The 57,671-nt window shown below is 33.1% G+C and carries 55 protein-coding genes and 1 other RNA gene (1 of these 56 running past the window's edge); 30 read left to right on the top strand and 26 right to left on the bottom strand.

Annotated elements, in window-relative coordinates; translation table 11 throughout:
• The 5 genes from HM984_RS13820 to HM984_RS13800 form a co-directional block, all read left to right on the top strand.
• On the top strand, positions 1-259 hold the final stretch of the coding sequence (locus tag HM984_RS13820; protein WP_179349565.1) for a thioredoxin family protein. 509 nt of this gene lie to the left of the window's left edge; 259 of the gene's 768 nt are visible here — the last part of the coding sequence; its start codon lies off the left edge, out of view; its stop codon occupies positions 257-259.
• A 146-nt stretch (positions 260-405) separates the two neighbouring features.
• A complete protein-coding gene (locus tag HM984_RS13815) occupies positions 406-1,269 on the top strand; it encodes a helix-turn-helix domain-containing protein (RefSeq protein WP_115811829.1) in 864 nt (287 codons plus the stop codon).
• An 87-nt stretch (positions 1,270-1,356) separates the two neighbouring features.
• A complete protein-coding gene (locus HM984_RS13810) occupies positions 1,357-1,569 on the top strand; it encodes a hypothetical protein (protein ID WP_179349564.1) in 213 nt (70 codons plus the stop codon).
• A 13-nt stretch (positions 1,570-1,582) separates the two neighbouring features.
• On the top strand, positions 1,583-2,443 hold the full coding sequence (locus HM984_RS13805) for an SDR family oxidoreductase (RefSeq protein WP_179349563.1): 861 nt from the start codon (positions 1,583-1,585) through the stop codon (positions 2,441-2,443).
• A gap of 11 nt (positions 2,444-2,454) precedes the next feature.
• Positions 2,455-3,183 carry a siderophore-interacting protein gene (locus HM984_RS13800; RefSeq protein ID WP_179349562.1) on the top strand — a complete coding sequence of 243 codons (729 nt, stop codon included), beginning with the start codon at positions 2,455-2,457 and terminating at the stop codon, positions 3,181-3,183.
• Between the two features lie 118 nt (positions 3,184-3,301).
• Here the strand turns inward: HM984_RS13800 and guaB are convergent, their stop codons facing one another.
• The 5 genes from guaB to HM984_RS13775 all read right to left on the bottom strand — a co-directional run bounded on the left by guaB (position 3,302) and on the right by HM984_RS13775 (position 9,992).
• Complete coding sequence (gene guaB, locus HM984_RS13795) at positions 3,302-4,774, bottom strand: IMP dehydrogenase (RefSeq protein WP_179349561.1); 1,473 nt, start codon at positions 4,772-4,774, stop codon at positions 3,302-3,304.
• Positions 4,775-4,871: 97 nt separating this feature from the next.
• Positions 4,872-7,070 carry a PepSY domain-containing protein gene (locus tag HM984_RS13790; RefSeq protein ID WP_179349560.1) on the bottom strand — a complete coding sequence of 733 codons (2,199 nt, stop codon included), beginning with the start codon at positions 7,068-7,070 and terminating at the stop codon, positions 4,872-4,874.
• A 10-nt stretch (positions 7,071-7,080) separates the two neighbouring features.
• Positions 7,081-7,566 (bottom strand): DUF2271 domain-containing protein, encoded by a 486-nt coding sequence (locus tag HM984_RS13785; RefSeq protein ID WP_115811839.1) that lies wholly within the window; start codon positions 7,564-7,566, stop codon positions 7,081-7,083.
• Between the two features lie 13 nt (positions 7,567-7,579).
• Positions 7,580-9,061 (bottom strand): ankyrin repeat domain-containing protein, encoded by a 1,482-nt coding sequence (locus HM984_RS13780; protein WP_179349559.1) that lies wholly within the window; start codon positions 9,059-9,061, stop codon positions 7,580-7,582.
• Positions 9,062-9,089: 28 nt separating this feature from the next.
• Positions 9,090-9,992 carry a DUF6607 family protein gene (locus tag HM984_RS13775; protein WP_179349558.1) on the bottom strand — a complete coding sequence of 301 codons (903 nt, stop codon included), beginning with the start codon at positions 9,990-9,992 and terminating at the stop codon, positions 9,090-9,092.
• A 102-nt stretch (positions 9,993-10,094) separates the two neighbouring features.
• On the opposite strand from HM984_RS13775, the gene HM984_RS13770 reads away from it, so the two are divergent.
• Entirely contained in the window at positions 10,095-12,233 is a 2,139-nt protein-coding gene (locus HM984_RS13770; RefSeq protein ID WP_179349557.1) for a TonB-dependent receptor plug domain-containing protein, read from the top strand.
• Positions 12,234-12,245: 12 nt separating this feature from the next.
• A complete protein-coding gene (locus HM984_RS13765) occupies positions 12,246-13,343 on the top strand; it encodes an HmuY family protein (protein WP_179349556.1) in 1,098 nt (365 codons plus the stop codon).
• A gap of 96 nt (positions 13,344-13,439) precedes the next feature.
• On the opposite strand, the gene HM984_RS13760 is transcribed toward HM984_RS13765, so the two are convergent.
• The 6 genes from HM984_RS13760 to HM984_RS13735 form a co-directional block, all read right to left on the bottom strand.
• The gene (locus HM984_RS13760; RefSeq protein ID WP_179349555.1) at positions 13,440-13,946 is read right to left on the bottom strand and encodes an Aq_1264-related membrane protein; all 507 of its coding nucleotides are present in this window, start codon (positions 13,944-13,946) and stop codon (positions 13,440-13,442) included.
• Positions 13,946-14,467, bottom strand: coding sequence for an FMN-binding protein (locus HM984_RS13755; RefSeq protein ID WP_179349554.1), 522 nt, complete (start codon positions 14,465-14,467; stop codon positions 13,946-13,948). The genes HM984_RS13760 and HM984_RS13755 overlap by 1 nt, the downstream gene beginning before the upstream one ends.
• 26 nt (positions 14,468-14,493) lie before the next feature.
• Positions 14,494-15,651 carry a porin gene (locus HM984_RS13750; protein WP_179349553.1) on the bottom strand — a complete coding sequence of 386 codons (1,158 nt, stop codon included), beginning with the start codon at positions 15,649-15,651 and terminating at the stop codon, positions 14,494-14,496.
• A 204-nt stretch (positions 15,652-15,855) separates the two neighbouring features.
• Entirely contained in the window at positions 15,856-16,719 is an 864-nt protein-coding gene (locus HM984_RS13745; RefSeq protein WP_179349552.1) for a hydroxymethylglutaryl-CoA lyase, read from the bottom strand.
• A 144-nt stretch (positions 16,720-16,863) separates the two neighbouring features.
• Positions 16,864-17,481: a LysE family translocator gene (locus HM984_RS13740; RefSeq protein ID WP_179349551.1), complete on the bottom strand. Its 618-nt coding sequence runs from the start codon at positions 17,479-17,481 to the stop codon at positions 16,864-16,866.
• 2 nt (positions 17,482-17,483) lie between these two features.
• On the bottom strand, positions 17,484-18,518 hold the full coding sequence (locus tag HM984_RS13735) for a quinone-dependent dihydroorotate dehydrogenase (protein WP_179349550.1): 1,035 nt from the start codon (positions 18,516-18,518) through the stop codon (positions 17,484-17,486).
• 137 nt (positions 18,519-18,655) lie between these two features.
• On the opposite strand from HM984_RS13735, the gene HM984_RS13730 reads away from it, so the two are divergent.
• From HM984_RS13730 to HM984_RS13710, 5 genes are all read left to right on the top strand, one after another.
• Positions 18,656-19,486 (top strand): universal stress protein, encoded by an 831-nt coding sequence (locus HM984_RS13730; RefSeq protein WP_179349549.1) that lies wholly within the window; start codon positions 18,656-18,658, stop codon positions 19,484-19,486.
• Positions 19,487-19,507: 21 nt separating this feature from the next.
• Positions 19,508-20,737 (top strand): peptidase T, encoded by a 1,230-nt coding sequence (gene pepT / locus HM984_RS13725; protein WP_115811859.1) that lies wholly within the window; start codon positions 19,508-19,510, stop codon positions 20,735-20,737.
• A 133-nt stretch (positions 20,738-20,870) separates the two neighbouring features.
• Entirely contained in the window at positions 20,871-21,236 is a 366-nt protein-coding gene (locus HM984_RS13720) for a DUF2200 domain-containing protein (RefSeq protein WP_179349548.1), read from the top strand.
• Positions 21,237-21,295: 59 nt separating this feature from the next.
• A complete protein-coding gene (locus tag HM984_RS13715; RefSeq protein ID WP_179349547.1) occupies positions 21,296-22,021 on the top strand; it encodes an SMI1/KNR4 family protein in 726 nt (241 codons plus the stop codon).
• Positions 22,022-22,031: 10 nt separating this feature from the next.
• A complete protein-coding gene (locus HM984_RS13710; RefSeq protein WP_179349546.1) occupies positions 22,032-22,271 on the top strand; it encodes a DUF1801 domain-containing protein in 240 nt (79 codons plus the stop codon).
• A gap of 32 nt (positions 22,272-22,303) precedes the next feature.
• Here HM984_RS13710 and yajC read toward each other — a convergent pair whose 3' ends face one another.
• The 4 genes from yajC to HM984_RS13690 form a co-directional block, all read right to left on the bottom strand.
• Complete coding sequence (gene yajC / locus HM984_RS13705) at positions 22,304-22,594, bottom strand: preprotein translocase subunit YajC (protein ID WP_115811862.1); 291 nt, start codon at positions 22,592-22,594, stop codon at positions 22,304-22,306.
• A gap of 24 nt (positions 22,595-22,618) precedes the next feature.
• On the bottom strand, positions 22,619-23,191 hold the full coding sequence (locus HM984_RS13700; protein ID WP_115811864.1) for a DUF1573 domain-containing protein: 573 nt from the start codon (positions 23,189-23,191) through the stop codon (positions 22,619-22,621).
• A gap of 173 nt (positions 23,192-23,364) precedes the next feature.
• Positions 23,365-24,309, bottom strand: a complete 945-nt coding sequence (nusB, locus tag HM984_RS13695; RefSeq protein WP_245940371.1) for a transcription antitermination factor NusB — start codon at positions 24,307-24,309, stop codon at positions 23,365-23,367.
• A gap of 107 nt (positions 24,310-24,416) precedes the next feature.
• A complete protein-coding gene (locus tag HM984_RS13690) occupies positions 24,417-25,520 on the bottom strand; it encodes a Glu/Leu/Phe/Val family dehydrogenase (protein WP_115811866.1) in 1,104 nt (367 codons plus the stop codon).
• Positions 25,521-25,652: 132 nt separating this feature from the next.
• Here HM984_RS13690 and HM984_RS13685 point away from each other — a divergent pair, with 132 nt between their 5' ends.
• The 3 genes from HM984_RS13685 (at position 25,653) to HM984_RS13675 (ending at position 30,454) form a co-directional block, all read left to right on the top strand.
• Complete coding sequence (locus tag HM984_RS13685; RefSeq protein ID WP_115811868.1) at positions 25,653-27,407, top strand: ABC transporter ATP-binding protein; 1,755 nt, start codon at positions 25,653-25,655, stop codon at positions 27,405-27,407.
• 64 nt (positions 27,408-27,471) lie between these two features.
• Positions 27,472-27,861, top strand: a complete 390-nt coding sequence (locus tag HM984_RS13680; RefSeq protein WP_115811870.1) for a PUR family DNA/RNA-binding protein — start codon at positions 27,472-27,474, stop codon at positions 27,859-27,861.
• Positions 27,862-27,946: 85 nt separating this feature from the next.
• Positions 27,947-30,454 carry a M14 metallopeptidase family protein gene (locus HM984_RS13675; RefSeq protein ID WP_179349545.1) on the top strand — a complete coding sequence of 836 codons (2,508 nt, stop codon included), beginning with the start codon at positions 27,947-27,949 and terminating at the stop codon, positions 30,452-30,454.
• Here HM984_RS13675 and HM984_RS13670 read toward each other — a convergent pair.
• Positions 30,438-30,587 (bottom strand): hypothetical protein, encoded by a 150-nt coding sequence (locus HM984_RS13670; protein WP_179349544.1) that lies wholly within the window; start codon positions 30,585-30,587, stop codon positions 30,438-30,440. The two genes, HM984_RS13675 and HM984_RS13670, sit on opposite strands and share 17 nt — an antisense overlap.
• Positions 30,588-30,758: 171 nt before the next feature.
• Positions 30,759-31,094 (bottom strand): tRNA-binding protein, encoded by a 336-nt coding sequence (locus HM984_RS13665; protein WP_115811874.1) that lies wholly within the window; start codon positions 31,092-31,094, stop codon positions 30,759-30,761.
• A gap of 35 nt (positions 31,095-31,129) precedes the next feature.
• Between HM984_RS13665 and HM984_RS13660 the strand changes: the two genes are divergently transcribed.
• Entirely contained in the window at positions 31,130-31,684 is a 555-nt protein-coding gene (locus HM984_RS13660; protein WP_179349543.1) for a thioredoxin family protein, read from the top strand.
• A gap of 123 nt (positions 31,685-31,807) precedes the next feature.
• Positions 31,808-32,515: a hypothetical protein gene (locus HM984_RS13655; RefSeq protein ID WP_179349542.1), complete on the top strand. Its 708-nt coding sequence runs from the start codon at positions 31,808-31,810 to the stop codon at positions 32,513-32,515.
• Positions 32,516-32,741: 226 nt separating this feature from the next.
• Here the strand turns inward: HM984_RS13655 and HM984_RS13650 are convergent, their stop codons facing one another.
• Positions 32,742-33,356: an FMN-dependent NADH-azoreductase gene (locus tag HM984_RS13650; protein WP_179349541.1), complete on the bottom strand. Its 615-nt coding sequence runs from the start codon at positions 33,354-33,356 to the stop codon at positions 32,742-32,744.
• Positions 33,357-33,474: 118 nt separating this feature from the next.
• Here HM984_RS13650 and HM984_RS13645 point away from each other — a divergent pair, with 118 nt between their 5' ends.
• On the top strand, positions 33,475-33,840 hold the full coding sequence (locus HM984_RS13645; RefSeq protein ID WP_115811882.1) for a winged helix-turn-helix transcriptional regulator: 366 nt from the start codon (positions 33,475-33,477) through the stop codon (positions 33,838-33,840).
• 382 nt (positions 33,841-34,222) lie between these two features.
• On the top strand, positions 34,223-35,113 hold the full coding sequence (locus HM984_RS13640) for a hypothetical protein (protein WP_179349540.1): 891 nt from the start codon (positions 34,223-34,225) through the stop codon (positions 35,111-35,113).
• 296 nt (positions 35,114-35,409) lie between these two features.
• Here the strand turns inward: HM984_RS13640 and HM984_RS13635 are convergent, their stop codons facing one another.
• Positions 35,410-35,883 carry an ankyrin repeat domain-containing protein gene (locus tag HM984_RS13635; RefSeq protein ID WP_179349539.1) on the bottom strand — a complete coding sequence of 158 codons (474 nt, stop codon included), beginning with the start codon at positions 35,881-35,883 and terminating at the stop codon, positions 35,410-35,412.
• Positions 35,884-35,957: 74 nt separating this feature from the next.
• Positions 35,958-38,189, bottom strand: coding sequence for a catalase/peroxidase HPI (katG, locus tag HM984_RS13630; RefSeq protein WP_179349538.1), 2,232 nt, complete (start codon positions 38,187-38,189; stop codon positions 35,958-35,960).
• Positions 38,190-38,401: 212 nt separating this feature from the next.
• Between katG and HM984_RS13625 the strand changes: the two genes are divergently transcribed.
• Positions 38,402-38,644 (top strand): putative signal transducing protein, encoded by a 243-nt coding sequence (locus HM984_RS13625; protein WP_115811890.1) that lies wholly within the window; start codon positions 38,402-38,404, stop codon positions 38,642-38,644.
• Positions 38,645-38,770: 126 nt separating this feature from the next.
• On the opposite strand, the gene HM984_RS13620 is transcribed toward HM984_RS13625, so the two are convergent.
• Positions 38,771-40,396: an ABC-F family ATP-binding cassette domain-containing protein gene (locus tag HM984_RS13620; RefSeq protein WP_115811892.1), complete on the bottom strand. Its 1,626-nt coding sequence runs from the start codon at positions 40,394-40,396 to the stop codon at positions 38,771-38,773.
• A 352-nt stretch (positions 40,397-40,748) separates the two neighbouring features.
• On the opposite strand from HM984_RS13620, the gene HM984_RS13615 reads away from it, so the two are divergent.
• A complete protein-coding gene (locus HM984_RS13615) occupies positions 40,749-42,209 on the top strand; it encodes a TlpA family protein disulfide reductase (protein ID WP_179349537.1) in 1,461 nt (486 codons plus the stop codon).
• A 19-nt stretch (positions 42,210-42,228) separates the two neighbouring features.
• Here the strand turns inward: HM984_RS13615 and fsa are convergent, their stop codons facing one another.
• From fsa to ffs, 3 genes are all read right to left on the bottom strand, one after another.
• Positions 42,229-42,882, bottom strand: a complete 654-nt coding sequence (fsa, locus tag HM984_RS13610; RefSeq protein WP_115811896.1) for a fructose-6-phosphate aldolase — start codon at positions 42,880-42,882, stop codon at positions 42,229-42,231.
• 74 nt (positions 42,883-42,956) lie between these two features.
• Positions 42,957-43,760: an SDR family oxidoreductase gene (locus tag HM984_RS13605; protein ID WP_179349536.1), complete on the bottom strand. Its 804-nt coding sequence runs from the start codon at positions 43,758-43,760 to the stop codon at positions 42,957-42,959.
• 143 nt (positions 43,761-43,903) lie between these two features.
• An RNA gene (gene ffs, locus HM984_RS13600) (signal recognition particle sRNA small type) lies at positions 43,904-44,002 on the bottom strand.
• 88 nt (positions 44,003-44,090) lie between these two features.
• Between ffs and HM984_RS13595 the strand changes: the two genes are divergently transcribed.
• The 6 genes from HM984_RS13595 to HM984_RS13570 all read left to right on the top strand — a co-directional run bounded on the left by HM984_RS13595 (position 44,091) and on the right by HM984_RS13570 (position 49,742).
• Positions 44,091-45,119, top strand: coding sequence for a glutaminyl-peptide cyclotransferase (locus tag HM984_RS13595; protein ID WP_179349535.1), 1,029 nt, complete (start codon positions 44,091-44,093; stop codon positions 45,117-45,119).
• Between the two features lie 7 nt (positions 45,120-45,126).
• Complete coding sequence (locus tag HM984_RS13590) at positions 45,127-45,516, top strand: acyl-CoA thioesterase (RefSeq protein WP_179349534.1); 390 nt, start codon at positions 45,127-45,129, stop codon at positions 45,514-45,516.
• An 83-nt stretch (positions 45,517-45,599) separates the two neighbouring features.
• On the top strand, positions 45,600-46,373 hold the full coding sequence (locus HM984_RS13585) for a carboxypeptidase-like regulatory domain-containing protein (RefSeq protein WP_179349533.1): 774 nt from the start codon (positions 45,600-45,602) through the stop codon (positions 46,371-46,373).
• A 153-nt stretch (positions 46,374-46,526) separates the two neighbouring features.
• Positions 46,527-48,104, top strand: a complete 1,578-nt coding sequence (locus tag HM984_RS13580; RefSeq protein WP_179349532.1) for a right-handed parallel beta-helix repeat-containing protein — start codon at positions 46,527-46,529, stop codon at positions 48,102-48,104.
• 3 nt (positions 48,105-48,107) lie between these two features.
• Positions 48,108-49,031, top strand: coding sequence for an alpha/beta hydrolase (locus HM984_RS13575; RefSeq protein ID WP_179349531.1), 924 nt, complete (start codon positions 48,108-48,110; stop codon positions 49,029-49,031).
• A gap of 81 nt (positions 49,032-49,112) precedes the next feature.
• Positions 49,113-49,742, top strand: a complete 630-nt coding sequence (locus HM984_RS13570; protein WP_115811908.1) for a hypothetical protein — start codon at positions 49,113-49,115, stop codon at positions 49,740-49,742.
• A 78-nt stretch (positions 49,743-49,820) separates the two neighbouring features.
• On the opposite strand, the gene glyA is transcribed toward HM984_RS13570, so the two are convergent.
• Entirely contained in the window at positions 49,821-51,095 is a 1,275-nt protein-coding gene (glyA, locus tag HM984_RS13565; RefSeq protein ID WP_115811910.1) for a serine hydroxymethyltransferase, read from the bottom strand.
• Between the two features lie 110 nt (positions 51,096-51,205).
• On the opposite strand from glyA, the gene fahA reads away from it, so the two are divergent.
• Positions 51,206-52,498: a fumarylacetoacetase gene (gene fahA / locus HM984_RS13560; protein WP_115812061.1), complete on the top strand. Its 1,293-nt coding sequence runs from the start codon at positions 51,206-51,208 to the stop codon at positions 52,496-52,498.
• Between the two features lie 88 nt (positions 52,499-52,586).
• Here fahA and HM984_RS13555 read toward each other — a convergent pair whose 3' ends face one another.
• A complete protein-coding gene (locus HM984_RS13555; protein ID WP_179349530.1) occupies positions 52,587-54,272 on the bottom strand; it encodes an RluA family pseudouridine synthase in 1,686 nt (561 codons plus the stop codon).
• Positions 54,273-54,498: 226 nt separating this feature from the next.
• Here HM984_RS13555 and HM984_RS13550 point away from each other — a divergent pair, with 226 nt between their 5' ends.
• Both HM984_RS13550 and HM984_RS13545 read left to right on the top strand, forming a co-directional pair.
• The gene (locus HM984_RS13550; RefSeq protein WP_218845054.1) at positions 54,499-55,683 is read left to right on the top strand and encodes a hypothetical protein; all 1,185 of its coding nucleotides are present in this window, start codon (positions 54,499-54,501) and stop codon (positions 55,681-55,683) included.
• 738 nt (positions 55,684-56,421) lie between these two features.
• Positions 56,422-57,671 (top strand): HYR-like domain-containing protein (locus HM984_RS13545; RefSeq protein ID WP_179349529.1); only part of this gene is annotated, 1,250 nt, incomplete at its 3' end.

The following is a 57,671-nucleotide window of genomic DNA, read 5'->3' as shown; positions in this document are numbered from 1 at the left end:
ATTTACATTTCCTTACTTAGTAGACGAAGGTCAAAAAATATATCCTCAGTATGGAGCTGTAAGAACACCTCATGTTTTCTTATTAGATGCAGAACGTAAAGTACAATATATTGGTACTATAGATGATAATGCAAAATCACCTGAAGATGTAAAAGTCAACTTTGTTAAAGGCGCTATTGAAGCTTTGGAAAAGGGAGAGAAACCAAGTCCGAATTTCACTAAAGCTATAGGTTGTCCGGTAAAAGCTAGTAAAGCTTAAGGATACACTTAAATAACAGTTATAAAGCAGCATCTTCTTGATGCTGCTTTTTTTTTAATACTAGTTAACGATTGACTATTTTGTATAACTCAGCACAATCAATATTAATTGTTATTTTTATTCAAAATTTATAAATCAATTCATCATTGAATCATTTCCCAAATGTAGCTTTTAAAAGTAGCGAAGGAGCTACGGATATTGAATGTATTTCATTAGACGAATTATTCTCACGAATTAAAAAAGATCCTAATCACAACCCATATCAGCCTCACCGAATTTCCTTTTTTGCCTTATTGATTGTTACAGAAGGTAAAGGTGAACATCAAATCGATTTAAAGACTTACAACATCCAAAAAGGCTCTGTACTTAAAATTGCAAAAGGGCAGGTACATGCTTTTCAAGATCATTTTCAATACGATGGGTATCTCGTCGTATTTACAGAGGATTTTATTTTAAAATATTTTTCAAAATCATCGGTCAAATTTATTTCGCATTTATACAACTATCATATCTCAGATCCATTAGTTGAAAACAGCACTTTAACTGACTTTTTTTTAGAAAGGATAACTGAAGAGATTCAAAGCAAATACACTTACGCTCAAAAGGAAATAATTGCTAAAATATTAGAGCTATTTTTATTGAAATTAGAGCGCGAAGCTCATAAAGTCACTGATGAAACGTTCAATAAAAAACACCAAAGTCTTTTTATGAATTTTAAAAATTTGGTGGAAGAAAATCATATTAAAACACGGAACGTCAAAGATTACGCACAACTACTAAACATATCTACAAAACATCTCAACACCATAGTTAGAGCAAGTACCTTAAATACTGCCAAACATTTTATTGATAACTACGTGATTCTAGAAATTAAGCGAGACATTTTTAGTAGCACTATAAGTCTAAAAGAAGTGGCTTATCAAAATGGATTTGATGAAGTCACCAATTTCTCTAAGTTTTTCAAAAAACACACAGGCCTTTCTCCTAAGGAATTCAAATCCTCACTTTAGTCTTAAGGTTTCAGATTTACCATTTTTAATAACGGATTTACCTTTTACAATCGTAGTTATATGAAGACCTTTGCTATAAAACATATTATGAGCGACGTCGCAAAATGCCCAACTTGTGGGAGCTATTCTAAAATAAAAGTAAAAGAAGGAGAAGGAGAAGGAGAAACTACATATCAAGCAGTTCAGGATGAAGAGGCTTTTAAAAAAATCCAGCAACTAAAAAAGGCTATGGATAAATTTAAAATGAAAGCCGATCAACTTGAAAAAGAATTAGAAGAATTAAAATCCAAACACTCATAACTAAACACGAATTATGAAAATTGCAGTAACATCAGCAAGCGGACATTTAGGATCTGCCATTGTAAAAGCACTTTTAAAAGCCACTAAAAAAGAAAATATCATAGCCATAGCAAGAACCACAAAAAAAGCAGAACACTTAGGTGTAGAAGTTAGAAAAGGAGATTACAACAGTCGTGAAGATTTCAACGCCGCTTTAAAAGGTATAGACATCGTATTGTTAGTTTCTGGTATGGATGAGCCACAAAAACGAATACAACAACACCGCAATGTTATTGAAGCAGCCAAACAAAACGGCGTTCAAAAAATAATCTATACAAGTATTATAGGTGCTGAAGAAAACAATGCTTTTAGTCCCGTGGTACAAAGCAATCGTCAGACAGAAGAAGACATCCGTAATTCCGGTTTACAATGGGTTATTGGTAGAAATGGTATTTATATTGAACCCGATTTAGAGTATATAGATACCTACATAAAAGACGGTGAGATAAGAAATTCCGCAGACCAAGGAAAATGCACATATACCAGCCGCGAAGAATTAGGTTACGCTTATGCTAAAATGTTATTAGAGGAAAAGCATAATGGTAATACCTATAATTTATTAGGTGAAGCGATTACGCAAAAGCAACTTGCAGACTTTATTAATCAGGTTTACGGCACAAAATTAGTCTATAATGCTGTTTCTGTAGAAGCTTATAAAGCAGATAGAATAGCTGAGCTTGGTGAGTTTCTAGGTACAATCATAGCTGGAATTTACGAAGGCATTAAAAATGGTGCTAATGATGTGCATTCTGATTATGAAAAAGCTACTGGTAGAGCACATAAATCAGCATTAAAACTAATAGAGACTTACCATCAAAATCACGTTCAAAATTAAATTTAAGACCATTGCGTATTTTAGAAAACATATTAAAAACTGTAGTCTTAGAGGAAGCTACTATTACTGAAAAGATTACACTTTCTAAGAGTGCTTATAGAATTCGCCTGCAAGGAGACAGTATTCGTAAAGCTACGTTTACACCTGGTGCTTTTTTAAGAATGGCTGTAGGTATTGGCAAAGATGAACTGTCAATGAAAGACAAAATAAGAAGCTATAGCGTTTGGGATATTGATAAAGAAAAAGGCACATTAGATTTAGCAATTGCCACACATAGTAAAGGTGTAGGCTCGCAATGGGCAAAAGATTGTAAAGAAGGCGATACCATTTATTACAAATGGAAAAAAGGTAACTTTACCGCAGATGATTCAGCGGATAGCTATATTATGATAGGAGATCTTTCTGCTTTGTCTCATTTATACATGATTAACCGAAATATTGGCAAGGATAAGCAAGTGACTAGTTTTATCTACAATTCTGATAAAAGTGAGTTGTTTTCTGATATTGATGGGCGCTTTCCTTTTAACTTTCATGAATTACCTGAAAATCCATACCATGAAATTATTATTCAATTAAAAGAAATTATCCCTACTCTAAAAGGTAAAACGATAGCTTATATTGCTGGTGATAGCAGGACATGTATCGCTTTAAATCATTTTTTCAGGAAAGAATTACATTGGGACACCAAACGAATAAACACAAAACCTTTTTGGAACCCTGAAAAAAAAGGACTAGAATAATTGCTGATAAAAAGAAATTTAAAACACCCCCTAGATTATTATAGTAACAAAAAAAACAGCATCCTAAAAGATGCTGTTTTTGTTATTTATATAGATTCCTGGTTTCGCAGGAATTTGGTTATCTTGAATAATTAGGCGACTCATTAGTAATCGTTACATCATGAGGATGACTTTCATTAATCCCAGAACTTGTGATTTTAACAAAACGTCCGGTTTCTTTTAAAGTGGCAATATCTTTAGCACCACAATAGCCCATTCCTGCTCTAAGTCCACCAATAAACTGATGAATACTTTCTACTAATTCACCTTTATATGGCACACGACCAACAATACCTTCTGGTACTAACTTCTTAATATCATCTTCAACATCTTGGAAATAACGATCCTTACTTCCTTGTTTCATGGCTTCAACAGAACCCATGCCTCGGTAAGATTTAAATTTTCGACCTTCATAAATAATCGTATCACCAGGACTTTCTTTTGTTCCAGCTAAAAGCGACCCTAACATTACGGTATCTGCACCAGCGGCAATCGCTTTAGGAATATCTCCTGTATAACGAATTCCACCATCTGCAATAACTGGCACTCCAGAACCTTTAATAGCTGCAGCAACTTCTAAAACCGCAGAGAACTGAGGAAAACCAACTCCCGCTACTACTCTAGTTGTACAAATTGATCCAGGACCAATTCCTACTTTTACAGCATCAGCACCAGCTTCTACTAAATATTTTGCGGCTTCACCTGTAGCAATGTTTCCAACGATAACATCTAGTTTAGGAAACTTCTTTTTAATGTCTTTCAATACCATCACCACACCTTTGGTGTGTCCGTGAGCTGTATCAATAATTACAGCATCTACACCTGCTTTTACTAAAGCAGAAGCACGTTCTAACGCATCTGCAGTAACACCAATAGCCGCTGCAACACGTAATCTTCCGTAAGAATCTTTATTTGCATTTGGCTTTTGCGTCACCTTAGTGATATCTCTAAACGTAATTAGGCCTTTTAGTTTATAACTATCATCAACAATCAATAATTTTTCAATTTTGTTTTGTTGAAGAATTTTTTCAGCATCCTTTAAAGACGTTCCAACAGCTGCAGTGACTAAATTCTCTTTAGTCATAACATCTACGATGGCTTTTTTGCTTTCGTGTTCAAAACGTAAATCTCTGTTGGTAACGATCCCTTTTAAGATTCCGTTGTCATCAACGATAGGAATCCCACCAATACCATGCTCGGCCATATTAGACTTGGCATCAAAAACAGTAGCAGTTAATGGTAAGGTCACAGGATCGATAATCATACCGCTTTCAGCACGCTTTACTTTTCGTACTTTATCCGCTTGCTGCTCAATCGTCATGTTTTTGTGCAACACGCCAATTCCACCTTCTTGCGCCATGGCAATCGCCATTTTACTTTCGGTAACCGTATCCATAGCTGCGGAAATCACAGGAATGTTGATGGTTATATTTCGTGTAAATTTAGTTTGAATATTGACTTCGCGAGGAAGAACTTCTGAAAATGCTGGAACTAAGAGTACGTCATCGTAAGTAAGACCTTCTCCAACAATTTTATTTTCGTGTGCTGTCATGGCAATTAAAATTTAATTGCACGCAAAAGTACAATTAATATTGACAAATTATAACATATTGAAAGGCTATTTACAACACTTAACAATCTATTAATAATCAATAACAATCCATTTTAAGCTGATCGTTGTTTTCAAAAGCACTTAACGGTTTGTCTAAGTGTGTTGTAGTGATGGTATGCAACACTTCTAAAACGCGATTTTGCATGGCTACAGAACCACAAATCATTATGACTCCATTAGCATTCAGAACACCACTCAACAAGTCCTGATGCTCTAAAATTAAATCTTGAACGTAAATTTTATCTTTCTGCTCTTGTGAATACGCAATATGAAAACTAGATAAGGTCTTTTTACTAAATGCTGAATCTATAATATTTTCATAAATACTTAGAGAGTCTTGTGTACGTCCTCCCCAAAATAAGTGGGTTTTTATTTGACTTTGATTATCGTTAATCATTCCTAAAAACGGTGCAATTCCTGTCCCGTTGGCTATCATCACCACTTCTTTTACATCCGTTGGAAAATGAAAATCTAGGTTTCGTTTGACTTGTGCCTTAACAATTTCGTTGACTTTTACGTTGTTGAAATAATTAGAGCAGACCCCAAATTCGTGTTTTTTAATACTTAAAATAATGTCTTTTTCTATTTTACCAATGGAATATTGGCGTTCAATATAATCGGCTTCCGGATATAAAGACAACAAATCACCAGATTCAAATTTTACTTTTTTATCTGGTCGCAATTGTACTAAAAATGAATCGTCATTATTAGGCTCTGATTTATTAATAACCTTAAACTCCTTTAATTTTTTTAAATTGACTTGAGGTTTTTGAAACTTAATTTTTAAATCGTGATTAGTGCGCTCATTCCATTGCTTAATCCACGTTTTATAAGCTTCAAAGGATTGATTATTAATTTTGAAAAGCGGAAGGTGTTCCTCAAAATTGTCTTGCATTTGAAACATCTCATCGACTTCAATGGCATATTTACAATAGTCAGGATACATAAGCGATCCAAAACCAACAACAGCATACTGAACCGTTTGCTTATGATGTGTTTTTTGAAATAATTTCTCAAAATTTGAAGCACTTGTAGGCGCTTCACCTTCGCCATAAGTCGATGCAAAAACGATGACATGTTTAGCCTTTTTATATTCTGAATACGCGTTTAAAGCCGCAATAAAAACCGAATGACCTTCTGCGATTAAAGCGTCATAAAATAGCTTGGCAGAATTAAAGGTGTTTCCGGTTTCTGAACCTACTAAAATGATGTAGTCTGCCTCATCTTTTTTGAATTTATTCTTAATTTTCGCTGTTTCTTTTCGTCGTTTTATCGTCATGGCAAAGCCCGAATACATAAAAAATAAAATGGCCAAACTCGCTAATAACAATACTATTGACCATAAAATAGTCCCTTGACCTGTATGCAAAATTAAGCTCCAATTAGACGCTAATGCTACAAACGAAGTGTTTTGATTACTGACGATAGCTCCTGTATATTGATTGACTAAAATTTCCTTATCAGATAATTTAACGGTGAAATAATCTTCAATATCATCTGAAAATGGAAATTCTACATAGTTCAAATCTTCAAGTTTTATATCTTGAAATGTTTGAAACTCTATGATGTCTAATTTGTGTTCAACGTCATCCTGTTCTGGATAGTTATGTGAAATTTTAGAATTTGGAAGTAAATCAAATTTTTCAAGCGATAGAAACACACCTGAAAGCGTAATAATCACAATAGGAATCAAGGTATATCGACCAATAACGACATGGTAATACTGATCAAAGTTTTCTCTAACCACTTTAGAAAAGAAACGTTTGATACCACCTTGACGTTTTAATATCAGTTGAATTCCTGTTACTGAAATCAGAAATAACAAAAAGGATACGACACCTATTAAAATACGACCTGTTGTTTTTAAAAATAGCGAACGGTGAAGGTTGGTTGCGAATTCATAAATTGGTGCTTTCTTTATAATATCACCTAATTTTTCGCCTGTAATGGGATTGATATAAAAGGTTTCACTGTCTCCTTCTTTGGTTATGACTGATGCACTTACAAAATCGTTATTATCAATTTCTAGTGTAAAGACGTCATCATATTCTTGTTGCAACACACTTAAGGTTTCAGCAAGAGAAATGGCGTTCGCCCCAGAAACAGCATACGGTTGCAACTGATTTGTAATGGGTTCAAACGCCAAAATAGCACCTGTTACCGATGCTATTAAAATGAACAAAGAAGATATGACAGCCAAAACTAAATGACTGTATCTCCAAATGGAAATGGTCATAGTGTCTGTTTTATTGAGGCATCATTCGGATGTAACGGATAAATCCCTTTCCTTCAACTTTAGATTTAATGGTCTCTGAAGTTAACTCAAATTCCACATCACTTTCGTAATAGTCTTGATCTTCAACAGCGGTTTCAAATCTTAACTTGTAACCTTTATCTAGTTTGTCGTTATCAATTTCAATCACATTAATGGTACGCTCTCCTCCACTCACTGTGGCTCCTGTGATAGCATCAATATCGTTACGTTTTTTGCCGTAAAAATCCCACCAAGACTCTACTGTATTATACCACTCATCATCGTCTCCAATGACGTTTAAGGTTTCTACATAGTCACCTTCAGAATTCAATAATGAAATAACAATATAGGCACCTTCACCTGTATAGTTAGTCATTTGAATCATGCATTTGTACTTTGTAGATTCTACTGGATTAGTAAATGATACTAAACTAAATATTACGACACATAATAATGCTATTGTACGTATGTTCTTCATATTCAAAATTATATTATTTTAAAAATTCAATTGAGGTATTACTCTTTTTTAGCAACTCATTTTCTTTTGCTAAATCATAAGCAGATTCTTCAAAATCTGTAACGATGTCTTTCTTAGCACCATTTTCTATAAGAAACTTAAGAACAGAATCGTCACTAGCTTTTAATGCAGCTAAATGCAAAGCGGTATTTCCTTCACTGTTTTTCGCATTGATATCTTGATTCATTTTTAATGCCAACTTTAATAAATCAAGACTATTTTTTTCAGCTGCCAAATGAAACCAAGTATTTCCATTTTTTTGCACTTGAGTTAAGTCGACCTTATTCGCTTTTAATAATGCCATTTTTTCAGAAAATACATCTTTATTCTTAGGTGAATATGATTCGATTAAATAATAGGTTAAATTATTTCCATCTGTATCAACAAGAGCAGTTTTATAACCTTTTTTGATTAAAAACGCTACAACATCTGAAGTATTACCACCTACAGCTAAAGTTAAAGCCGATTGGCCTTTCTTATTTATATCATCATGGTTTTTTAAATTATCAGCTAAAAGATTTACGACCTCTAAGTTATTGCTTGAAGCTGCATGCATTAAGGCATTATTTCCTTTAGAATCTTTAGTACTCACCTTTAAGCCTTTATCTAGTAAGAATTTAATTACATCTAAATCTTTGCTTCTAGCTGCCAAAATATGTAGTGCCGATTCACCTTCTTTATTAGTTACATTCGGATTTAAACCTACACTTTCTAAGTACTTATAAACCTCAATACCATTAGTTGTACCTCGTGCGCCATTTGCTGCAAATATAAAAGCTTGATCAGTGCCTTTGATTCCTTTTTTTAATAAAGCATTTAAAGATTCTATCTCACCTTTTTTGGTGACGTAATTAAAAATGCCATTACCATCACTATCTACACTATTAATATCTAATCCTTTAGACTGAAAATAAGATACCAATTTAAAATCTGGATCATTGGGCGCTGCTATTAATAAAGCGTTTGCTCCATCGGGATTTAAATCTTTCTGTACGTCTGCTCCATATTTAATAACAAGATCATATACCTTAGTATTTTGTTGACCAGAACCAGCAGCAAAATTGATTATAGAGTTCCCTTTGTCGTCTGTTATATTAGTTTTTGCCCCATTTTCTAATAGGTATTGCACTAATTCAGCATTGCCTTTATAAGCTGCCCAAAAGGCATAGGTTCTACCATCGTGCGTTAATTTATTAACGTCATTTCCTTTTTGAGAAATCATGTAAGTAATCGTCTCTAAAGGTGCATCTTGCAAGGTTGCATAAACGACTCCATCAAAATTATTACCATTGGCTTCAGCAGGATTGTTACCTTCTTTTATTTTCTGTTTCACAGTTTCTACCGTTGGTTGGGTTCCCCAAAACTCACGATCTAAAAAAATATTTTCATTCTGTGCGAAAGTAGATAAAGACAAGGCCACAAAAAGGATGACTAATATCGATTTAATTGTTTTCATATATATGATTGATTTATTTTAAACTTATTTATTTTACAAAAGATTCTATAATACTATTGATATCTTTTTCTGCTGTAATCTCGTCATCTAATAAGTATTTAAACAATACTTTATTATCCACTTTTTCAGCAAGAGTTAAATCTTTATTTCTGTTGTAAACAGCATCCCATTTGGTTCTTACTAAAGCCCATTTACCTTGTTGCGCTTTCCACCAGTCTATTGAAGCTTGGCATCTACTATCATCTACTTTTTTATACGTATTAAATCCTTTTTCTTTTGCAATAATAACATCTTCTTTTCCAGTTTCTCGTAACACTTTATCATTATCTTGATCATGAACCCAACCATAGTTAGTAATCTCGTGACGGTTACCTCTTAATGTAATATTGTAATCGCTACGTTTGGTGTATTCACGTCTCGGTAATGGCGCTGTTGTTGTGTTTTCCCAGTAATTCTTACCATCTACATGAACCCAAGTACCAGAACCTTCATACCGTGGACTATCATCTACCTGAAACACCTTCTGCGTCCACTGTCCTTTTACAGCATCCTTAGATTTTTTTTCAAAGGTCCAATTATTATCGCCATTATACATATAAAAGTCTTGGTTTTGAAATAACCAATCTTGTCTCCAGTGTTTTACAATATGTGGACTATCAGGTCTCCCAACTTGTAATAAATGTTGAATTGAAATTTTATCATCTTCATCTTCTATAGCAAAAGCGTACTCTAAACCTTTATCAATTTTGGTTTCTGAAGGTCTGTAAAGCGAATCATTACTATAGTTAAAGGTCTCTGTAAAATTGAACGTTACTTCAAAACAACCACACATATCTTTAATGGCTTCCTGATCTAGAGTCTTCTTTTTTTGTGCGTTACTACTTAAAGTAAATGCTAATACAATGGCTAAAACTGGTACTACTTTTTTCATATTTAAAAGATAAATGATGTGTTTAAAAATTATTTAAAAAAAACTATTCTTATTTAGAATGAATTAAAATAAGATTATATATTTGCGACAAATTTATCAAGAATGAGTCTAAATAAAAATAAAATCCCAATTTATTTTTCAATTATTTTCTTTTCGTGGTCTTTTGCTCAAAAAAGTGAAACACCAACGGACAGTATTAAAGTGAAACCTTTAGAAGAAGTCGTTGTTACTGGCCAGTATAATCCAACCTCTATTAAAAAGTCCGTACATAATGTCATTGTTATTAATAGAACTCAGATTGAGCAAGTTGCGGCAAACAATTTGGCCGATTTATTAAATTTCAACCTTAACCTTACTATTATTCCTAATGCCCAAACAGGACGCTCTACGATTTCGTTCTTTGGATTAGACTCGCAATATTTCAATATTTTGGTGGATAACATCCCCATGGTTAGTGATAATGGTTTAGGGAATGACATTGATTTAACACAAATTAATCTCGATGCTATTGAACGTATTGAAATCGTTGAAGGTGCCATGGGAGTAGAATTTGGTGCGAATGCTGTTTCTGGAGTGATTAATATTATTACTAAAAAGTCTATTGCTAACACATGGAACATTCGAGCCTATTTACAAGAAGAAACCGTAAGTGATGAGTATGCTTTGTTTGATGAAGGTAGACATATCCAATCCTTTAGCGTGGCTCATAATATTAATGAGAAATGGATGGCTAAAATTGGAGCTAACCGAAATGGTTTCGCCGGATTTTTCGATGAACGCCAAGGACAAGATTATTACCAAAATGATGGTCTTAGAGGTTATGAATGGTTACCAAAACAGCAATTAAACACCAATGCTTTAATTAATTATAAAGGCAATAATTTTAGAGTACTATACAAGTTTGAATACTTTAACGAGCAAATTAATTACTATGATGCCGCTGTACGAGCGAATATAGATACTCAAAATCAAACGAGTAATCCATCTGCTACAGATCGCATATTTACCACCAACCGATTTGTCAACAATCTTAATATTGATGGTAACTTAAATTCTGGAGCTAACTATAACGTAGCACTCTCCTACCAACAACAAGAACGCGACTTAAACGAATTTAACTATTTCATTTTAAGTAAAGAACGCAGTAATGAAACGGATGAAACCTACCAATCTAGTAAAGTCTTCTTTTCTAAAGGAACTATAGATAACTTAGTGAAAAGTGATTTTTATAATTTCCAACTCGGTTATGAAGCGCGCTATATTGAAGGCTTTGACACACAAGCTTCAGGTGATGTTACCCAACAAGATAAAACCAATAAGCAGACTAATTCAGCCATTTTTGGGTCTTCGGAATTAAACTTATCCAATGCATTCTCTTTACGTCCTGGTGTACGCTATGAATATAATTCACTTTTTAAATCGAAATTAATGGGCTCTTTAAGTGCGCGTTATTTAATGGATAATGGTTTTGAACTTAGAGCCAACGTTGGTACCTCTTATAGAACACCTAATTTTGAAGAGTTATACTACTATTTTGTAGATTCTAATCATGATGTTCAGGGTAATGAAAACCTAAATCCAGAGAATGGATTTTCAGCCTTTGTGAATCTAAAAAAGAGAAGTTGGTTTAATGACCTGTCTTTAGTCAACAACTTAAAGTTAAGTTATGTAGATGTTTCAGATAGAATTGATTTGGCTGTCGTTAATACCAGTCCATTGCGATATCAATTTATAAACATTGATAAATTTAAACTGTGGAGTCTTTCATTAGAAAATTCATTGAAATTAGATAAGTTATCATTCAACTTAGGAGCAACGTTTCAAGGCATTTCTAGAATTAATAGTAATGAAGTTAATGGCACTGATGATTTTCTGTACAATTTTCAAGTCAATACAAGTGCATCCTATTTTGTAGAACCTTGGGATACTTCATTCACATTATTATTAAAATACAACGGAGAGCAAGAACAATACTTAGCATCTGGATCTGATACGGATGGTAATTCTACATTCTCAAAAGCGACAACGGATGCTTACAGTTGGTTAGACGCCTCTATTAAAAAATCATTTTTAGACAATAAAATTAAAGTCACGCTTGGTGCACGAAACCTATTAGATGTCACCAATGTAAACGTCAGCAATACTGCTACTGGTGGCACACACACTACTAACAGTAATGCTTTATTGTTAGGCTATGGAAGATCTTTTTATTTAAAACTATTATATAACCTAAATTTTTAAACACTAAATATTATGACAAATAAATTTTTAAAAATGGCTTTATGCTTATGTATTATTGCATTTTCTAGCTGTAGTAGCGACGACGACGTTTCTGGCCCGCTTACTATTGTGATTGAAGGTGCTTCTATAGCTCCAGAAGTTGGAGGCCCTAATCAACAAAACCAAGTTTATATTGATTTAAGTACAAACACAACGACATCAGCGCAACGTGATTCTTGGGACTTAGGATTTTACTCTGGTTCAGATTTCAGGGTTGCTATTAATGGCTCTATAGAAATGGCTGCAGCAGAATTATCATTTAATGATATTGATGCCGTAAATTCAACAACTCAAGAAGTAATAGATTTACAACCTCTAGCTAAAGTTGGTATTTTTGATACTGCAAATTTAGCTTTTGTTGATGCTTTTGACGGAAACATATATGGTACTGCCATCAGTGAAATATCTGCTACAGACTCTGAAAACAAAGTATATTTGATTAATCTAGGTAGTGAAGTAGGTACAGAAACACCTGCAACTGGCTCTGTTGATTTAAAAGATGAAGAAAGAGGTTGGAAAAAAATCCGAGTATTAAGAAATGGGAATGACTACACCATTCAATATGCCGACTTGGACGCCACTACACATGAGGAAATCACAATCTCTAAAGACAGCAACTATAACTTTACATTCTTTAGCTTTACTACAGAAAGTATTGTTAACGTTGAACCAACATCTTCAAGTTGGGATTTAAACTTTACAACCTTTACGGATGAAGTTTTCGCCGGACCAGATAGTTATGGTGCTTATTTCTATGGAGATTTTGTAGCTTCAAATAACCTAGCTAACGTAGATATTTATAGGATAGATACTGAAGAAAACACGGAACTATCTTATGACAATTTCACGATAAATGATGTTACTGCGTCTAATTTTTCTAATGATCAAAGAAGTGTAGGAAGCAGCTGGAGAAACGGTGGAGGACCAGGTTCGTTACCTTCTCTTAAAGAAAACGTCTTTTATATAATTAATGATACAGATGGTAATCTTTACAAATTGAAATTCTTAGCCTTAACAAATGCAGAAGGAGAACGTGGTCACCCTGAATTTGTATATAGTTTATTACAATAAACTTTTAAAATAGATATAAAAAAAGCCTTCATTTTTCAATGAAGGCTTTTTTATATTATCATGTAAAAATCTAAATGATTACCCTAATAATTAATTCTATAATTGTTTATAACGTGATGGTGATCTTACTAATTGTTTCAGAATTATAAAAACAGCAACTGTATAAGACAATGTCATTAATAAACCAGAAAACATAACTACATACTTTACCCAAAACATGCCTTTCCACAAAAGGAAAAGTCCTCCAAAAGTTAAAATTACAGAAACAAAAGGTTCTACTAATAAGAAGATTTTTAACTTAGAATTAAGTCTTGATGTTACTAAAATTAAGCCCGTTAGAAAGAAAATAATTGACATAGATAGAATATGTCCGTGGACTAAAGTGAGCATTTCTTGTTCACTTTTTTTAAACCTCATTACATCAGCTTCTTCATCATCTTCGTTACCTAAGTATTGTTCTTCTATTCCATTAGGATTTGCTGAAGATGTTTCACCTACAAATAAAAGCCCGGTGTAAAAACCAACACTTAATACAATAACAAAAGCTGCAATAAGCAGCTTTAATTCCTTTGGAAATGTTTCAATGAGGCCATTTACTATCATTATATGAGATCTTTATCACTTAATATTTTTAAGGACTTCATTAAGTCATCCATAGCATTTGTCATGGATCTTACTGAAATGGTTGCTCCAGAAATAGCATCGATATTATCACCATATCTAAACTCATCATCCTTTGTTTTACCAATAAACTGTTTTAACCAACGTTTACTTCCTATTTCTCCTCCGTAATCTTCACGATAAATTAAAACTTTCGTTTTAACAATAACTAAATTAGGATCTAATAGGACCAAATAATCAAACTGATCTGTTTTACTTGGTGCTTTAGACACGTATGCATATCCTAAAGGTTTAGTGTCTTTTTTAATTTCGAAAAAATTATCAGCACCAAATTTTGAAGGTAATTCTTTTGCAACATTAGAAGCTATTATTTTAGCATCGAAAGAAAATGATTCTACAGAGTACGTTTTCTTTATTTCAGAATCTACCTTCTTTTGAATGTTTTTAGGCAATCCAAAAGCAAGAATAGATAGTACTAAAATGATAATGCTACTTAATTTCATATTGCAATAGTATTAAATTGTTTTAATTAGAACCAAACTCCTAAGCCAATATTTAATTGGTTAGGACTATCTTCATCTGTTGCATAATTAAAAAATTGATAATCTGCTTTTACAACAGCTCCTGGTGCAATTTTATAACTTAAACCAAATGTCCATTCATCTCTGTCGTAAGCATCATTTTTTACTAACGCACCTTCAACAGAAGCATGTGTATCGTAATCCGAATAGCGTGCAAATGCAAATAATTGTTGTTCCTTGTTTTGCGGTAATAAATTATAAGCACCTTCAACATACCAACCTTGTAATGCACTACCTAAATCTGCACTATTAAGTGTATTATAATCTTCGGTATCTGAAATACTGGCATGTATAAATTGACCTCTTGCTGTAAAACGTTTGTAAGCATAACGTGCATCTAAGCCAATCATAGAAATACCAACACTAGTACCATCAATATCTTCAATTTCATCTTCGGCTTGTGTTCTCCCAAAATATCCAGACAATCCTAAGCGCAAACCTGGTAAGCCATAATAATCTAGTTTAGCAGCAAAGTTTGGTGAGTCTACTGTAGATTGAATTCCTTTTTGTCTTCCATTTCTTAATCCATTTGATCCTCCTAAAACTTTAGAACCATTTACAGATTTAAAACCGTTAAAAACATAAGCTTGATAACGCAATGATACATTATCTAAACGACCTGAAACACCAAAACCAATTTCTCTCCAAGTGGTTGGCACTATACTTTTGTCTATACTTGGTCTTTCAACTCCGTTAAAAGTTGTTGGCTCGTGATACTCATTAGTTATTCCCATAGGCACTAACATTAAACCACCTCTAAGGTTTACATTATCAGTTAAACTATATTGCACAAAGGCTTGCTCTACAAAAATTTCTTCTACATGCTCTAATTCAACTTCTGTAACAAACTGCACACGGTCGTTAAACTTATAACCAAAAAGTAATACTAAACGTTGTACATCTAATTCACCATTATCAGCTTCTGGTTGATTGTATGTTATCTCTCCATAACCACCAACTGTAACACCTGTATTTATATTTCCTGATAAAATACGCTGTGCGGCATTTTGTTGCGTTTGTGGATTAGTAGACAACGAATCTGGAACAGTTTGCGCATATGTAAATGATGCAATTAAAAGGATAAGACTAAGGGTAATTTTCTTCATTATTATTCTTATTTAGACTTGATATGAATTATTTTTCATTTTAAGCTGCAAATTTAAAACAGAATAGTAATTACACAAAGTTTATTTAGATTAATTTTAAATAAACTTTGTAGTGAATGATGACTTAAACCATAGAATTTTAAGTCTTTACTCATTTTAAGTATTGAATTAGAAAACAAAAAAATTACAAAATTGAATCTACTACTAATGATACTTAGTAAAAATCTTAGTCGCTTCATTATAAGAGCTTTCAAAACACATAGCATTAAGATTATGCGCTTTTTTCTGCGTAAAGTAAGACAACATTTTTTCAGTTGGCATATTACCAGTAAGATCATCTTTTGCCATTGGGCAACCACCAAAACCTTGTATAGCTCCATCAAAACGTCGGCAACCTGCTTTGTAGGCGGCGTCAATTTTTTCGAACCAAGACATTGGTGTGGTATGCAAATGTGCACCAAATTCTATGTTTGAATATTCGGGAATTAAATTTGAAAATAAATAGTTAATATTCTCTGGATCTGAACTTCCAATGGTATCGCTTAATGACAATATACTAACTCCCATTTTAGATAAGCGTTCCGTCCACTCCCCTACGATATCTACATTCCACGGATCACCATAAGGGTTTCCAAAACCCATTGAAATATAAACCACAACTTGTTTATTGCTTTTGTCTGCGACTTCTAAAATCTCAGACAAGGTCACAACAGATTGTGCTATGGTTTTATGAGTATTACGCATCTGAAAGTTCTCTGATATAGAAAATGGAAATCCTAAATAATCAATTTCAGAATGCACCGAAGCATCGTTTGCTCCCCTTGTATTTGCTATAATAGCGAGCAATTTACTTTCCGTTTTACTCAGATCTAATTGTGCTAAAACTTCAGCCGTATCAACCATTTGCGGAATTGCTTTTGGAGATACAAAACTTCCGAAATCAATAGTATCAAAGCCAACACGAAGTAACGATTGAATGTATTGTACTTTCTTTTCTGTAGGTATAAAAGCCTTAATGCCTTGCATGGCATCTCTTGGACATTCTATTATTTTAACCGCTTTATTCATTAGTTCAAATATACATTAATTGAAATTGAAATTGAACTCGAAATAGAATTTGAAGGCGATAATAATTAGCATAAATGATTCTTCTAAATTAGAGATTCCGATAACTATCTCAATGTGTTAACATAAGTCATATAGAATATCTTTCTAAATGAGAATAAAAACCGCAATCCCTACAAATACCACAATCTGAAGCCATTTTAAAACTAAGCCTGAATTTTTATGCTTTAAGGTGTAGGTTTTAATTTGACCTGCGAGCAACGCTATAATAGAAAAAATAATAAAAGAGACCAACATAAAAAGGCCTCCTAAAATATAAAACTGCCAAACGGTACTCATCGTTTCACTAAATAAAAACCCTGGAAAAAACGCTAAAAAGAAAATGGTCACTTTTGGATTGAAAACATTCATAAAAAAACCTTGAACAAATAACTGTTTTAGACTTTTCTTAGGCACATGTTCGGAATTAAAATTAAGACTTGCATCAGATTTAAAGACTTTGTAAGCTAGGTATAACAGATAAATCGCTCCTAAAAGTTTAATACCAAAGAATAGGTTTTCATTTGCTGCTATGATAGCAGAAACACCAAAGGCTAATAAAGTCGTGTGAATTATACAACCTGTAATTAAACCGCTAACGGTTGCCATACCGTAAGATTTACCATGACTAATACTTTGGACCAAGACATAAATATTATCTGGTCCTGGAGCGAATGCCAAAGCTATTGTGGCTCCTATAAATGCGGTAAGAATTTCGAAATTCAAAATTATTGATTATTCAATATCAATCTATTAATGCGTTTTATTAGAGAAGGTCCTTCATAAATAAAACCGGTATACACCTGAACCAAATCAGCACCAGCTGCTATTTTTTCTAAAGCATCTTCTGCAGAATGAATACCTCCTACTCCAATAATAGGAAATGATTTATTGCTTTTATCCGCTAAGTACTGAATGACTTTAGTCGATTTATCTTTAATTGGTTGTCCGCTTAAACCACCATTACCAATCTCGTTAAGTCGTGCATCACTCGCTTTTAATCCTGTTCTGTCAATAGAGGTATTACTTGCAATAACACCATCGAGATTTGTTTCTGCAATTAATTCTACAATTTCATCTAATTGCACATCGTTTAAATCTGTTGCAATTTTAAGTAGAATGGGTTTCTGCTTACTAAATGTAGCATTAGCTTCTTGTACCGTAGAAATCAGCTCTAACAAATAATCTTTATCATTTAATTTAGCGTGGCTTCCTACATTTGGACAACTGACGTTAAGTACAAAATAATCTACATAAGGATGTAAGGCATTAAAACACTCCAGATAATCTTTCGTGTAATTTTCAGGAAGCGTTTGGGTATTTTTCCCAATATTTCCACCAATGATGAGTTGCCCTTTATTTTTCTTTAATTGAGAAATAGCGGCTTGCAAACCGTCATTATTAAACCCCATGCGGTTAATAATGCCTTTATCATCTTTTAGTCTGAATAAGCGTTTTTTAGGATTTCCTTCTTGTGCTTTTGGAGTTACTGTTCCTATTTCAATAAAACCGAACCCGAAGTTGGCCAATTCATTATATAAAACGGCATTTTTATCAAAACCAGCTGCTAAACCAACAGGGTTCTTAAATTTTAATCCAAACAATTCACGCTCTAATTGTTTGTCTTCAACAACATACATGGCTTTAAAAATACTCTTAACTCCTGGTATTTTAGATAAATTCCGAATTAACGAAAAGGTAAAATAATGTACTTTTTCGGGATCGAAAAGAAATAAAATGGGTCTGACTAAAGCTTTGTACATGAGAATGATTTTACGCTGTAAAAATAAGCATCTATTCCTTAAAAAGGAACTATTAATTTTTTCATAAACTGTCAATTATCATAATTTATACTTTCTAATTTATGTAACTTTGAAACACTAACCAAAATCAAATTATCATGAAAAAAATTATTGTTCCTGTCGATTTTTCAAAACATTCAGAATACGCCTTAGAAACTGGTGCTGCACTAGCAAAACAGCACAATTCAGAATTAATAGTAATGCATATGTTAGAAATGTCTGAGTCTATTTTTTCTGCTTCTAGCGCTGAAAGAGGTGAAGAAAATGCGTTTATGTTAATGGTTGCCAATAAAAAGTTTGAAGCTTTTTTAGATCAACCTTATCTTGAAGGTCTTGAAGTTACACCAATGGTTAAATATCATAAAGTTTTAAAAGAAGTTGCAGAAGTTGCCGCTGATGTTAGAGCAGACTTAATTGTTATGGGTTCTAGAGGACACAGTGATCACGATGGCGTCTTTACAGGTTCTAACACCGAAAAAGTTGTACGTTACAGTAATACACCTGTATTAGTTATAAAGTCTAAACCAAAATCTGTTAATTTTGAGCATATCGTTTTAGCTACAGATTTTTCTGAAGAAAGTGTGCCTGCTGTTAAAAAGGCACTTGAATTATTAGTTGAATTAGGTCAAAAAACGACTTTATTACATATTAACTCACCAAACTTAACCTTTTTAAGTACTGATGAAATTGATGAGAAAATAGCAACGTTCTTAAAGTTGGCTAAATTAAACGAAAGCGACGTTACCATTGCGCGCATATCAGATCACAATGTGGAAGATGGTGTTTCAAATTTTGCTAGAAAACAACAAGCTGATGCCATAGCAATGATTACTCATGGAAGAAAAGGTCTAAGTCATTTCTTTGGTGGAAGTATTTCTGAAGATGTCGTTAACCATTCTAAACTTCCAGTTATTACCTTTAAGCTTTAATTTTTAAATACAAATAATTTTATGCAGCATATTATAAATCGGTTTATAAGTTACGTTACTATAGACACTGAATCTGATCCTAATTCTGAAACCACTCCGAGTACCAAAAAACAATGGGACTTGGCCAATAAATTAGTTGAAGAATTAAAAACAATTGGCTTAAGTGATGTGTCTATTGACGAAAATGCATACATCATGGCAACCTTACCAAGTAATGTCAGTCACGATGTACCTGTTATAGGATTTGTATCTCATTTTGATACCTCTCCAGATTTTACAGGTGCTAATGTGAAACCTCAAATTATTAATGATTACGACGGAAAAGATATCGTTCTTAATGCTGAAGAGAATATTATTTTGTCTCCAGATTATTTTGACGACTTATTACTTTACAAAGGTCAGACCTTAATAACAACAGATGGTACAACCCTTTTAGGTGCTGATGATAAAGCTGGTATTACTGAGATTGTAACAGCTATGGAATACCTTATTAATCACCCTGAAATTAAACATGGAACCATAAAAATTGGTTTTACTCCTGATGAAGAAATTGGCAGAGGAGCGCATAAATTTGATGTTGAAAAATTTGGTGCAGATTGGGCTTATACCATGGATGGTAGCCAAGTTGGAGAATTAGAGTATGAAAACTTTAACGCTGCAGGAGCTAAAGTAAAAGTGAAAGGTAAAATTGTACACCCTGGTTACGCAAAAGGTAAAATGATCAACTCCATGTATTATGCTTCAGAGTTTATTAATATTTTACCACGATTAGAAACACCAGAATGTACAGAAGGTTACGAAGGGTTTTTCCATTTACATAATATAGAAGGAGATGTTGAAGAAACAACGCTCGAATATATTATTAGAGATCATGACAAAGATAAGTTTGAAGCTCGAAAAGCTTTATTGGAAAAAGTGGTCTTTGATTTAAACACTAAATACGAAAGTGAAGTTTTTAAGATTGAAATAAAAGATCAATACTTCAACATGAAAGAAAAAGTGGAACCTGTAATGCATATTGTAGATATTGCAGAAGAAGCAATGAAAGCTGTTGGTGTAACTCCTTTAATCAAAGCGATACGTGGAGGAACTGATGGGTCTCAATTGTCTTATATGGGATTACCTTGCCCAAATATTTTTGCAGGTGGTCATAATTTTCATGGACGTTATGAGTATGTACCCGTAGAAAGTATGCAAAAAGCTGTAGAAGTTATTTGTAAAATCGCAGAGTTAACGGCTATAGAAAAATAGTTTCAGTCCTTTATAAAGACTCATAATAATTTCAATAAGCAGTAAACTATAGCATTTAGTTTACTGCTTATTTTTTTTTATGCTTAAATTTAAGAACCAAAATACTTTAGTTTTCAATTACAATACATTCATTATGACTACAACACCAAAACACGACGAACGCATTGCTGTAATGACATTTGCATCGGTTTATCCGCATTATATTACAAAAGTTGAAAAGAAGGGCAGAACAAAAGAAGAATTACATCAAGTGATTACATGGTTAACTGGCTTTGATGACACTAAGCTACAAGAACTCATCACGAATAAAGTCACGTTTAAAACTTTCTTCGAAAAAGCAAAACTAAACCCAAATGCACATCTTATTAAAGGGGTTATCTGTGGGTACCGAATTGAAGATATACAAACTCAACTAACTAAAGAAGTACGCTATTTAGATAAATTAGTTGACGAATTAGCAAAAGGACGAAAAATGGAAAAGATATTACGTAGCGCATAATTCACATCACCAACTTTTGAATAATCAGCATAGTATATAATACGAAGCAAACTCGAAACATGAATAATATAGCAATTCTTAAAAAACTAAAATCTTCAACCTTTACCGATGAAGATGGCGAAACTTATACCTTAGATTTTAAAGATGGTCTAACAGCTTCAGAAATTGAAAAACTAAAACCATTATTCCCCAATCATACCATTGACAATGAACTCATTGATGTTTTAAAAGAGACTCGTGGTTGGGAAGATTACGGTTTAGATGATATTGATTTTTCTTCAATAGGACAATTTGGATTCAATGAATTATGCCCGTTTTCTGTGACTTTAGGACACGATGGATTTGGTAATCATTGGGTTTTAGATATATTAAATGATGGCTCATTAGGGCATGTATATTACGCTTGCCACGATCCGGCTGTGTTTATACGCTACGCTGATAATCTAAATGATTTTTTAAGTAGCTTATTAGAATTTCATGAATCACCTACAGACAATTACCTCAATGATATCCATGATAAAGTTGTTTATGATATCTGGGAAAACGGAGGTCAATTATTCGATAAAATCGATTTTGAAAAAGCTAACACATCTTATTTTCCATTTTTTAATCAATTAAAAGGTAATGATTGGGTTATAGCTGATCTAAGAAATGCTAAAAATAAAACAGGTTTTGCATGGGGGAAATTTGGACCTAATAGTGAAATAAAACGTCATCCAAGAGAATTAATTTGGGCTATTAAAAAAAGTAAAAAAGGATTCTTTAAACGCCTTTTCGGAAGCTAAACCAATTCCAATGAAAAAAGCAACCTCAGTAGAAGAATACATTGAAGTCAATCAGCACTTCGCAGATGCACTTAGCATTTTGCGACGTATTATGAATACCACCGAATTAGAAGAAACCATAAAATGGAGCATGCCAACCTACTGCCTAAATGGTAATTGGTTGTTGGTTGTTGGTTGTTGGTTGTTGGTTGTTGGTTGTTGGTTGTTGGTAAAATTTAAAACAAAAAAAAAGACTGCTCAAAATAAATGAACAGTCTTTTATAATTTATGATACAAACCGGCTTATTTTACAACAGCTGGTGCATTTAACTTATTACTCATTTCCATAGAAATAGCAGAACGGTCAAATTTAATTTTCCCTGCTAATGTTTCAATAACACAACTGTTATCTTTATCATTTAATTCTACAACTTTTCCGTGCATACCGCTTTTAGTAATTACACGAGTTCCTCGTGTTAACTCGCTTGCAAACTTTTTCTCTTGTTTAGAGCGTTTCATTTGTGGTGCAATCATAAAGAAATACATCACTGCAAAAATAGCGATAAACGGTAAAAATGATCCTAATCCTTCCATTCAGAAATTTATAATAATTATTAATTAATCGTGATTATGTCCTTCGTGACCTGGTTGCGTAGAATATTTTCTAGGTGCAGCAGCAGCAGCTCCATTATCTGTAGCTAAAGGATTAATACTTGGTGTTGCTGGTTTTGCAGCAGCAGGTGCATTTGGATCTTTTTCAATAAAAGCAGTAATCTTAACTGGTAATTGACCTTTTTCAGTATTCGTTACCATCGTTAATGACTTTGTTGTTTTTCCGTTACCCTTACCGTTAAACTTTACAGTAAATTGACCTGTTTCACCTGGCTGAACTTCTTTTGTATAGTTTGTTGGTACAGTACATCCACAAGTACTTTTAATATCACTTACCACTAACATAGAGTTTCCGGTGTTTGTGTATTTAAAAACTGTTTCAACAGGAGTTCCATCGGCTATTGTACCAAAATCATGTTCTGTTTTATCTAAAGTTAAAACTGCAAAATCACCAGCATTAGCATCTCTTTCTGCAGCAACAGCAACATTTTCAGATTTAACTTTACTCGCAGCGTCATCCTTACAAGATGTAAAAGCTACCATGCATAATGCACTAAGTCCTAAAATTACTTTTTTCATTATTCTCTTTTTTTGTTAAAAATTGTTTCAGCTTACGAAGTTAATGATTATTTTAAGGAATTAAAATTTTTAAGTCCTTGTTAACATATTCTTAGTAAGAAACCACTTTCTAAATTACTACGATTCAACTGAATTATATGACCTCAATAAGATTCTACTCAAATTAACGAACATTACATCAAACCTCTTCCAGCTTTAGGATGAATATTTTCAGATTGATACTCCTTTACAATCTTATCTAAAATCCCGTTAATAAACAAACTACTCTTTGGTGTTGAGTATTCTTTAGCGATTTCAAGATATTCGTTAATCGTAACTTTATGAGGAATAGAAGGAAATTTTTGAAATTCGCAAAGTGCCATTTTCAACAATACACCGTCTAAACTTGCTAAACGCTCAGAATCCCAATTAGTCGTTTTCTTGTTAATTTCTTCTGCGAACTTAGAACTATTTAAAAACGTTTTTTTAAATAACTCAATTGCAAATTCCTTGTCATCATCGTCTTTATACAAACTTGGTAACAAGGCCGTCTCTGGTGACGTTAACTTTAGTTTACGCAATACTTTTAACATGGCTGTATTTACCACTGGTAAATCATCTACCCATGTAATCTTTTTGTCTTCAAAGAAATCGTAAAGTTTCTCGTTTGGAGCTATGATTTCCGTAAAAACATCAATTACAAAGCTTTTATCTTTCTTAAAACTCGGCTCTGCGTCTTCTGTGTAGTTTTGATAAATGTCACTTTTTAAAATCGCTTTAAAAAGAATATCGACATACTCAAAATCTAAATCCCAAAAATTCAACTTCTTGTTAGCAATGGCATCTTGCAACATTGTATTACTACTAATAAGATGTAATAGTTGATTCTCTTGAAACTTTAAATCCGGATTTTTATCGGCTTCCGTTCCTAAAAGTTTACCTTGTAGCCTATCATTATGATTCTTACTCTTCTTATGCAGTTCTGTCAGCAGCGCTAAAAGCGATAAGTATAGGTCATACATACTATCTAAACTGTGTAACAAAAACTTTTGTTCTTTTATTAAATCATCACTCTCTGTACCTTTAAAAGCATACATGGATTGCATAGCTTTAATTCTGATGTGTCTTCGGTTTAGCATGTGTAAGAACTCACTTTTAGTATTGGTTATTAAAAAAGGTGAACCTATTAAAGATTCACCCTGCAAAAATACTATTATTTAATTTTTATATCCGAAAATAATTGAGACTATTTTAAGTTTTCTCTCTTACGAGTTTCAATACGTTCTCTAGCAATATTTAAGGCCGCATTGTGCGTTGTAAGATTATTCACCTTAGCATTATCTAAAATTTCGAGCGTCGTATTATAAATATTCTCCGTTTTTCGCATTATTTCTTGTCTATCATAATTCTCTAACTCTGCATAAACATTGATAATTCCACCTGCATTAATTAAAAAATCTGGTGCGTAAACGATACCACGTTCTTGCAAAATTAAACCATGAGTTTTCTCTTCTGCCAACTGATTATTTGCAGCTCCAGCAATTACTTTTGCTTTCAACTTATAAATAGTATCATCATTTATGGTCGCTCCTAAAGCACAAGGTGCATAGATATCCATCTCTTCACTGTAGATATCATTACCACCATAAATTGTAACTCCGTATTTAGAGCGCACTTCTTCTAATCGTTCTTGACTAATATCCGCAATAGTGACATTAGCACCTTCATTAACCAAATGTTCAACAAGCGCTTCACCTACATTACCAATACCTTGCACGTAAATGTTTTTATCTTCTAAAATATCTGAACCAAATTTAAATTTGGCAGCAGCTTTCATTCCCATAAAAACACCATAAGCAGTAATTGGAGACGGATTACCAGCTCCTCCTTTACTTTCTGAAATTCCGGTTACATAAGGAGTCACCTCTCTCACTGTATCCATATCTTCAGTGGTCATACCAACATCTTCTGCTGTGATGTAACGTCCACTTAGTGAATGTACAAACTCACCAAATCGCCTCATTAATTCCGGTGTTTTTTGCGTTTTAGCATCGCCAATAATAACGGCTTTACCACCACCAAGATTTAAACCAGTAATTGCAGATTTAAATGTCATACCTCTAGACAAGCGCAATACATCATTAAGTGCTTCCCACTCGTTTGCATAATTCCACATTCTAGTACCACCTAATGCTGGGCCTAAAACTGTATTATGAATACCAATTATAGCTTTTAAACCAGTATCTTTGTCATTGCAAAAAACAATTTGCTCATGGTCATCAAAAGAATGTTGTCCAAAAACAGGATCCATTTTTTTCAATTCTTTTGCAGTAATAATATCTGAAGTCATTTTTGTTAATTTAAGGGCGTTTAAATATATTCTAAAAACAGCATGCAAAAGTAAATCATAATTAAAGGATTAGCAAAACATTAACTATTAAATGCGATTATCATAATACTTTTGAGGTATTAAAGTCATAGAATGAAGGCACTAAAACATCTTAATAAATATTTTTACAAGTACAGATTCCGCATAATCATTGGCATCCTTATTACCATCGTTGCCAAGATCTTTGCCCTTTTCACACCGCGATTAGTCGGCGCATCAATTAATATTGTTTCTGACCGATTGGATGGAAAAATTTCCGATGAAATTTTTAGAAGTGAGTTAATGATTAACGTTTTCTACCTGGTTGGAGCGGCTATTATCGCAGGAATATTTACTTTTTTAATGCGTCAAACCATCATTAACGTATCGCGTTACATCGAATTTGACCTTAAAAATGAAATCTATCAGCATTACCAAATTCTGTCTTTAAAATTTTACAAATCGAACCGAACTGGTGATTTAATGAACCGTATCAGTGAAGACGTTGGAAAAGTAAGAATGTACGTTGGTCCGGCTATAATGTATACCATTAACACCATTACTTTATTTGCCGTTGCCATAATTTATATGATCGATAGGTCACCTACATTAACATTATATACACTACTTCCTCTACCCTTTTTATCGGCCGTTATATACAAATTAAGTCGTTTAATTAACAAGCGAAGTACTATTGTGCAACAATCACTTTCTACACTTTCTACGTATTCGCAAGAAACATTTAGTGGCATTTCGGTTATAAAATCTTACGGTATTGAACCTAGAACAAATCTAGAATTTGAAAACCTTTCAGCAGAAAACCGTCAAAAACAAATTAATCTTACGAAGGTACAAGCTTTGTTTTTTCCAATGATGATTTTACTAATTGGGATTAGTAACCTTATTGTTATTTATGTTGGCGGTATGCAATATATGAATGGCGAAATTGAACAAATAGGTACCATTGCTGAGTTTATTATTTATGTCAATTTATTAACATGGCCAGTTGCTACTGTAGGCTGGGTAACCTCTTTAATTCAGCAAGCTGAAGCTTCGCAAGAACGTATCAATGAGTTTTTAGATACTGAACCTGATATTAAAAACAATGCGAAAGAATTAACTCCTATTAAAGGGGATATCGAATTTAAAAATGTATCTTTTGTATACCCAGACACCAATATTGAAGCTTTAAAAGATGTAAGTTTCACCTTAAAATCAGGAGAAACTTTAGCTATTTTAGGGAATACAGGTTCAGGAAAATCAACCATTTTAGATTTAATTGGTCGCTTATATGATATCGATAAAGGTTCTATTTTAATTGATGATACGCGTATTTCTGATTTGAATCTTTTCAGCCTAAGAAACAGCATTGGTTATGTACCACAAGATGCATTCTTGTTTTCTGATACTATAAAAAACAACATCAAATTTGGAAAAGAAGATGCTACGGATGATGATGTTATTGAAGCTGCACAAAACGCTAAAGTTCATAAAAATATCATCGGTTTTACTAAAGGCTACGATACTATTTTAGGTGAACGTGGTATTACATTATCTGGTGGTCAGAAACAACGTGTTTCTATTGCTAGAGCCATCATTAAAAAGCCAGATATTTTGTTATTTGACGATTGTTTATCTGCTGTAGATACCGAAACAGAAGAAAAAATTCTTAAAAATCTTGTTAAACTGACCAAGGATAAAACTACGATTATAGTAAGCCATCGTGTGTCTTCTGCAAAAAATGCAGACCGTATTATTGTTTTAGATGAAGGAAAAGTGATAGAGTCTGGAAATCACGAAAGCCTTATGAATACAAATGGCTACTACAAGGAATTATATAACAAACAACTCTCTGAAAAAGAAATGTAATTATTTGTTGTTTAGGTAAGTTTTTTTTTAGATTTTTGGATTGAAATAAAAAATAGATTGAGTTATGAGTGATTATGAAATGATGGATAAGGAAGAAATATATTCTAAAGTATTACGTGCAGGAAGAAGAACCTATTTCTTTGATGTTAGAGCTACAAAAGCTGGTGATTATTATTTGACGGTTACTGAGAGTAAAAAATTCACGAATGACGATGGTTCTTTTCATTACAAAAAGCATAAAATCTACTTATATAAAGAAGATTTTACTGAGTTTAAAGAAATCTTATCTGAAATGACTGATTATATCATTAACGAAAAAGGTCAGGAAGTCATTAGCGAACGTCACCAAAAAGACTTTAAACGCGAAGATGATTTTGTAACTCAAGAAGCAAAAACACCTGAAGACACAAAAAACATAGACAGCTTTACAGATATCAGTTTCGACGATATTTAAAAATTAGCTTCTGTTAAATAACACTAAACCTTGACAATTATGTCAAGGTTTTTTTATTTTTAGACTCTAACCAACCTTCCGTACTATGCAACGTATCCTTTTACTTTTAATTCTAGCGACCACAACCCTCTTTTCGCAATCGCAAACAGAACTATCTTATTATTTACCTCAGAATGCGGAATTAAACCCAGAGATACCAACACCACAAAGCGTGATTGGTCATAATGTTGGAGAATGGCACATTACTCACGATAAACTCGCTGAGTACATGAAAGCCCTTGCAAATGCGTCCGATAGAATTACAATTGAGGATAGAGGCAAAACGTTTGAAGGCAGACCACTATTACTACTGACTATTACAGCTGTAGAAAACCATGAAAATTTAGATGCTATTCAGTCAGCACATATTGAAGCAACAGAATCAAATTCTGCTAACACAAAAAACCGCCCGATTGTGGTGTATCAAGGCTTTTCCATTCATGGTAATGAACCAAGTGGCTCAAATGCGGCATTATTAGTCGCTTATTATTTAGCTGCTGCAGAAGGTGCAGAAATTGAGGATTTATTAAAGAATACAGTTATATTATTAGATCCATCTTTAAACCCAGATGGTTTACAACGTTTTGCGTATTGGGCCAATACCAATAAAAATATTAATCTAAATCCAGATCCTAACGACAGAGAATACAGCGAAGTTTGGCCTGGTTCGCGTACCAATCATTATTGGTTTGACATGAACAGAGATTGGTTACCGGTACAGTTACCAGAATCTAGAGCACGCATAGAAACGTTTCATAATTGGATGCCTAATATCTTAACGGATCATCATGAAATGGGTACCAACACTAGTTTCTTTTTTCAACCAGGCATCCCATCACGTACACATCCGTTAACTCCACAATTAAACCAAGATCTCACAAAAGGTATTGCAACATATCATGCTAAAGCTTTAGATAAAATTGGCTCTTTGTATTATTCTGAAGAAAGTTTTGATGATTTCTACTACGGAAAAGGCTCAACCTTTCCAGATATTAATGGAGGTATTGGGATATTGTTTGAACAAGCAAGTTCTCGTGGTCATGTGCAAGAAAGTGAGAATGGTTTACTAACTTTTCCATTCACGATTAAAAATCAATATACAGCTGCTTTTTCAACGCTTGCCGCTGCAAGTGCTATGCGAAAAGATATTCTAGAATATCAGCATAATTTCTTTAAGAATGCCAGAGCAGAAGCCTCTAAAGAAGGTAAAAATGCGATAGTTTTTGGGGATGAGAAAGATGCAGCTAAAACGTATCATTTAGCCGAAATATTAAAACGTCATCGTATTACATTTCACGACTTAAAATCTGATTTTTCAAAGAACGGGAAGAATTACAAGAAAGGGTATAGTTATGTGGTTCCAAAAAATCAAAAAAACACACGATTGATAAATGCCATGTTCGAAAAACGAACAACTTTTGAAGACAGCTTGTTTTATGATATTTCTGCTTGGACATTCCCATTAGCGTTTAATTTAGATTATACAGAAACAACGACTGCAAATGCAGGAAATGAAGTCACCAATTTAGAACACCTAAATGGAGGTGTTGATTCTAAAAGTGAATACGCTTACTTATTTGAGTGGCACGAATACTATTCTCCTAAACTTTTAAATTCAATTTTAAAGAAAGGCTTAAGAGCTAAAGTGGCCTTAAAGCGTTTTAAGGCTAATGGCAAATCATACGATTATGGTACGATTATGATTCCTGCAAAAAACCAAGATTTAAGCACTACTGAAATCTATAACTTTTTAAATAAAACAGCACAAGACAGCCATATTAAAATTGATGTTGTTTCTACAGGTTTAAACGAAGGTATTGACTTAGGAAGCCGGAATTTCAGCAATTTAGAATTACCAAAAATCGCACTTTTAGTTGGTGACGGAATGACCTCTTACGATGCTGGTGAAATATGGCATTTATTTGATACACGTTATGATATTATAGCTACGAAACTAGACACTAAAAGTATGAGTAGAGCAGATTTAAGCCGTTACAATACAATAATCATGGTAAATTCTAATTCTGGTTTAGATGCGAACAACACAAAAAAATTGCAATCTTGGATTAAGGATGGTGGTACTTTAGTAGCCTATAAAAACACTTTAAAATGGTTGAATTCTAAAAAATTAATGGCATTTGATTTTAAGAAAAGTAAACTCATCGCAAAAAATATTAGCCACGAAGAACGCAGAGATTTTAGAGGAGCACAAGTTATTGGAGGTGCTATTTTTGAAACGGAATTAGATCGCTCCCATCCTATTAATTTCGGATACAAGAATGATAAATTAGCGGTGTTTAGAAATTCAACATTATTTATAAATGAAGATAAGAACAGTTATAACAATCCTATTCAATACAGTAAAAACCCATTGTTAAGCGGTTATATTTCAGAACAAAATCTCGATAGCATTAGTCAATCAGTTCCTTTTAAAATTGGAAAAATTGGTAGAGGAACTATCATTGGTTTTACAGACAATACTAATTTTAGAGCCTTTTGGTATGGGACTAATAAGTTATTGATGAATGCTATTTTCTTTAGAGAGGAGATGTAGTTGGTTGTTGATTGTTGATTGTTGGTTGTTGGTTGTTGGTTGTTGGTTGTTGGTTGTTGGTTGTTGGTTGTTGGTTGTTGAAAATAATATTTTTATGAGATCTAATATTATAATCTTGAAATGTTTTTATCATCCATTATATCAACTTTTTAAAAAGCATGCCCCCCAATGTTCATCTTAAATGTTGAAATTTCAAAACTCAAAAACTCAAAAACTTAGAAACTTAGAAACTTAGAAACTTCAAAACTCAGAAACTCATAAACTTTGAACCTCTGAAACTATAAAACTTTAAAACTAAAAAAAACTAAGACACTGACATCCCGTTCTTAACTTTAATCTCAGGATGTAACAAAAACACATCATCTGCTTTTACGGCTCCAACCACTAAGCATTCGCTCATAAAATTAGCAATCTGCTTTTTAGGAAAATTAACGACAGCTACTATTTGTCGATTAATTAAATCTTCTTTTTGGTATTGTGTTGTAATTTGAGCAGAAGATTTTTTGATACCCAATGCTCCAAAATCTATTACCAATTGATACGCAGGACGACGCGCATTTGGAAAATCATTTACTTCTATAATTGTTCCTATTCGTAAATCTACCTTTGTAAAGTCTTCAAATGTTATTATCTTTTCCATTTAGTAAAATTAACGAATAAAACAGATATAATATAATGGCCCGAACAGAATCTAATATGTTGCCTTTAGGCACAAAAGCACCAGATTTCAATTTAATAGACACCGTAGATAACACCAAAAAATCACTCAACGAACTCAAAGGAACTACGGCAACTTTGGTTATGTTTATTTGTAACCACTGCCCTTTTGTAATTCATGTGAGTTCAGAATTATCCCGACTAGCAAAAGATTACATATCTAAAGGGATTAATTGTATTGCAATTTCTAGTAATGATGCAAAGAATTACCCACAAGATCGTCCAGAATTAATGACTAAGAATGCCATAGACAACGACTATATCTTCCCGTATTTGTACGACCAAACTCAAGAAGTTGCCAAAGCATATAACGCTGCCTGCACTCCAGATTTTTTCTTATTTGACACCGATTTAAAATTAGTTTACACAGGTCAATTAGATGATTCTAGACCAGGAAATGGCAAACCCGTAACAGGAAAAGATATAAGAGCAGCCATGAATGCGCTAATTAATAAAGAAGCTGTAAACTCAAACCAAAAACCAAGTATGGGATGTAATATTAAATGGCTATAACCAGGACATCAATAAACTAGATTTACTATAAGTAACAGCATCAAAAAGTCCTGATATTCAGAAAACAGAATAGGACATAACATAAACTTATACAACTAGTTAGCTGTAATTTGAACCAACTTTATGGTAGAAAAAAAAGACATCGAAAAATTAATAATTCAGAACAAAAAAAGCACTCTGAAAAATCATTGGAATGATGTGTTTATTTTTAACACCACAAAATACAGCGGAGAAATAAAACCGAATGAACTTCTGATTTGGAGATCAGTACATTTTTTACGAGGAGCATATCCAATTTTTCATCTGACTTTTGATCAAAATGGAGAATTGAACGGAATTAAAACGAAGAACAATCCTTTTTACAAACTTCTGAATAATATATCAATCGGTTTTTTCCTTTTACTTCCTTTGGTTTTGTTATTTACGTCTGAATTTAAGACCGCCTTTATTGGAATAATCGGAATTTCTGTAATTGGAACTTTATTGCATTTAGTAATGTCAAAAGCCAAAAAGTACGAAACAAAAATTTTGACAGACGAACTAAAAGAAGCTATAGAAAATATAGAACGGATTAATAACCCTGAACTTATAAACAAACCGAAAACGGAATTAAAAAAAGAAAATATTAAAGAATGGACTTTTATGAAGATTTTGACAAGACTTCTTCTCTATCCTTTTTGCTTATTCATTCTAATTTTTTCGATAACAGCATTTTTGCCTGGAGCAATATTTAAGTCTAAAACACTCGGTGTATTTGGAATTATTGTCTCATTAGCATATCCATTTACTGACCTCATAATAATATTTAGAAAAAATAAAAATCACAGCTAACATGCTGTATAATTAATTGCTTTTTAGAGCTTACTTGCGAAAATTCCTTTGGAATTCTCAAGGAATCGTAAATGTTTGCTAACTTAGTTATTAGACCACGTAACTAGCTATTAAACAGGTGTATTAGACATAACCCCCCTTATCTGAACTAAAATAATTGCTTTGCCTGAAAAGGGAAAGACTGAATAAACTTACTATTATTAATAGTATTCAAAGTTAATCGGCGTTAATACCATTTATCACTTACCATTTTTATATCTTCTTTAGCTTCCGCAATCATTTGTTCAGATTTGTCTGCATACTGTATCATCCCAAACTTATTAATGGCTTCAGCGGGAATCCCAAGAAAATCAAAAGCCGTTATTAAGAAAGGAGTTGCAAAATTAACATCTTTATAAGGTTCCATTCCAAAATCACTTCCACTTGTCATTAATATCAAAGCTTTTGTATCTTCACATAACCCTTTAATACCATTTTCAGTATATCCAAAAGTTTTTCCGGCCTGTATAACAGCATCAAACCAAGCTTTTACTGTTGCAGGTATCGAAAAATTATACATCGGACTAGCCAAGACAACAAAATCTGTATCTAATAATTGTTGCATCATTTTATCGTTTTTAGCCAAAACGCTCTGTTGTTCATCAGTAAGTTCTGCGCCACCAAAATTTCTATTTACATAAAGATTCAAATTTTCTTTTAATAACAAATCTGGAGCTTCCTCCGTTAAATCAACTAATGTAATTTCTGTTTTTTCTTGATTATTTTCGATAAAGAAATCAAGCATTTTTTTTGTATTTGAATTATCTCTTGGAGTGTAACTTAAAATTAACGTTTTTTTCATTTTATTTTTTTTGATAATTATGAACAAATTTATACTAAATTAGCTATACATAATATAGCGCTACACTAAAGTATACCAGTATCCTTTAGTATAGTATAGTGTTAAAGTAAATCTGAAAATGAACAAAAAAAAGAGCGAAACGCCTATTTATACACCTACAGAATGTAAAAAATTTATTCTTCCTGTTCGAGATGTTATAGACATAATTGGAGGGAAGTGGAGATTACCTATTATTATAGCGCTTTCTTTTAAAATTCATAGATTTAAAGAATTAGAACGACAAATTGAAGGAATAACCCCAAGAATGTTATCCAAGGAATTAAAGGAACTAGAAATAAATGGATTAATAAACAGAGAGGTATTTAACACTATGCCTGTTTCTGTTGAGTATAGCCTTACGGATTATGGCAAATCATTAGATAAAGTAATTGAGACAATGAGAGATTGGGGATTAACTCATAGAAACAAAATTAGGAACGAATAACAACTATGCCCAAAAAAGCATTAAGTAATGAGGTAAAACCACAAACAAAATACGGATTAAAAATAATATAAATTAAGGCTAAGCGTATCACAGAAATTGTAGTTTCTAGAAATGTGGATGAATTAAAAAAACGATAAGAACTGATTTTTTATCAATGGGCTTTGCCTGTACTTTAAAGACGACCTAAGAAAAAAGATTCTCTCTTGAAAAAATTACTTGGGAGACACTAATTAAGGACGAAAAAAGAGAAATACCGAAATAAAAAAATAGCTTTTGAAAAAAAATTGCAATTCATTTATACTCTGAAAGTTTGCATTTTTATGGACTTAATAAAACAAGGCAAAATCCTCCACCGCCGAAACGTTAAAACAAAGCACACTAAATGAGAAAAATTTCAACATTAATTTTACTGTTTACCATGACAATCTCATTGGCTCAAAACGACAGTATTTTCAACAGATTACAAGCCATTAGTAACAATGGTTTAACGTTTTACAATAGTGATGGATTTACTATAACCAGTGAAACCTTAAATTACCCTTTTACTGAAAAAGGATTGAAAAAAGTGTATCGCAAATATGCCGTCAAAAAAGACGAGAATAAAACCAAAGATGATCAATTAGCATTTAATAATTATTTCGTCACTAATGACAAAGAAATCACTGAGGAATTAGTTCAAAACAACACTTTTTATTTCATAGAAAACAAAGACAAACGAATTACAATTATTCAATTTAGCGCTATTAATAAAAGAGATAAAGCATTTGAGCATACAATTATAAAATCGATAATTGAAAAAACAATACCAAATGAAAATTATGCGTCAATGAAAATTGATAGTATCAATTTCGCTGGAAGGAAAATAAAACTGGGATCTAATTGTAGTTGGACGAACGTAAATACCGTGCAATGTCCTTATTATGGTGAAATGAATTGGTCTGTTCATAAAGATTTAGAGGACGCACAAAACACTGTTGCGCAACAATTAGCAATAACAAAATCAAGAAAAAGTGGAAAAGTAATTTCAGAAGAGATAGTTGATATTCAATTTGAAGGAACAGATACTAAAGCAAAAAAAGTAATATATGACTTTACAGGAATTACATCTGTTTTGGCACGTATGTCTGGCGGAAAAACATTAACAATTTACTATGTTGCAACTGAAGTTAGAGGAAATTATGTGAGTTGTGTTCTGAGCTTTTGGAATAATGACACCATAACAGAAAACGGACTCGCACCATTGTTGGAAGAGGTAATGAAATTGAAAAAATAACACGTCTTCATACAACCCGTATAATTTACTAATTTACCCAAACCATCATCGTATTTTGTTCAATAAAACTATAAAACAAAAAACAGGTTATAGCGTGGTTATAGCATGGTTATAATGTATTTACAGCAAGCTTATAGCACCTTAGATATAGCTAAAACTAAGGTCACATAACCCAAAGCCATTAGTAAAAGACAGTATTGAGCCTCATTTTACTATAATGAACAAAAAAACTGAGTTTAATAAAAGCTCTAACAAGCCTATTTTAAACTCAGTTTTTAATTGTGGTAAAATGGCTGTTATTCTAAAAGCGCCACAATCTCATTATAGTGTTTGTCTTTAGCATAGTCTAAAGCCGTCTTGCCATCAGAATCTTTAATGCTAGTATCTGCGTTATGTTCTAAAAGCAGTTTTACAATATCAATTTTATTGTATTGCGTAGCAAATGTCAAAGCTGTGATGCCATTAGTATTAACCGCATTAATATCGGCTCCATGTTCTAATAAAGTGGTTGCTAAAGCAATATTGCCTTTAAAACTAACACCAATTAAAGCAGTGTTCCCTGAAGCGTCTTTAGCATTAAGATCTGCCTTGTTATTGATCAGTATTTCTGTGGCCACATCATTATCAAAATAGGTTGCTAAAATGAGCGGAGTAAATCCACGAGCGTCCTTTTCTCCAATTAATTTCGGGTTTATGTTTATTAAAGCTTCTAATCGGTCTTTATCTCCAGACCGAATCGCCTCAAAAAACACATCTATATCTTTCTTCATGTTATGTTGTTTAAATAAAAAGGAATGAGTTTTTAAGCCCACTCCTTTTGTACTCTACTTATTAATTCACTTAATTATTTTAAATCAAAGCGATCTAAATGCATCACTTTAGTCCAAGCGGCAGCGAAATCTTTTACAAAGCGCTCTTGGCCATCGTTTGCTCCGTACACTTCAGCAATAGCTCTTAATTCTGTATTAGATCCAAAAATTAAATCTGCACGTGTGCCTTTAAATTTTACGTCTCCTGTTTTGCGGTTGCGACCTTCAAAAAAGCGATCGTCTTCTGACGTTGCTTTCCATGTGTAGGTAAAATCAAGAATAGTCTTAAAGAAATCGTTAGTTAAATGACCAACCGTACCCGTAAACACTCCATTATTAGAACCATCATAATTAGCACCTAACACACGTAATCCACCAACTAAAACGGTCATTTCTGGCACTGATAGCGTCAATAAGTTCGCACGATCGATTAATAAATCTTCGGCGGCTATTTTTAAATCAGATTTTATATAATTTCTAAAACCATCCGCTAAAGGTTCTAAATAATCAAAAGCTTCAATATCTGTTTGTTCTTGTGTAGCATCTCCTCTACCATCTGCAAAACTTAGAGAAACAGTAACACCTGCATTCTTCGCGGCTTGCTCTACTCCTACATTTCCGGCTAAAACAATTAAATCAGCTATAGACACCTCTCCTTTAAAATCAGTTTTAATACCTTCTAATACTGATAATACCTTATTCAATTCTGCAGGATTATTAACCTCCCAACTGCGTTGTGGTTCTAGACGTAAACGTGAACCGTTAGCTCCACCTCTTTTATCAGAACCTCTATAAGTTGATGCAGACGCCCAAGCTGTCGTTACCATTTGAGAAATCGTTAACCCTGAATCCGCTATCAAACCTTTTAAGGTAGACACATCAGCATCGCTTAACGAATAATCTACCGTTGGCACAGGATCTTGCCATAGTAATTCTTCTTTAGGAATTTCAGGACCTAAATAACGAGAAATTGGTCCCATATCTCTATGCGTTAATTTATACCAAGCACGTGCAAAGGCATCTTCAAAAGCTTTATGATCGGCATGAAAACGTTTAGAAATTTCTAGATAAATAGGATCTACTTTAAGTGCAATATCTGCCGTAGTCATCATTAATCCTTGTGTAGCATTAGCATCACCTGCTTTTGGTGCTCTTTTAGCATTAGAAGCCGCTGTTGGCTTCCATTGGTGTGCACCGGCCGGACTTTTAGTTAATTCCCAATCATAATTTAATAAAACATCAAAATACTCATTATCCCAACGTGTCGGGTTTGGTGTCCATGCGCCTTCTATGCCACTTGTAATGGTATCATCTAAAACACCTGTCCCAAATGAATTCTTCCATCCTGTACTCATTTCTTCAATAGGGGCACCATGTGGTTCTTTTCCAACATAATCATTAGGATCTGCCGCACCATGTGCTTTACCAAACGTATGTCCACCAGCGACAAGTGCTACGGTTTCTTCATCATTCATGGCCATTCTTGCAAATGTTTGTCTCACATCTTTTGCAGAACCCATCGGATCCGGGTTTCCATCTGGTCCTTCTGGATTCACATAAATCCATCCCATCATTACCGCTGCTAATGGATCTTCTAAATCACCATCTTCATAACGTGCTTCATTCTCACCCCAAACGGTTTCACTTCCCCAATACGTATCTTGTTCTGGTTCCCATACATCTTCTCGTCCACCGGCATAACCAAATGTTGGAAAACCCATAGATTCTAAGGCACAGTTTCCGGCAAGAATCATTAAATCTGCCCAAGAAATCTTGTTGCCATATTTTTGTTTAATAGGCCATAATAACAATCTGGCTTTATCTAAGTTGCCATTATCTGGCCAACTATTAATAGGTGCAAAACGTTGGTTTCCGGCTCCTGCTCCACCTCTTCCATCTCCGACTCTGTACGTTCCTGCACTATGCCAAGCCATTCTAATCATTAAGCCACCATAATGTCCATAATCTGCAGGCCACCAATCTTGCGAATCGGTCATTAAATCAGTAACATCTTTTTTAAGCGCATCAAAATCTAAGCTATTAAACGCTTCAGCATAATTAAAATCGTCTCCCATCGGATTAGACTTCGTTGCATTTTGACGTAAAATATTAAGTTTTAATTCGTTTGGCCACCAATCTCTATTTTCAACACCACCTCCAGCAGTGTGTTTTGTTGTGCCACTTAAGTAGGGACATTTAGCTGCGCTTTCATTAATATCGAAATTTTTGCCTTGGGGAGCGTCGTTTGAGTGTGGATTCTTTTCCATGTATTACAAGTTTTATTTGTTTTAATTTTTTATAAAATTATGTCTTAATATACTTTTAGGCATAAGATACACATTTTTTTAATTTATTTTTTGATAGCCAAAAACTATACAAAAACAAAACGCCATAGCTAATGCGAATAAAATTATGATTTATTTAATAATTAGTTTCAAAAAATTTCGTAACTTTTAATCAGCAATTAAAACATATCATTATGAGCACTACAGAATATACAAAAGTTTACTACGGAAATTTCATTTTAGTTACACGAGTTAAAGATGAATTAGAACACGTTGGCATTGTCCCGATTGTTAAAGATGAAGGAGAATCGCAACGTTTAGCAGGTTACGCGTCAATGAACCAAGGCTACCAAGACCTTTATGTTCATAACGATGAATTAGATAAAGCTATGGTTATTGTAAATAGAGTGAAAGCTGAAATGGAAGCTGCTTCTTAATAAAGAAAGCAACTAGATTAGTTTTATAAACCTTTACTATTAATAATAAGTACTTCAGATTAAAACAAAAAAAATGCTGATATTTTTTAAATATCAGCATTTATATTTCAAGGTAATAAGATGGTTTTAAACAGTTGCTCCATACATCTTTTCACGTTGTTCTTTTATCTTTTTATCACTCATGTACTCATCAAACGTCATGTAACGATCAATAACTCCATTTGGTGTTAATTCTATAATTCTATTACCAACGGTTTGCGCAAACTCATGATCATGTGTTGTTAACATGATGGTGCCTTTAAAGTTCGTTAGCGAATTGTTAAACGCTGTTATACTTTCTAAATCTAAGTGGTTGGTTGGTTCATCTAACATTAATACGTTAGCTCTCATCATCATCATACGACTTAGCATACAACGCACTTTTTCACCACCAGATAAAACATCTGATGTTTTTAAAGCTTCCTCTCCACTAAAAATCATCTTTCCAAGGAAGCCTCTAATATTTACTTCCTCTCGCTCCTCTTCTGTTTGTGCCCATTGACGTAACCAATCAACAAGTGATAATTTATTTTTAAAAAAGTCGCTGTTGTCTAATGGCAAATAGGATTGATTTGTGGTTACTCCCCAATCAAATTTTCCAGAGTCTGCCTGTTCTTTCCCATTTAATATTTGATAAAAAGCTGTGGTGGCTCTGGAATCTTTAGAGTATACTACCACTTTATCTCCTTTATTCAGGTTGATATCAATATTGCTAAATAAAACCTCATTTTCTAAACTAGCTGATAAGCCTTGTACATTTAAAATCTGATCTCCAGCTTCGCGATCGCGCTCAAAAATAATTGCAGGATAACGACGACTAGAACGTTTAATGTCTGAAATATTTAATTTTTCAATCATCTTCTTTCTACTCGTAGCTTGCTTAGATTTAGCTACGTTAGCAGAGAAACGACGAATAAAATCTTCTAATTCTTTTTTCTTTTCTTCTGCCTTTTTATTCTGTTGTGCATGTTGTCTTGCCGCTAATTGAGACGACTCATACCAAAAGGTATAGTTACCTGAGAAATGGTTGATTTTCCCAAAATCAATATCAGAAATATGTGTACAAACTGAATCTAAAAAGTGTCTATCGTGAGAGACTACAATAACGCAGCTTTCATAATTTGCTAAGAAATTTTCTAACCAAGAGATCGTTTCGTAATCTAAATCATTGGTAGGCTCATCCATGATTAACAAATCTGGATTTCCGAATAAAGCTTGTGCTAATAAGACACGTACTTTTTGCTTACCGTCTAAATCCTTCATTAAGGTATAGTGGTAATCTTCCTTTATACCCAAGTTTGATAACATGGCTGCAGCATCACTATCGGCATTCCATCCATTCATTTCTTCAAACTGTACCTGAAGCTCTCCTATTTTCTCAGCATTTTCATCTGTGTAATCTGCATAAAGCGCATCTAGCTGAGATTTTAATTTATATAAAGGCTTATTTCCTTTTAATATGGTTTCTAGAACAGTGTCTTCATCATGTAAATTGTGATTCTGCTCTAAAACAGACATACGTTTACCTGGCTCTAAATGAACGCTTCCTGATGTTGGATCCATTTTGCCTGCTATAATCTTTAAAAATGTAGATTTTCCGGCACCATTGGCACCAATAATACCATAGCAATTACCATTATTAAATGTGGTGCTTACTTCGTCAAAAAGTATGCGTTTTCCAAATTGAACTGAAAGATTAGAAACTGATAACATGTCTTTAAATTTTAATCTATTAACCTTACTATAAATGAAGGCGAATTTTTGAGATTGCAAAAGTAGAAAATTAAACCCAAAATCTGCTATTTTACAGCATTATGAATCTTAAAAAAGTGGTAAAATTTAAATTGAAAGATGTTTCTTAAACTAAATACAACACTTAGGTATAAAATGGTTACACAACTAAGACTCTAAAACTCGCCAATACTATTAAGTAGCTGTTGTAAAACAACTAATATTTCTGCATTTGGTTGAAATTATAAGACTTACTAATAAGATTTAACGAGGTATTAACAGCAGTTGCGTAATGCATCTTATATTTTTGTTTTCTAACTTTTATAAATTTTCCATGCTAACTCTTCGTATAGTTCTTACTGTTGCCTTGTTATCAACTGTTTTTGGATGTCAATTCAAAGGAGGAAACACTAGTGACTCTGCGTATTTAGGTGGCGAAATTATCAATCCTAAAAACAATAGTGTTATACTCTATAATACTAACGGGCAGGTTTTAGATTCTATTACTTTAGATGCTAATAATCGATTTATTTTTAAAATAGATAATCTTCATCCAGGTTTATACTCTTTAACACATGGTGGTGAATACCAAATGTTATTGTTAGAGCCTAATGATAGTATTATGTTTAGACTAAATACTTATGATTTTGACGAGTCTTTAGTATTTACAGGAAACGGTGCCAAAAAGAACAACTACCTTCTTAAGACCTATTTATCTAATGAGAAAGAAGCAAAACAGTTAGTGAAATATTCTAAGATGGAACCTGAAATTTTTAATGAATTTGTTGAAAACAGACGACAAACGCAATTAAATGAGTTTCACCAATTTTTAACTCATAATGAAGAATCAGAATTTTTCAAATCTATTATAGAAGCCAACATTAACTACAATGCTTATGCTGATAAAGAAATTTATCCTTTCGCCTATTTTGGCAACAATAAGTTAATCCATATAAAGGATCTACCTGAAGGTTTTTTCGGACACAGAAAAGATATCGATTATAATGCCACACATTTAAGTCGGTTTTTTGCTTATAACCGATTCTTATTTTCTCATATAGACAATCTAGCCATTCATAATTATTATAAGAATAATGCTTACCACAGCAAGTTTAATAGACATGCGATGGGCTACAATAAATCTAAACTAGACTTAATCGACAGTATTATTTCAGATCCAATTATTAAAAATAATTTATTAAAATATAAAGCACGAGAATATATCAGCTATAATCACACCGAAGATGAAGCCAATGAAGTGCTCAATTATTACTTAGAAAAAAGCACTAACGAGGAGGATAAATTATACATGAATGATTTAGTATCTTCATTAAAATTATTACGTCAAGGTAATCCGTTGCCTAACATCTCTATTGTAAATTATAATGACACAGAACATTTTATAAATTCGATTATTACAAAACCTACGATTATATATTTCTGGTCTTCTAATTCTAAATCGCAATATAAAAATAGTCACTACATGGTAGATAAGTTGAAAATAAATTTTCCTCAGATGGATTTTATTTCAATTAATGTAAATGACAATAATGATAAGTTTTGGAAGAATATTATTGAGAACTATAACTTCCCTACTATAAATGAATTTAAGTTTAAAAACTCAAAAGAAGCACGTAAAACTCTAGCGGTTAACTATTTGAATAAGTCTATTATTGTTGATGAAAATGGCATCATTTTACATCCTAATGCTAACATCTTCAATTCTAAGTTTAACGAAACCCTTGAGGAGTTATTACAACAAAAGCACCTTATTGTAAAACAAGATGCTCTTTAAAACTGTTGTTGAAATTTATTTAATTTCCTTTTTTATAATCTGCTAAGAACTTTTCTAAACCACTATCTGTTAGTGGATGTCTAAGTAATCCGGTGATAGAACTTAACGGTCCTGTCATAACATCTGCACCTAATTTAGCGCAATCTATAACGTGCATTGTATGACGTACAGAAGCTGCTAATATTTGTGTTTCAAAAGAATAGTTATCATAGATATGACGAATCTCAGCGATAAGGTTTAAACCATCTGTAGAGATATCATCTAAACGACCAATAAAAGGAGATACATATGTTGCACCTGCTTTAGCCGCTAATAATGCCTGACCAGGAGAGAATACTAAGGTTACGTTTGTTTTAATTCCTCTATCCGAAAAATACTTACACGCTTTAATACCATCTTTAATCATTGGTAATTTTACCACAATCTGATCGTGTAATTCTGCTAAGGCCTCACCTTCTCTCACCATGCCATCAAAATCTGTAGAAATAACTTCTGCAGAAACATCACCTTCTACAATGTTACAGATATCCACATAATGCTTCATTATATTATCTGTTCCTGTAATGCCTTCTTTAGCCATTAATGATGGGTTTGTTGTAACACCATCTAAAATACCCATATCTTGAGCGTCTTTAATCTGCTCTAGGTTTGCTGTATCGATAAAAAATTTCATAAAACTTATTTTAAGTTGTTGTGTTTTAGTTGCCGTAAATTTACGATTTTAAGCCTACCAATACAATTTGCTTTCTATAATTTATAATGATTCATTAACAATTTCTCGTAAGCTGAATCTGGAAGAATACGTTTTAAAACAATTGAGAATTTCTGCATAAAAGCTCCGACCTTATAATGGATTTTCGGATTTTTAGTCTGAATGATTTTATAAATCGCTTCTGCCATTTGTTTCGGATCACTACCACCATCCACATGCTCGTCCATCATACTTAAAGTTTTTCCGTACGTTGCTTTATAAGGAGAATCTTCTAAAGCAGGCGCATGATAACGACCAGCAGCTATATTGGTGGCAAAATCACCAGGAGCCACATTAGTCATGTTAATATGAAACCCTTTTAATTCCATTCTAAAGGCTTCAGTTATTAACTCCAACGCTCCTTTACTTGCACTATACACACCTCTATATGGTAAACCCATATAACCAGCAATTGAGGTCACATTAATAATTAAACCAGAATTTTGCGCTCTCATCGTTGGCAAAACAGCCTTAATCATATTTATGGGGCCAAATAAATTAGTTTCAAAATTGCGCTTAATTTCTACATCAGGAATCTCTTCTATTGGCCCTGTAATTCCTGCACCTGCATTATTTAAAAGTACATCAATTCGAGATTCGTGAGTTAGGATTTCTGCAACACAATTAGAAATCGTTTCAGGCTTTGTAACATCTAAAGCTACAATAGGAAATTTACTATTCGGATACCTATCAGGATTCCTGCTTGTGCCATAAACTTTAAATCCTTTGGTTTGAAGAAATTCACCAACAGATTTTCCTATTCCTGAAGAACCACCTGTTATTAATACAACTTTAGACATACTATTTTTTTAATTATAATATCGAAAATACAAATTCTGAAATTAGCAAATATATTATATGAAGCTAATTGAGATGAGAACCTATATAAACTGAAAAAATCTCGATTCGCCGAAGCGTTCAAGATTTGAGTTTAGGGTACAAAAAAAGGCAAGCTACCTACATCACACCGCTACGACCATTTACCTTTGCTGCGTTCCCGCCCTGGAGGATTCAACAGGAGCTGGTTGTGTAGGACTTGCCAGGTGCAAAGATACAATCTTTTAATACTTACGCAATGATTTTTAAACTGAATTTTATTTAATAACTTGCTAAAAATTCAAACCAACGTTATGCACATTTCTAAATATTTCATTCTCTTATCTTTAAGTTTAATTTTATCCAATTGTGGTGAAACAAATGCGTCAAAAATTTCTAGTTTATCGATAAATACATCGGTGAAATCTTTAATGCTTGGTGATACCTTGAAGCTTTCAATAGATAATCCGAAGAATTTAGAGATCACTAACGTTAGTTATCAGCTAAATGGTAAACCGATTGAAAGTAATGGTGTTTTAGACCAGATTACTTTAGGTAAAAAAGAAATCACCGCAATAGTTAATTTTGAAGACAAAACGGAAACGATTACTAAATCCGTTCAAATTTTTAATAACATCATTCCTTCTTACTACAAGTATGAAGTTATAAACACATACCCTCACGATATTACATCTTATACGCAAGGTTTAGAATTCTACAATGGTGAGTTATATGAAAGTACGGGGCAGCGAAAAGAATCAAAACTTAGAAAAGTAAATTTTGAAACTGGAGAAGTCTTAAAAAATATTAATTTAGAAGATAAATATTTTGGAGAAGGTTTAACCATTTTAAATGATAACATCTATCAATTAACATGGCAAGCCCAAGTAGGTTTTGTGTACAATGTAAATACTTTTGAAAAGATAAAAACATTCAATTACGAAACTAGTAAAGAAGGTTGGGGCATTTGTAATGACGGCAAAATTCTTTATAAGTCTGACGGTACAGAGAAAATCTATTTTTTAAATCCTGATGATCTTAGCGAAAAAGGCCATATTGAAGTTTATACTGAAAAAGGTGTCATCGCGAATTTAAATGAAATGGAATGGATTGAAGGTAAGATTTTCGCCAATATTTACCAACGTAACGGTGTGGTTATCATTAACCCAAAAACAGGAGGTGTAGAAGGTGTTATAGATTTTAAACCTCTAAGAAAACTAGTAACACAACATCCTGAATTAGATGTTTTAAACGGTATTGCTTACCACCCAGAACGCCAAACTATTTTTGTAACAGGAAAAAACTGGGACAAGCTTTTTGAGGTTAAAATAATGAAACAATAATAGCACTGTGCACGTATTCGAAAAAACCATTACCGTTACTGAAGACGATATAGATGATCTTAACCATGTAAACAATGTACGCTATGTGCAATGGGTTCAAGATATCGCTAAAGATCATTGGCTCGCCTATGCTACAAAAGATATTTTAGAAACCTATTCATGGTTTTTAGTGAATCATTATATAGAGTATAAAAGTCCGGCTTTACTTGGAGATCAACTTTTATTAAAGACGTATGTTCCAAAAGTCGCAGGTGTCAGCACCATTAGACATGTCGAAATCACCAATATAAAAAACCAACAGTTAATTGTAAGCTCTAAAGCAAAATGGTGTCTGATGGATTCTCATACACAGCGTCCTACACGTATCCCACCAGAAATCGGAGAACTTTTCAATTAACATTTTATTAGGTTAAAGTTTTTTTAAAACGCAGAGTCCTTTCAACTTAAAGACTTTACTTTAACGCACCAATCAAATCAAGCATGCGTAAAATTACTATTCTATTCTTTTTATTTTGTCTTCCTTTTATACACTTTGCCCAAACTTTAAATGGAAAAGTATATGATGCTAGCGGAACCGTTAAAAATGTAAAAGTCTTTAATAAAACACAGAACCGAGTTACGGTAACAAATAACAACGGTAATTTTAGCCTCGAAGCTAAAGTGACGGATACCATTTCTATCGAGTCCGTATTCTATCACCCAAAAACTATTGCCTTGCAAGCGTATCATTTTGATGGCACAGCTGTTTTTGAACTTAAAGAAATACTTACAGAACTCGATGAAGTTGAAGTCAAAGCAGAACCTGAGCAACCCGTTTTTGTAGAAGAAACATACAATACGGAACTTAAAAATATAATTCAGGAAGACATAAAAAATCATCCTGAGAAATACAAACCTGCAGGGGCTACTTACGGTCCAGATCTCTTTGCTATTATTGGCTTAGTTGCTAATCTTCTAAAAAAGAAAGATAAATACAATGCACCAACCTATCAACCGATTACTTATACCCAAATGGATTCGTTATTTAGTGAGAGTTCATTTTTTAATACACAATTACTAACTGATAATTTAAAGATTCCGGAAGACAAGAAATATCTATTTTTTGATTATTGCGATGCTAAACAAATAAGTTCGGAAATGCTTAAAGAAGAAAACAAAATGCTGTTCTTAGAAGAGTTGGTCGTTAGCAGTCAGTTATTCTTAATTCTATTAGATGAATATGGTGATAAGAGCGTTAAGCAAAATAAGAATTAACCGCTCACTTTGCTGACAAGGCAGGAGTCTCATATGTTATAGAAGTGGATTCTTGCTTTCGCAGGAAAGACAATCTTTACATATTTATACTTATCTATAATAAATCCTAACTTCAAAAGTTATATTTTTAAGCCTTAATTATATTTATTACTTATGAAGCGATTGCTATCATTTTTACTTTGTTTTGGAATTTTACTATTTTGGAGTTCTTGTCGTAACGATTTTGAATTTACTCCAAGTAAAGGCCAACTAGAATTTGCAAAAGACACCATTTATTTAGATACCGTTTTTACCAATATTGGCTCTAGCACATATAATCTTAAAGTTTATAATCGCAGTGATGACGATATTGTAATTCCGACCATACAATTCGAAAATGGAGTGAATTCACGATACAGAATGAATATTGATGGCACCACAGGATTAGAAGGCACACAAGAAGGTAAATTCTTTGAAGATGTAGAATTATTAGCAAAGGATAGTTTGTTCATTTTTATTGAAACCACTATTGATATTTCAACTTTAGGTGGTTTAGAAAATCAATTTTTATATACCGACAAAATCCTCTTCGATTCAGGAAATAACCAACAAGATGTAGACGTGGTTACCTTAGTTAAAGACGCTGTTTTCATCTATCCAAGTAAAGATGACATTACAGGTATTGTTGAAACCCTAAGTTTTGACGTTGATGGTGATGGTACACCAGACGAAACCACGCTAGAAGGCCGTTTTCTCGCTGATGAAGAATTGACTTTTACCAACGAAAAACCTTATGTTATTTATGGTTATGCAGGGGTTGGTGCAGGTAAAACCTTAACCATGGAAGCCGGTGCACGTGTGCACTTTCATGCGGATTCTGGGATTATCGTCACAGATAATGGCTCATTAAACATAAATGGTGCATTAAGTACTGATCAGGAAACTTTAGAAAACGAAGTAATTTTAGAAGGTGATCGTTTAGAACCACTTTACGAAGATATTCCCGGGCAATGGGGAACTATTTGGTTGTATAATGGCAGTGAAAACAATACTATTAATTACGCCACTATAAAAAATGCGACTATTGGTGTGTTGTCTGAAGGAAATCAAGATGCCACAAACGATAAATTAACGATTACCAATTCTCAAATCTATAATGTAAGTAGTTTTGGAATATTAGGAAGAGCAACTTCTATACGAGCAGAAAATTTAGTTATTAATAATGCTGGTCAATCGTCTTTTGCTGGCACTTATGGCGGAAAATATAATTTTACACATTGTACCATTGCTAATTACTGGAATAGTAGTTTTAGACAATTCCCTGCCCTACTCTTAAATGATTTTATCGTTGACGAAAACAACACCGTGTTCACCAATGATTTAGTAGAAGCGAACTTTAATAACTGTATCATTTATGGTAACGACAATCCTGAGTTTTTACTAGAAAATGAAGGTGAAGTGTTTAATTATAAATTTACGAATTGCTTATTAAGATTTGATAATAACAATCTTGATGGACAAGGCAATTACGATTTTGAAAACCTAACATTTTACGAGAACAATCTATTTAATCAAGATCCAGATTTTGAAGATCCATTTAGTAACAAAATGCGAATTGGAGCCGATTCTGCAGCAGACGGTATTGGACTTTCTATATTCGCGAGTCAAGTTCCAAATGATATATTAAATGTAAGTAGAACAGTTGCTCCAGATGCTGGTGCTTATCAGAGTGTGGTATTTGATGAAGATTAATCTATGCTAACCAAGAAACATGTAAAATTCTTAAAAATTGTTACTGCCTTTACACTAATTCTTGGACTGTTAGCCATACATTTTTTTGTACCTCGACTTATTTCTGAAATTAAGAATCCTGTTGTTGGCTTAATAAAACGAAACAAAAATGTTAGTTTCGATGTAGCTTCAAATAACGCGTCAAAATTAAATCAAAAAGCATTCGCTTTTAACTCATTTGATGGTCTCAAATTATCCGCGCAATTAACCTATTCTAGTTTAGACTCATCAAAAGGAACCGTGATTTTATTGCACGGCATTCGTTCTAATAAAGATCAATTCAAAAATGTAATTGATTTTCTATCAGAAAACGGATTTAACGCTGTTGCCTTAGATTCACGAGCCCACGGAAAAAGCGAAGGAGATTTTTGTTCCTTTGGAGTTCATGAGAAAAAAGATGTTGCAAGCCTTATTGATTATTTATCCAAACATGAAAATCTCAGTCATTTTGGAGTTTGGGGACAATCCTTGGGTGGTGCCATTGGTTTACAAGCCATGGGCTACGATCAACGTATTAAATTCGGAATAATTGAAAGTGCATTTTCAGAATTTAGAACTATAGTTAATGATTATTTTGATCTACACGCTGGTTTTAGCTATACACCGTTTTCTAATTACCTAGTTAATAGAGCTGGACAAATTGCAGCCTTTGACTCAAACGATGCTTCACCTATTAAGTATTGTGAAACCATTAACCAACCTATACTTATAGTACATGGTAATATAGACGAGCGTATCAATATAAAATACGCTAAAGCTAATTTCTCAAAAATACCAAGTGCTAATAAGGAATTTATTGAAATTGATTCTGCAAACCATTCTAATGTTTGGAAAGTTGGAGGAGAAGCCTATTTTAATCGTGTATTAGCATTTATTAACAAACAATAAAGCTTCCAAACAATATTTTTTTCAAAATTATGGAACAATTGTTGTGCGATTTATGCAACATAAACCCTTTAAATAGATCTCATGATTTCAAAAAAAATACCAACGGTTTTATTCCTCTTCTTTTTAGTCATTAGCTCATCGCATCTAAAAGCTCAAAACTTAGAGCTTATGAACGCAAGTCTACAGCTATTAAATAGTGTAAACAGCAGTTGTAATTGTGATTGCACTGAGACCCTAAATATTAACAGCCCTTTTTTTGAAGGCCAACTGATTTTAAAAGACGAAACCGTTTATAACGGCAAAATTAGTATCAACCAACCGTATCAAAACAAGCTGATAACCATTCTAAATCTCGACAACAACTACGTCCCAATCGATAATGATTTAATTAAAGACGTTATTTTCAGACGTACTGAGAATGAAAACGAGACAGAAACCAAGTTTACAAATTTAAATAGTGATGACAGACTATATAGATTAATCTTCCAAAACGAATCCTTGGTACGTGTTTATGATTCTTCAAATGAACTATTAGATAACTCTTTAGCTGGACGCATCATAATTGAAGAAAATAATATAATAACAGACACTTGGAACTTTTGGTCTTCTAGCCCTAAGAAAGATGTGATTAATTATCTCAACAATAGAGACAACACAAATTATAAACGTCGCGATTTTGAATCTTTAAATGACCTATTTGCCAAATTATAATACATAAAAAAAAGCCTTTCAAATTAAATTAAAAGGCTTTCAATATTATATATTCAGACCTGCTAGGCCTTGTATCTTTTAAGCATTAAACAATGCACGTCCACCCATTAAAGTATTCACTTTTTCAGCAACACCTGCTAAAACCGTTTCATTGTCATGATTTTTAAGAGCTTCATCCACTAAATCTACAATGTATGGCATATCGCTTTCTTTTAAACCTCTAGTGGTTACTGCGGCAGTACCTATTCTAATTCCTGAAGTTACAAAAGGAGATTCTGTATCAAAAGGCACCATATTTTTGTTCACGGTAATGTCTGCTTTTACTAAAGCGTTTTCAGCATCTTTACCAGTAATGTTTTTATTTCTTAGATCAATTAACATCATGTGGTTATCAGTTCCACCAGAAATTAAGTTATAATCTTTAGCAACAAATGCTTTAGCCATAGCAGCTGCATTATGTTTTACTTGTAGCATATAATGCATAAAGTCATCTGTTAAGGCTTCACCAAAAGCAATAGCTTTAGCAGCGATAATGTGTTCTAATGGTCCACCTTGATTTCCAGGAAAAACAGCAGAGTCTAATAAACCAGACATTTTACGAAGTTTACCGTTCTTTAAAGTAACTCCGAATGGGTTATCAATATTTTCACCCATCATAATCATACCACCTCTTGGTCCTCTTAAAGTTTTATGAGTTGTTGTCGTCACCACATGGCAATGCGGCATTGGATCATTTAAAATCCCTTTAGCAATTAATCCTGCAGGATGTGAAATATCCGCTAGTAAAACAGCACCAACACTATCCGCTACTTCTCTAAACTTCGCAAAATCCATATCACGAGAATAGGCAGAAGCACCAGCAATTATTAATTTAGGTTTCTCTTTTTGCGCCTGATCAGCTAACATATCGTAATCAATAAGTCCCGTATCTTTCTTTACACCATAAAATGTAGGACGGTATAATTTACCCGAAAAATTAACAGGAGATCCGTGAGTTAAATGTCCACCATGAGACAAATCAAATCCTAAAATAGTATCACCAGGACTTAAACACGCGTGATATACAGCAGTGTTTGCCTGACTTCCAGAATGGGGTTGTACATTAACATATGCAGCACCAAATAAAGTTTTAGCGCGATCGATTGCAATCTGCTCAACCTCATCAACAACCTCACAACCACCATAGTAGCGTTTACCAGGATAACCTTCGGCATATTTATTAGTCAATACAGAACCTGCAGCTTCCATCACCTGGTCGCTAACAAAATTTTCTGATGCTATTAATTCTATGCCATCAATCTGGCGTTCTCTTTCGGCTTTAATAAGTTCAAATATTTGTTCGTCGCGTTGCATAAATAATGTGTTTGTTAAATCGATACAAAAATAGTGAATACATTAGTTTAAATATCAAAAATTATGTAGGTTTGAATGAATTTAATGAACAATTAATCAACAATAACTCTATGCCATTATCAGCTAACAATCCAGATCGTACCTCATGGCTACATGTCGGTAAAAACTCAGATTTTCCAATTCAGAACATTCCTTTTGGTGTTTTCTTAACTAGAGATGACATTATAACGATTGGAACGCGAATTGGTGATACGGCGATTGACCTTGGTGCTTTACACCAATTGGGTTATTTTGAAGGGATTCCGTTAACGGATGATATCTTTCTTCAAGATACATTGAACGATTTTATTGCAGATGGTAGAAAAACTTGGCGTTTAGTTAGAAACAGAATCGCTCAGATTTTTGATGCTGAAAATGAGACCTTAAAAAATAACAATCCACATAAAGAAACGATATTGTTTCGTTTAGATGAAATTGAAATGCAGTTACCAATACATGTTGGTGATTACACCGATTTCTACGCTAGCAAGGAGCATGCTACAAATGTTGGTACCATGTTTAGAGATCCTGACAATGCATTATTGCCAAATTGGGTACATATGCCAGTTGGGTATCATGGACGTAGCTCTTCGATTATTCCTTCGGGAATTCCGATTCATCGTCCACAAGGACAAACCTTACCAGAAGGTGCTGAAAAACCTGTTTTTGGTCCATCAAAATTAGTAGATTTTGAACTGGAAATGGCTTTTATTACAACAGACGCTAATGATTTAGGCGAACCTATTCCTATTGAAGAAACTGAAGAGTATATCTTTGGCTTAGTATTATTTAATGATTGGTCTGCAAGAGATATTCAGAAGTGGGAATACGTACCATTAGGACCATTTTTAGGAAAAAGTTTTGCATCATCAATGTCTCCATGGATTGTGACTTTAGATGCTTTAGAACCGTTTAGAACAGAAAGCCCTAAGCAAAACCCTAAACCTTTAGACTATTTACAAACTAAAGGAAAAAAGAGTTTTGATATTAATTTAGAAGTGGGTATTCAGCCCAAAGGTGCGAAAGAAGCCGTGGTTAGTAAATCTAATTTCAAGTATATGTATTGGAATATGGCTCAGCAATTAGCACATCATACAGTTAATGGTTGTCCTATTAATTCAGGTGATGTTATGGGAAGTGGGACCATTTCTGGACCAACACCAGATTCTTATGGATCTATGTTAGAATTGTCTTGGAAAGGTAGCAAACCTTTAAAAATGAAAGATGGCACAGAACGTAAATTTATTAATGATTACGATACTGTAATTATGAGAGGTTACTGTGAAAATGATGGTACACGAATAGGTTTTGGTTCTGTAAAAACACAGTTATTACCTATTTTTAACCCGAAGAAAAAGAAGTAATTATACATTTATTTATATTAAAAGAAGACTAAAGTTGAATTGCTTTAGTCTTCTTTTTTTGCTTTAAATTGAACACTTTAAACTGACTCTAAAAAGGAGCTTCACAACTAAAACTTACCCATTCGCGTTTCACAGGATGCTCAAAACTTAATGTTTCGGCATGAAGATGTAATCGATTAGAAGGCATCCCATATAAATCATCACCAATTATGGGCATATTTAACCCTTTATGATGCGCTGCATGCACCCGTAATTGATGTGTTCTTCCTGAAATCGGATAAAAATGAATTCTGGTTTTATGATCGGTAACCTCAACAATCTCATAAGTCGTGGTAGCTTTTTTACCGTGTTCATAACAAACTAATTGTCTTGGCCTGTTATTTAAATCTACTCTTAGAGGTAAATCGATTGTCCCTTTTGTTGTTTCTAAAGTGCCATCTAACACCGCAACATATCGCTTTTTTATGGTGCGATTAATAAACTGTTTCTGAAGTTTTTTGTGCGTTCGTTCATTTTTAGCTACTAGTAATAATCCAGAAGTAGACATATCTAAACGATGTAGTAATAAAGGGCCTGTTGCATTTGGTAAATACGTTTGCATTCGTGTTAAAACGGAATCTTTAATCGTTTTTCCTGGAACTGATAAAAACTCATGTGGTTTGTTAAGAACTAATAGAAAATCGTCTTCGTAAATAATCTCTAGGTCTCCATCAAACTTACCAGCAGATTCTATAGGATTAGGTTCAACATCTAAACCTTGCATCATATGACCTAAAATGGGTTCGCACCGACTACGACAAGAGGGGTAAAATTGTCCATGCTTTCTAACTTCTGCTGTTGGAGAAATTCCCCAATAAAATTCCGCCATAGCGATAGGCTTCAAATTATGTTCGTAGGCATACTGAAACAATTTAGGTGCAGCACACTCTCCTGCTGCAACAGGTGGTTTACCTAGATCTGTAGCATTAAAAATGGTAATTAAATCTTTCGTTTCACCCTTAGCATTTAAGAATTTATATTGCTCGTGAATTTGCTTTTGTAAACGCGCTGAAAGTGTTTTCCGTTCTAATTTTAAATTTTCAATTGGTTGAATTAACTCGGCTAAACGTTCCTCTGCCTTAATTACGTCTGCTTCTATGCTTAACTTTAAGTATTTTAAATCAATATTATTCTGAATGCTTTCTTGCTTCAGTTTTTCAAAAAACACTTCCTTTTCTAAATTAGAAAGTTTATGCTCTGCCTCTACCCTACGCTGTCTTCTGAATTGCTTTTCAACTTTTGCTTTCGTTTTAAAATCTTCAAGTTTTTGGGTGGTTTCAAATTTTTTCTGTTCTAAATCTAATTGGGCTTTTTCTAATTCCAGATTTTGTTCTAACCTTTCAATTTTAGCAGTCAAGTTATTTACATGTGTTTCATTTTTCTTGTAAAAACCATCGTTATTCAATGTATCATAAACCGGTGGTATAAATCCTTCAATATGATTACTTTTTGCTAATTTCCCTGAGAATGCAGTGATATAACCTAGTTGCCCTTTCTCAGTTTCAACAATCATAACACCAAACATCTTACCGATACTTAAACCTTTCTTGCCGTCGACTAGACCAAAATTGTGTTCAAAATCTGTTTGAAAACTTAGATACGCTTTAACCTCATCTGCCGCAGCAATACAAAGTGAATGTGGAGTGTAATAAAACGGAAAGGTAAATTGTTTAGGAAGTGCTTCCGAAAAATGAGATTCTAGAGTATGAAAACATCCGTTTTCTTTATGAAACATGGGTCTTTTATTGATTTGTAAAGAAACAAAAATCTTTAATGTCAATCCGCAAGATTCTAATTTTTTTTGGATTTGTAAAGAGGTGTAGTTGCATTGCAAAAGCCTTTCTGTTCATTAATTTATCTTAAAAGCTTTCTAGATAAAAATCATTCTAAGTCTCAAAAGTTTTTTTACTTTGGCATTATAATTGGAATTACAGATTTATAACCACAAAAAACACAAGATTATGAAAAAATTTTTACTCTTATTAGTCCTTGTTACGGTACTCGTATCTTGTAGTGCCAAAAAACAAATTGAAAGCGCCATTAGCCAAGGAAATTATGATCAGGCTATTTCTGACGCTTTAGAAAAATTAGAAAACAATAAAGATAAAAAAAGCAAACAAGATTATATTGTGATGCTCGAGGATGCCTACAATAAAGTTTTAGAGCAGGATTTACAGACTATTAAACATTTTAAAAAAGATGGTAATCCTGAGCAATATAAAACCATTTATGAAATCTATTCGGATTTAGAAGCTAGGCAAGCTGCTATTAAACGTGTTATGCCTTTACAAATAGATGGTAAAACTGTAAATTTTAAGTTTAAGGATTACAATACAAAACTTATTGATTACAGATATAAAACTTCTGATTATTTAATTAATCAAGGCATAGCGCTTTTAGATTCTAATGATAAGTATAATGCAAGAGAAGCACATGATATCTTTAGTTATATAGAACGTATCAATCCCAATTTTGAAGAAAACAGAAGCTTAATTACTGAAGCGCATCAAAAAGGAATGGATTATATATATGTTTCTATTCAAAACCACACGCAACAAATTATTCCGCAACAATTAGAAGCTGAATTATTAGATTTTAATACTTATGGCTTAAATCAATTCTGGACAACCTATCATGCTAATACAGATAAAGCTATTAATTATGATTTTGCGATGCAATTACAATTAAAGCAAATAAATGTATCGCCAGAACGTATTAACGAACGTCAAGTGTTAAGAGAACAAAATATTGTAGACGGTTGGAAATATGATCTAGACAGAGCCGGAAATGTAAAAAAAGATAGTCTTGGTAATGATATAAAGGTTGATAAAATTATAAACGTAAAAGCGCGCCTTTTTGAAGTTGTACAAACTAAATCAGCTCAAGTTATTGCTGATGTGGTTTATACAGATTTAAAACAAAACCAAATTATTGATACATTTACAATAGATAGTGGCTATATTTTTGAAAATATTTTTGGAACCTTCGAAGGTGATAAACGCGCATTAAAGAATAATGATAGAAACCTTATATTACAAAGACAAGTTCTGTTTCCAAGTGATGAACAGATGGTGTATGATACAGGAGAAGATCTTAAATTAAAACTAAAAAATATAATTAGTTCTTATAGTGTTAGGAGAAGTTAACACCTTTTTCTAGTTCAAAATAAAACTCTCATACAAGCAAATGAATGCTTGCTATGAGAGTTTTTTTATACTTTACTTCCAAAATTCTATAAAATTGAAAGCCTCTAGGTTTACAATTCAATCCTCCAATACTTTATAAACAACTTAATTTCAAGGATTTCGTTTAAAGAAGATTTTTACCTGTTAACGATTTTATAGAAGTCTAAACAATTTTTAAATTTATATTTGTTTATCCCTAGATAGTTAATAGCAATTGTAAAATAAAAGTCTAATTATTAAACTTTTACACGATGTGTATTGTAGTAAATTAAGAACAAACACTGCTATAGCAAACGATAACTAAAATGCTTTAAATATTTGATGGTTTTAAAAGACAGAACAGTTTAACCTTATGAAAAACGATGTCTTTTAAGAATAAAAACCTAAAAAGCATAATTTTTATATAAAAACAATTATCGTATTTTATAGCTAGAATAAACAATAACAAAGAGTTACACCACTAGTAAAACTTAGTAATGACGTGATTTTGTTATGACTTACTCATGACTTAACACTACATTATAATGCGCTTTACCGTATTTTAATTACACTTTATCGATTATTTTATTTGAGGATTTGAATATAAAATCTATATTTGCTCATCCCTCTTAGCGAAATAATTATTTTACTTTATAAAATAACGAGCTAAACATTACTCCCTAATAATGTTTTGTTTTTTAAACACTAAATATTGTTGTTATGAAAAATCATTACTTAAAGGTTTTAACTCATGTTACGTCTTTAGCTTTGTTGCTTTTTATTTTTAGTTTTTCGCTGAGCTTAAATGCGCAAACCGAGTTTATGACAACTTGGAAAACGGATAATCTAGCTACGTCGAATGAAACTTTACGAATTAAAGAAGAATCTACTCATAACGATTTATTTGCTAGCGCAGGGTATTTTGGTGTTGACGAAAGTTATCTAGTAAGTACTTTAAAAAGGAATGAACCATTACAACTAGAAATTAATCATAGCACATCAAGCATATTCGCTCTTACAGATTGTACGTCCTCATTCTCTATAAATGTAGCCCCTGGTACTTGCGGTGCTGTAGTGACTTATACTAGTCCTACCTCTAATATTGGTTCACAGCACGCACATAGAACTACAGGACTGCCTTCGGGCGCTACTTTTCCTATTGGAGTTACAATCATTACATTTGAAGAGCATGACTCAGGACATACTCCTACTGGGAGTATTTGTACTTTTACAATAACAGTTGTAGATAATGAAAAACCTACAGCTTCTAATCCTGCAGATATAAATGTGCAATGTTTAGGTGATGTGCCTGCTGCTGATATTACTGTAGTGACGGATGAAGCCGATAACTGTGGAACACCATCAGTTGCTTTTGTGAGTCAAACGGCAGATCCTGCTATCAATAACGGAACGATTACCAGAACCTATTCGGTAACTGACACTAGTGGTAATTCTATTAATGTATACCAAGATATTGTTATCCTTGATAATACAGACCCAACAGCGTCTAATCCTGCAGATATTAACGTGCAATGTTTAGGTGATGTGCCTGCTGCTGATATTACTGTAGTGACGGATGAAGCCGATAACTGTGGAACACCATCAGTTGCTTTTGTGAGTCAAACGGCAGATCCTGCTATTAATAACGGAACGATTACTAGAACCTATTCTGTAACTGACACTAATGGTAATTCTATTAATGTATACCAAGATATTGCTATTCTTGATAATACAGACCCAACAGCATCTAATCCTGCAGATATTAATGTGCAATGTTTAGGTGATGTGCCTGCTGCTGATATTACTGTGGTAAACGATGAAGCTGATAACTGTGGTACTCCGACTGTGTCTTTTGTTAATCAAACTGCAGATCCTGCTATTAATAACGGAACCATTACTAGAACCTATTCTGTAACTGACACTAATGGTAATTCTATTAATGTATACCAAGATATTGTTATCCTTGATAA

It is taken from the genome of Winogradskyella pacifica (assembly GCF_013403915.1).
Classification (GTDB): domain Bacteria; phylum Bacteroidota; class Bacteroidia; order Flavobacteriales; family Flavobacteriaceae; genus Winogradskyella; species Winogradskyella pacifica.
This window is presented reverse-complemented; position numbering and strand designations above follow the sequence as displayed.

Bases quoted from the DNA above. Each gene is read 5' to 3' on its own strand.
- HM984_RS13780 (WP_179349559.1), bottom strand. From the start codon at position 9,061: ATGAAAACAATTAAATCGATATTAGTCATCCTTTTTGTGGCCTTGTCT.
- HM984_RS13685 (WP_115811868.1), top strand. From the start codon at position 25,653: ATGAAGGCACTAAAACATCTTAATAAATATTTTTACAAGTACAGATTC.
- HM984_RS13640 (WP_179349540.1), top strand. From the start codon at position 34,223: ATGAGAAAAATTTCAACATTAATTTTACTGTTTACCATGACAATCTCA.
- HM984_RS13660 (WP_179349543.1), top strand. From the start codon at position 31,130: ATGGCCCGAACAGAATCTAATATGTTGCCTTTAGGCACAAAAGCACCA.
- HM984_RS13605 (WP_179349536.1), bottom strand. From the start codon at position 43,760: ATGTCTAAAGTTGTATTAATAACAGGTGGTTCTTCAGGAATAGGAAAA.
- yajC (WP_115811862.1), bottom strand. From the start codon at position 22,594: ATGGAAGGATTAGGATCATTTTTACCGTTTATCGCTATTTTTGCAGTG.
- HM984_RS13720 (WP_179349548.1), top strand. From the start codon at position 20,871: ATGACTACAACACCAAAACACGACGAACGCATTGCTGTAATGACATTT.
- HM984_RS13625 (WP_115811890.1), top strand. From the start codon at position 38,402: ATGAGCACTACAGAATATACAAAAGTTTACTACGGAAATTTCATTTTA.
- HM984_RS13805 (WP_179349563.1), top strand. From the start codon at position 1,583: ATGAAAATTGCAGTAACATCAGCAAGCGGACATTTAGGATCTGCCATT.
- HM984_RS13715 (WP_179349547.1), top strand. From the start codon at position 21,296: ATGAATAATATAGCAATTCTTAAAAAACTAAAATCTTCAACCTTTACC.
- HM984_RS13655 (WP_179349542.1), top strand. From the start codon at position 31,808: ATGGTAGAAAAAAAAGACATCGAAAAATTAATAATTCAGAACAAAAAA.
- HM984_RS13555 (WP_179349530.1), bottom strand. From the start codon at position 54,272: ATGTTTCATAAAGAAAACGGATGTTTTCATACTCTAGAATCTCATTTT.
- HM984_RS13785 (WP_115811839.1), bottom strand. From the start codon at position 7,566: ATGAAGAACATACGTACAATAGCATTATTATGTGTCGTAATATTTAGT.
- HM984_RS13615 (WP_179349537.1), top strand. From the start codon at position 40,749: ATGCTAACTCTTCGTATAGTTCTTACTGTTGCCTTGTTATCAACTGTT.
- HM984_RS13675 (WP_179349545.1), top strand. From the start codon at position 27,947: ATGCAACGTATCCTTTTACTTTTAATTCTAGCGACCACAACCCTCTTT.
- HM984_RS13730 (WP_179349549.1), top strand. From the start codon at position 18,656: ATGAAAAAAATTATTGTTCCTGTCGATTTTTCAAAACATTCAGAATAC.
- HM984_RS13595 (WP_179349535.1), top strand. From the start codon at position 44,091: ATGCACATTTCTAAATATTTCATTCTCTTATCTTTAAGTTTAATTTTA.
- glyA (WP_115811910.1), bottom strand. From the start codon at position 51,095: ATGCAACGCGACGAACAAATATTTGAACTTATTAAAGCCGAAAGAGAA.
- guaB (WP_179349561.1), bottom strand. From the start codon at position 4,774: ATGACAGCACACGAAAATAAAATTGTTGGAGAAGGTCTTACTTACGAT.
- HM984_RS13790 (WP_179349560.1), bottom strand. From the start codon at position 7,070: ATGACCATTTCCATTTGGAGATACAGTCATTTAGTTTTGGCTGTCATA.
- pepT (WP_115811859.1), top strand. From the start codon at position 19,508: ATGCAGCATATTATAAATCGGTTTATAAGTTACGTTACTATAGACACT.
- HM984_RS13570 (WP_115811908.1), top strand. From the start codon at position 49,113: ATGATTTCAAAAAAAATACCAACGGTTTTATTCCTCTTCTTTTTAGTC.
- HM984_RS13650 (WP_179349541.1), bottom strand. From the start codon at position 33,356: ATGAAAAAAACGTTAATTTTAAGTTACACTCCAAGAGATAATTCAAAT.
- HM984_RS13680 (WP_115811870.1), top strand. From the start codon at position 27,472: ATGAGTGATTATGAAATGATGGATAAGGAAGAAATATATTCTAAAGTA.
- HM984_RS13575 (WP_179349531.1), top strand. From the start codon at position 48,108: ATGCTAACCAAGAAACATGTAAAATTCTTAAAAATTGTTACTGCCTTT.
- HM984_RS13770 (WP_179349557.1), top strand. From the start codon at position 10,095: ATGAGTCTAAATAAAAATAAAATCCCAATTTATTTTTCAATTATTTTC.
- HM984_RS13700 (WP_115811864.1), bottom strand. From the start codon at position 23,191: ATGAAAAAAGTAATTTTAGGACTTAGTGCATTATGCATGGTAGCTTTT.
- HM984_RS13620 (WP_115811892.1), bottom strand. From the start codon at position 40,396: ATGTTATCAGTTTCTAATCTTTCAGTTCAATTTGGAAAACGCATACTT.
- HM984_RS13735 (WP_179349550.1), bottom strand. From the start codon at position 18,518: ATGTACAAAGCTTTAGTCAGACCCATTTTATTTCTTTTCGATCCCGAA.
- HM984_RS13580 (WP_179349532.1), top strand. From the start codon at position 46,527: ATGAAGCGATTGCTATCATTTTTACTTTGTTTTGGAATTTTACTATTT.
- HM984_RS13690 (WP_115811866.1), bottom strand. From the start codon at position 25,520: ATGACTTCAGATATTATTACTGCAAAAGAATTGAAAAAAATGGATCCT.
- HM984_RS13710 (WP_179349546.1), top strand. From the start codon at position 22,032: ATGAAAAAAGCAACCTCAGTAGAAGAATACATTGAAGTCAATCAGCAC.
- katG (WP_179349538.1), bottom strand. From the start codon at position 38,189: ATGGAAAAGAATCCACACTCAAACGACGCTCCCCAAGGCAAAAATTTC.
- HM984_RS13750 (WP_179349553.1), bottom strand. From the start codon at position 15,651: ATGAAGAAAATTACCCTTAGTCTTATCCTTTTAATTGCATCATTTACA.
- fahA (WP_115812061.1), top strand. From the start codon at position 51,206: ATGCCATTATCAGCTAACAATCCAGATCGTACCTCATGGCTACATGTC.
- HM984_RS13635 (WP_179349539.1), bottom strand. From the start codon at position 35,883: ATGAAGAAAGATATAGATGTGTTTTTTGAGGCGATTCGGTCTGGAGAT.
- HM984_RS13810 (WP_179349564.1), top strand. From the start codon at position 1,357: ATGAGCGACGTCGCAAAATGCCCAACTTGTGGGAGCTATTCTAAAATA.
- HM984_RS13745 (WP_179349552.1), bottom strand. From the start codon at position 16,719: ATGAATAAAGCGGTTAAAATAATAGAATGTCCAAGAGATGCCATGCAA.
- HM984_RS13645 (WP_115811882.1), top strand. From the start codon at position 33,475: ATGAACAAAAAAAAGAGCGAAACGCCTATTTATACACCTACAGAATGT.
- HM984_RS13755 (WP_179349554.1), bottom strand. From the start codon at position 14,467: ATGAAATTAAGTAGCATTATCATTTTAGTACTATCTATTCTTGCTTTT.
- HM984_RS13775 (WP_179349558.1), bottom strand. From the start codon at position 9,992: ATGAAAAAAGTAGTACCAGTTTTAGCCATTGTATTAGCATTTACTTTA.
- HM984_RS13670 (WP_179349544.1), bottom strand. From the start codon at position 30,587: ATGATAAAAACATTTCAAGATTATAATATTAGATCTCATAAAAATATT.
- HM984_RS13585 (WP_179349533.1), top strand. From the start codon at position 45,600: ATGCGTAAAATTACTATTCTATTCTTTTTATTTTGTCTTCCTTTTATA.
- HM984_RS13760 (WP_179349555.1), bottom strand. From the start codon at position 13,946: ATGATAGTAAATGGCCTCATTGAAACATTTCCAAAGGAATTAAAGCTG.
- HM984_RS13550 (WP_218845054.1), top strand. From the start codon at position 54,499: ATGAAAAAATTTTTACTCTTATTAGTCCTTGTTACGGTACTCGTATCT.
- HM984_RS13765 (WP_179349556.1), top strand. From the start codon at position 12,246: ATGACAAATAAATTTTTAAAAATGGCTTTATGCTTATGTATTATTGCA.
- fsa (WP_115811896.1), bottom strand. From the start codon at position 42,882: ATGAAATTTTTTATCGATACAGCAAACCTAGAGCAGATTAAAGACGCT.
- nusB (WP_245940371.1), bottom strand. From the start codon at position 24,309: ATGCTAAACCGAAGACACATCAGAATTAAAGCTATGCAATCCATGTAT.
- HM984_RS13665 (WP_115811874.1), bottom strand. From the start codon at position 31,094: ATGGAAAAGATAATAACATTTGAAGACTTTACAAAGGTAGATTTACGA.